The 57,671-nt window shown below is 44.9% G+C and carries 47 protein-coding genes (2 of these 47 running past the window's edge); 38 read left to right on the top strand and 9 right to left on the bottom strand.

The features are described 5' to 3' along the window. Positions 1–1,579, bottom strand: partial view of a 1,3-beta-galactosyl-N-acetylhexosamine phosphorylase gene (gnpA, locus tag G589_RS0106860; protein ID WP_196811856.1) — the 5' portion only. It extends 590 nt beyond the left edge of the window; the window shows 1,579 of its 2,169 coding nt (coding positions 1–1,579); the start codon lies at positions 1,577–1,579; the stop codon falls past the left edge of the window. 18 nt (positions 1,580–1,597) lie between these two features. Beyond that, positions 1,598–2,647, bottom strand: a complete 1,050-nt coding sequence (locus G589_RS0106855) for a glycoside hydrolase family 88/105 protein (RefSeq protein WP_026521572.1) — start codon at positions 2,645–2,647, stop codon at positions 1,598–1,600. Between the two features lie 170 nt (positions 2,648–2,817). Here G589_RS0106855 and G589_RS0106850 point away from each other — a divergent pair, with 170 nt between their 5' ends. From G589_RS0106850 to G589_RS0106805, 10 genes are all read left to right on the top strand, one after another. Then, a complete protein-coding gene (locus G589_RS0106850) occupies positions 2,818–3,777 on the top strand; it encodes an AraC family transcriptional regulator (RefSeq protein WP_026520581.1) in 960 nt (319 codons plus the stop codon). A 244-nt stretch (positions 3,778–4,021) separates the two neighbouring features. Continuing rightward, positions 4,022–4,972 carry an ABC transporter permease gene (locus tag G589_RS0106845; protein WP_026520580.1) on the top strand — a complete coding sequence of 317 codons (951 nt, stop codon included), beginning with the start codon at positions 4,022–4,024 and terminating at the stop codon, positions 4,970–4,972. Positions 4,973–4,985: 13 nt separating this feature from the next. After that, a complete protein-coding gene (locus G589_RS0106840) occupies positions 4,986–5,918 on the top strand; it encodes a carbohydrate ABC transporter permease (RefSeq protein ID WP_081668963.1) in 933 nt (310 codons plus the stop codon). Positions 5,919–5,964: 46 nt separating this feature from the next. After that, positions 5,965–7,692, top strand: coding sequence for an extracellular solute-binding protein (locus G589_RS0106835; RefSeq protein WP_051192227.1), 1,728 nt, complete (start codon positions 5,965–5,967; stop codon positions 7,690–7,692). A gap of 866 nt (positions 7,693–8,558) precedes the next feature. Next, positions 8,559–9,131, top strand: a complete 573-nt coding sequence (locus tag G589_RS0106830) for a GNAT family N-acetyltransferase (RefSeq protein ID WP_196811855.1) — start codon at positions 8,559–8,561, stop codon at positions 9,129–9,131. A 132-nt stretch (positions 9,132–9,263) separates the two neighbouring features. After that, a complete protein-coding gene (locus G589_RS0106825) occupies positions 9,264–10,544 on the top strand; it encodes an MFS transporter (protein ID WP_026521568.1) in 1,281 nt (426 codons plus the stop codon). A 110-nt stretch (positions 10,545–10,654) separates the two neighbouring features. Beyond that, on the top strand, positions 10,655–11,872 hold the full coding sequence (locus G589_RS0106820) for an iron-containing alcohol dehydrogenase (protein WP_026520576.1): 1,218 nt from the start codon (positions 10,655–10,657) through the stop codon (positions 11,870–11,872). A 182-nt stretch (positions 11,873–12,054) separates the two neighbouring features. Then, positions 12,055–14,463, top strand: coding sequence for a glycoside hydrolase family 2 protein (locus G589_RS0106815; RefSeq protein WP_026521567.1), 2,409 nt, complete (start codon positions 12,055–12,057; stop codon positions 14,461–14,463). Between the two features lie 12 nt (positions 14,464–14,475). Then, on the top strand, positions 14,476–17,088 hold the full coding sequence (locus G589_RS19160; protein WP_051192226.1) for an alpha-L-rhamnosidase: 2,613 nt from the start codon (positions 14,476–14,478) through the stop codon (positions 17,086–17,088). After that, positions 17,075–18,169 carry an alpha/beta hydrolase gene (locus G589_RS0106805; RefSeq protein ID WP_026521566.1) on the top strand — a complete coding sequence of 365 codons (1,095 nt, stop codon included), beginning with the start codon at positions 17,075–17,077 and terminating at the stop codon, positions 18,167–18,169. The genes G589_RS19160 and G589_RS0106805 overlap by 14 nt, the downstream gene beginning before the upstream one ends. 115 nt (positions 18,170–18,284) lie before the next feature. Here G589_RS0106805 and G589_RS0106800 read toward each other — a convergent pair whose 3' ends face one another. Continuing rightward, positions 18,285–19,613 carry a GHKL domain-containing protein gene (locus tag G589_RS0106800; RefSeq protein ID WP_026521565.1) on the bottom strand — a complete coding sequence of 443 codons (1,329 nt, stop codon included), beginning with the start codon at positions 19,611–19,613 and terminating at the stop codon, positions 18,285–18,287. A 1-nt stretch (position 19,614) separates the two neighbouring features. Beyond that, positions 19,615–20,325, bottom strand: a complete 711-nt coding sequence (locus G589_RS0106795) for a LytR/AlgR family response regulator transcription factor (protein ID WP_026521564.1) — start codon at positions 20,323–20,325, stop codon at positions 19,615–19,617. Between the two features lie 130 nt (positions 20,326–20,455). Between G589_RS0106795 and G589_RS0106790 the strand changes: the two genes are divergently transcribed. From G589_RS0106790 to G589_RS0106770, 5 genes are all read left to right on the top strand, one after another. Further along, a complete protein-coding gene (locus tag G589_RS0106790; protein WP_026521563.1) occupies positions 20,456–21,907 on the top strand; it encodes an MFS transporter in 1,452 nt (483 codons plus the stop codon). A gap of 128 nt (positions 21,908–22,035) precedes the next feature. Further along, a complete protein-coding gene (locus G589_RS0106785) occupies positions 22,036–25,107 on the top strand; it encodes a glycoside hydrolase family 3 C-terminal domain-containing protein (RefSeq protein WP_051192225.1) in 3,072 nt (1,023 codons plus the stop codon). Then, positions 25,107–25,493 (top strand): hypothetical protein, encoded by a 387-nt coding sequence (locus G589_RS0106780; protein WP_026521561.1) that lies wholly within the window; start codon positions 25,107–25,109, stop codon positions 25,491–25,493. The genes G589_RS0106785 and G589_RS0106780 overlap by 1 nt, the downstream gene beginning before the upstream one ends. 48 nt (positions 25,494–25,541) lie before the next feature. Then, positions 25,542–25,952, top strand: coding sequence for a hypothetical protein (locus tag G589_RS0106775; protein WP_026521560.1), 411 nt, complete (start codon positions 25,542–25,544; stop codon positions 25,950–25,952). 2 nt (positions 25,953–25,954) lie between these two features. Further along, on the top strand, positions 25,955–27,400 hold the full coding sequence (locus G589_RS0106770) for a family 43 glycosylhydrolase (protein ID WP_155832508.1): 1,446 nt from the start codon (positions 25,955–25,957) through the stop codon (positions 27,398–27,400). A 138-nt stretch (positions 27,401–27,538) separates the two neighbouring features. On the opposite strand, the gene G589_RS21015 is transcribed toward G589_RS0106770, so the two are convergent. Continuing rightward, positions 27,539–28,762, bottom strand: a complete 1,224-nt coding sequence (locus G589_RS21015) for a helix-turn-helix domain-containing protein (RefSeq protein ID WP_026521558.1) — start codon at positions 28,760–28,762, stop codon at positions 27,539–27,541. A gap of 198 nt (positions 28,763–28,960) precedes the next feature. Between G589_RS21015 and G589_RS0106760 the strand changes: the two genes are divergently transcribed. The 5 genes from G589_RS0106760 to G589_RS0106740 all read left to right on the top strand — a co-directional run bounded on the left by G589_RS0106760 (position 28,961) and on the right by G589_RS0106740 (position 35,240). Beyond that, a complete protein-coding gene (locus G589_RS0106760; protein WP_026521557.1) occupies positions 28,961–30,439 on the top strand; it encodes an MFS transporter in 1,479 nt (492 codons plus the stop codon). 15 nt (positions 30,440–30,454) lie between these two features. Next, entirely contained in the window at positions 30,455–30,745 is a 291-nt protein-coding gene (locus G589_RS19150) for an NINE protein (protein WP_022768640.1), read from the top strand. A 93-nt stretch (positions 30,746–30,838) separates the two neighbouring features. After that, positions 30,839–32,653 (top strand): beta-glucuronidase, encoded by a 1,815-nt coding sequence (uidA, locus tag G589_RS0106750; protein WP_026521556.1) that lies wholly within the window; start codon positions 30,839–30,841, stop codon positions 32,651–32,653. A 17-nt stretch (positions 32,654–32,670) separates the two neighbouring features. Continuing rightward, entirely contained in the window at positions 32,671–34,395 is a 1,725-nt protein-coding gene (locus G589_RS0106745; protein WP_026521555.1) for a glycoside hydrolase family 3 protein, read from the top strand. Positions 34,396–34,412: 17 nt separating this feature from the next. Continuing rightward, positions 34,413–35,240, top strand: coding sequence for an HAD family hydrolase (locus tag G589_RS0106740; protein WP_026521554.1), 828 nt, complete (start codon positions 34,413–34,415; stop codon positions 35,238–35,240). A gap of 34 nt (positions 35,241–35,274) precedes the next feature. On the opposite strand, the gene G589_RS19145 is transcribed toward G589_RS0106740, so the two are convergent. After that, entirely contained in the window at positions 35,275–36,612 is a 1,338-nt protein-coding gene (locus G589_RS19145) for an MATE family efflux transporter (protein ID WP_051192224.1), read from the bottom strand. Between the two features lie 886 nt (positions 36,613–37,498). Here G589_RS19145 and G589_RS0106730 point away from each other — a divergent pair. After that, positions 37,499–39,391 (top strand): glycosyl hydrolase 115 family protein, encoded by a 1,893-nt coding sequence (locus G589_RS0106730; protein ID WP_196811854.1) that lies wholly within the window; start codon positions 37,499–37,501, stop codon positions 39,389–39,391. A gap of 6 nt (positions 39,392–39,397) precedes the next feature. Here G589_RS0106730 and G589_RS0106725 read toward each other — a convergent pair whose 3' ends face one another. Then, positions 39,398–40,309, bottom strand: a complete 912-nt coding sequence (locus tag G589_RS0106725; protein WP_242826428.1) for an alpha/beta hydrolase — start codon at positions 40,307–40,309, stop codon at positions 39,398–39,400. Positions 40,310–40,418: 109 nt separating this feature from the next. Here G589_RS0106725 and G589_RS0106720 point away from each other — a divergent pair, with 109 nt between their 5' ends. Further along, the gene (locus tag G589_RS0106720; RefSeq protein WP_026521551.1) at positions 40,419–41,786 is read left to right on the top strand and encodes a hypothetical protein; all 1,368 of its coding nucleotides are present in this window, start codon (positions 40,419–40,421) and stop codon (positions 41,784–41,786) included. 147 nt (positions 41,787–41,933) lie between these two features. Beyond that, positions 41,934–42,551, top strand: coding sequence for an L-2-amino-thiazoline-4-carboxylic acid hydrolase (locus G589_RS0106715; RefSeq protein ID WP_026521550.1), 618 nt, complete (start codon positions 41,934–41,936; stop codon positions 42,549–42,551). 259 nt (positions 42,552–42,810) lie between these two features. Here the strand turns inward: G589_RS0106715 and G589_RS0106710 are convergent, their stop codons facing one another. Beyond that, positions 42,811–43,317, bottom strand: coding sequence for a hypothetical protein (locus G589_RS0106710; RefSeq protein ID WP_026521549.1), 507 nt, complete (start codon positions 43,315–43,317; stop codon positions 42,811–42,813). A gap of 427 nt (positions 43,318–43,744) precedes the next feature. Between G589_RS0106710 and G589_RS0106705 the strand changes: the two genes are divergently transcribed. The 13 genes from G589_RS0106705 (at position 43,745) to G589_RS0106640 (ending at position 54,482) form a co-directional block, all read left to right on the top strand. Continuing rightward, complete coding sequence (locus G589_RS0106705) at positions 43,745–44,350, top strand: L-2-amino-thiazoline-4-carboxylic acid hydrolase (protein ID WP_026521548.1); 606 nt, start codon at positions 43,745–43,747, stop codon at positions 44,348–44,350. Continuing rightward, a complete protein-coding gene (locus tag G589_RS21600) occupies positions 44,344–45,243 on the top strand; it encodes a methyltransferase family protein (RefSeq protein WP_081647900.1) in 900 nt (299 codons plus the stop codon). The genes G589_RS0106705 and G589_RS21600 overlap by 7 nt, the downstream gene beginning before the upstream one ends. A gap of 1 nt (position 45,244) precedes the next feature. Next, positions 45,245–46,198 carry a ketopantoate reductase family protein gene (locus G589_RS19135; RefSeq protein ID WP_081668961.1) on the top strand — a complete coding sequence of 318 codons (954 nt, stop codon included), beginning with the start codon at positions 45,245–45,247 and terminating at the stop codon, positions 46,196–46,198. Further along, positions 46,173–46,955 (top strand): alpha/beta hydrolase, encoded by a 783-nt coding sequence (locus G589_RS0106690; RefSeq protein WP_330366661.1) that lies wholly within the window; start codon positions 46,173–46,175, stop codon positions 46,953–46,955. Before G589_RS19135 ends, G589_RS0106690 begins: the two co-directional genes overlap by 26 nt. Beyond that, on the top strand, positions 46,952–47,449 hold the full coding sequence (locus G589_RS0106685; protein WP_026497936.1) for a hypothetical protein: 498 nt from the start codon (positions 46,952–46,954) through the stop codon (positions 47,447–47,449). The genes G589_RS0106690 and G589_RS0106685 overlap by 4 nt, the downstream gene beginning before the upstream one ends. A 56-nt stretch (positions 47,450–47,505) precedes the next feature. Further along, positions 47,506–47,988: a hypothetical protein gene (locus tag G589_RS0106680; RefSeq protein ID WP_242826427.1), complete on the top strand. Its 483-nt coding sequence runs from the start codon at positions 47,506–47,508 to the stop codon at positions 47,986–47,988. An 18-nt stretch (positions 47,989–48,006) separates the two neighbouring features. Then, the gene (locus G589_RS0106675; protein WP_026521545.1) at positions 48,007–48,513 is read left to right on the top strand and encodes a hypothetical protein; all 507 of its coding nucleotides are present in this window, start codon (positions 48,007–48,009) and stop codon (positions 48,511–48,513) included. 148 nt (positions 48,514–48,661) lie between these two features. Next, the gene (locus tag G589_RS0106670; RefSeq protein WP_026521544.1) at positions 48,662–49,249 is read left to right on the top strand and encodes an L-2-amino-thiazoline-4-carboxylic acid hydrolase; all 588 of its coding nucleotides are present in this window, start codon (positions 48,662–48,664) and stop codon (positions 49,247–49,249) included. Between the two features lie 79 nt (positions 49,250–49,328). Next, positions 49,329–50,108, top strand: coding sequence for a class I SAM-dependent methyltransferase (locus tag G589_RS0106665; protein ID WP_022779103.1), 780 nt, complete (start codon positions 49,329–49,331; stop codon positions 50,106–50,108). A gap of 19 nt (positions 50,109–50,127) precedes the next feature. Then, positions 50,128–50,847 (top strand): DUF6796 family protein, encoded by a 720-nt coding sequence (locus G589_RS0106660; RefSeq protein ID WP_026521543.1) that lies wholly within the window; start codon positions 50,128–50,130, stop codon positions 50,845–50,847. Beyond that, entirely contained in the window at positions 50,837–51,715 is an 879-nt protein-coding gene (locus G589_RS22085) for an alpha/beta fold hydrolase (protein WP_196811853.1), read from the top strand. Before G589_RS0106660 ends, G589_RS22085 begins: the two co-directional genes overlap by 11 nt. 232 nt (positions 51,716–51,947) lie before the next feature. Continuing rightward, positions 51,948–53,660 carry a S41 family peptidase gene (locus tag G589_RS0106645; RefSeq protein ID WP_026521540.1) on the top strand — a complete coding sequence of 571 codons (1,713 nt, stop codon included), beginning with the start codon at positions 51,948–51,950 and terminating at the stop codon, positions 53,658–53,660. Between the two features lie 48 nt (positions 53,661–53,708). Then, positions 53,709–54,482, top strand: a complete 774-nt coding sequence (locus G589_RS0106640) for a PrsW family glutamic-type intramembrane protease (protein WP_026521539.1) — start codon at positions 53,709–53,711, stop codon at positions 54,480–54,482. A gap of 23 nt (positions 54,483–54,505) precedes the next feature. On the opposite strand, the gene G589_RS0106635 is transcribed toward G589_RS0106640, so the two are convergent. Continuing rightward, positions 54,506–55,477, bottom strand: coding sequence for an AraC family transcriptional regulator (locus G589_RS0106635; protein WP_026521538.1), 972 nt, complete (start codon positions 55,475–55,477; stop codon positions 54,506–54,508). Between the two features lie 121 nt (positions 55,478–55,598). Between G589_RS0106635 and rhaB the strand changes: the two genes are divergently transcribed. After that, positions 55,599–57,047: a rhamnulokinase gene (rhaB, locus tag G589_RS0106630; protein ID WP_026521537.1), complete on the top strand. Its 1,449-nt coding sequence runs from the start codon at positions 55,599–55,601 to the stop codon at positions 57,045–57,047. 26 nt (positions 57,048–57,073) lie between these two features. Continuing rightward, positions 57,074–57,671: the start of an L-rhamnose isomerase gene (locus tag G589_RS0106625; RefSeq protein WP_026521536.1), read on the top strand. Its footprint extends 665 nt past the window's final position; the window shows 598 of its 1,263 coding nt (coding positions 1–598); it begins with the start codon at positions 57,074–57,076; its stop codon lies beyond the right edge, outside the window.

The following is a 57,671-nucleotide window of genomic DNA, read 5'->3' as shown; positions in this document are numbered from 1 at the left end:
TCTCTGCGCCGCACCATGCTGTTCCTGCAGAACCTGCGTTGATGATGACGTTGATATCTGTAAGATCCATGCTCTTTAGGTCGTCGAAATCGATGTATGTAACAACAACGGGAAGACCGGAGAGGGTCTCGTTTATGTGGATCAGGTCATGCATGTAGGTTTCGTGGAAATGGCCTGATAAAGTCCAGCTACGAAGTTTTCCCCAGGAGTGAAGTACTGCGACCTTGATCGGGAGGACGTAAGGTGCGCCTTCTTCATGAAGCGCTTTTATCTGTCTGAACTCATCTGAGATTGTTGCGATATATTCTACAAAGTCCGGGAAATCCTGCACCAGGTGAAGGTATCCGCCAAGACCTATTCTGTCTATTTTGGCACGAAGAAGAGCACGACGGGCGCTTCTCCAGTAAAGAGCTGCATCCCTGGCCGGATCGCCGCCCTTTGAGAATGTCGGAAGTCCGCCAAGTCCCACAGGGAACAGGTAAGGGTGAAGCCTTATCTCGTGAACCGGCACATCAACTCCTGCGCAGAGTCTTACCTCATAGCCGGAGAAGATGCACTTGATGAGTCCGTCAAAGCCAAACTCCTTAAAGCGCTTACCGTATGGCTCAATTCCAACCCAGCTGTCATCGTAAAAGACATATGCCTTTTTGCCAAAGCTGTGAACGATGTCCACAAGCTCTTTTCCGAAAGAGACAACAAACTGATTTACAAAGTTCATGTAGTCTCTCTGTGTCTTGACAGGCGGAAGGTGCGTTGGGTGAAGGAGTCCGGTGTTTATGAAATCCTCGGCTGTGAGCTTATATCCGTAGCTCTCCGCAAAGTCATCCAGCATCTTGGGACTTACGGTGAAGTCGTAGGAACCCCAGTCAGTGAAAAGATTGCGGTTTCTTGGGCTGCTTCCCCACATCCATACGAAGTTGTAGAACATGGATGTAAAACGTACAACTGTTGTGGCCGGATGCTCCTTGCACCAGTTTGTAAGCCAGTCCTTCAGGTACTCTCTGGTCTGGGGATATACAGGATCGATCTGCATCAGATGCTCCTTGTCCCAGTTGTTGGTCACATGGTTGTACATGGAAATCTCTTCCCAGATCCTGTAAGCTAAAAAGCTCACGGTATATTTGTGCCAGGGAATGATGTTGTTGACTATGACATTCTGAGCCTCTTTCTCATAGGTCCAGAAATTTCTGTTGACTTCCCTTCCTGTGGTGCGGTCGTAGACCTGCCAATATTTCATTGAGTCAGCGCTGTCATTGATCTTAAACTGCTGATCAAAGAAATCGTCCATCAGGTGAAAGGTTAAAATGGAATCCTCCGCAACCTTGGGAGCTGTTGTGAGGAAGGTCTGCTGGAGCTTGTCCGGGTTCTTCCTCGCCCATTCATTGTGATCCCTGATTATGCAGATAGTGGAGTAGATCCCGTATCCTGAATTTGTAATCTCATCTGAAAGAACAGTGCCATCACTGTCCCTGATAACATCTGCGCCCCATTTTTTAGCCAAATCAAGGGTAAGCTCTTCATAACCCGCTTCCCCGGGCAGAGTGAAGCCCCCTTGTGTGTGCTTTACGATGTTGTCCATTTTGTTCCCCCTAGATAATTAAAGTGCTCCGTCGCTTCTGATCTTGTCGTAGTTTAAGATGCCTGCGAAATATGCAAGAGCCAGACCCTGTCCCCAACCCTGGATCCAGTCTCTGGAAATACCACGGTATCCGTCTCTGTCCTTCATGACAGCTGTGCCACCGGAGACGTTTAAAACTCTTCCGTCAGGTGATACGTTCTTAAGGATGCCCTTGGTTGATTTGTTGATGTATTTGATGTGAAGAGGATTGCCCTTGTTTATCATGGCAGCAGCAATTCCGCAGCTGGCTGATATCTCTTCATAGGACTCCTCATCGTCAAGGATGGTTCTGTAAAGACCGTCCTCAGTCTGCAGCAGCTTGATGCTTGCAAGCTGTTCGTTAAGTGAGCCTACAATATCAAGGAACTTAGGGTATAAGTAGCACTCCGGAAGAATGCGACCAACCTCAGACATTGTGTAGGCTGCCCAGGCATTGGCTCTTCCCCAGAAGAACCCTGACATGTGGTCTTTGGTGATGTTGTTGTAACCGTGGTAGAAAAGACCTGTCGCCGGATCCTGAAGATATTTGATGTGCCAGTAGTACTGGTTTAGAGCATCGTCAATTAGTTTTTCATCTTTTAAAAGGACTCCTGCTCTAAGCAGGAAAAACGCTGCCATAAAAAGCGTGTCAGCCCAGCACTGCTCCGGGAAATCGTTGTTTACCGAGACTGTGTGCTGAAGGACATTGTCGCCAAATCTAAGGGCGTCATTCTCGAGATAGTCGATCTTGCTCTTTGCGATATCCAGGTATTTCTCATCGCCCGAGTACTCATAAAGTGACAAAAGAGCATGTCCCATGGCGCAGGTATTTACTGTAAAAGATGGAACGCCGAGCTCAATATACTCATCGATCCTGTCCTTTAGAGCAAGGATGTATTCCTCTTTTCCTGTGGCCTTAAAAGCCTCGCAAACGCCGTAATAAGCCACTCCTCCGGGCCAGTCCCAGGTGAGATCCATTCTCATGGTGCGCTTTACAATAGCGTCGATCGTGCTTTCTATTTCTTTTTTGTCATATATAAGATTGCCCATAATTTCGCCCCTTTATGGTTATTTTACAAAAAGTATATTTTCATATGGTCGAAAAATCTCTCCATATACTAACAAAAACTTTGCAATTTCAACTATTTGAGGTTAGAATTTCTATTAGGCGTGTTTTTTGCCAAATGGAACTGTATATTTATTAAATTAAGGAAAAGATTATGTCAAAGCCCAAGAAAACAGTAATTGAATACAGAAATTACGAACTTCCCATCAACTTTCCCGTACTGGTGCTGACAGGAGACAGATGGTATATATCCGACGTCAAGTCCGGCAAGCTCCATTTTCACAACTGTCTGGAGATAGGTATATGCCACCAGGACAGCGGATTTATTGAGTTTGCGGATGAGCCTGTGCCCTTTAAGGCAGGGGATGTTACCTTTATATCAAGGAACGTTGCTCATACATCCTACAGTACCAAGGGTGAATCGAGCTTGTGGTCATATATTTTCCTGAACCCGGATGATCTCTTTAAAGGGATATTTGGCGCATCTTCGCCATATGGGGAGATATATTATGATATGACTCAGAATCTTCAGATGATACTTCACGGATCGGAGCACAAGGAGATCTATAGCCTTGTAACCCAGATACTGTCGGAGCTTGTGAATAAAGAGATGAATTATCAGATAGCAGTTAAGGGGCTTATGTTATCTCTTTTTATGAAACTGATGAGAGTCTATGCGGGGCAAAAGAAGCAGAGTATTGCCCAGAGAGCTGCGCATGACAACGATATCGCCATCATGCCGGCACTTGAATATATAAGGGAAAACTACATGTTAAACTTCCCTATAGAAGATCTGGCGAATATGTGCCACTTAAGCCAGACCCACTTCAGAAGGGTGTTCCACGAGATCATGCAGACAAGTCCTTTGGACTACCTCAACACCACGAGGATCCTTCAGTCCTGCATCCTTCTTAGGACTACAGAGGAGTCGATCCTTTCCATATCGGAGCAAGTGGGATTTCGGTCGGTATCCAGCTTTAACAGGCATTTCTCTGAGAAGATGGGCGCTCAGCCCGGAGAGTGGAGGCGCAAGATGGTCAAGATCGACAATGCCTCAATAATGAAGTATACAGGCTGGACACAGGCTGAGAAGCTTACGGAATCAAGAAAGTGAATATACATATATAGTGAATAATGGATGAATAAAAAGAGTCCCTGAGGCTCTTTTTATTTTGTGTCCTGAGGGAAATCGGCTTTGTGCAAAATGCATAAAATCGAAAACGATTAAGTGTAAATAGTAAACATATCAACAATAAACTCGAAAAATAAATGGGTGAAAATGCATAGCTTTTTTGACTAAGTGATTAGATGGGAGAGATAAATTACTTTAGTATTGTCCATAGAAAGGGGAGAGAGATATGGGAGCAAAAAATAAAAGTAGGGGAGCAGTCGCTACCAGTTCAAGCTGGAAGCATTCTCTAAAACGAGACTGGCAGTTATATCTTCTTCTGCTCATTCCACTTATTTTGGTTGTAGTATTTAGCTTTGGCGCATATCCGGGTCTGAGAATGGCCTTCATGGATTACAAACCTGCCAAAGGCTATGCGGGTTCTAAATGGGTCGGCTTTGATACCTTCAGAAAAGTATTCAGAGATGCGGACTTCTCAAGAGCCCTTAGAAATTCAATAGTATTTAACTTGCTTGATCTTTTCGTTGGATTCCCGATGCCGATCATCCTGGCACTGATCCTCAACGAACTCAGGTATAAGAGATTCAAGAAGGTTTCACAGACAATTCTTTACCTTCCTCACTTCTTATCCTGGGCCATCATCGGAAGTGTGGCACTTACAATGTTCAAGCCAACAAGCGGTCTTGTAAACATCGCCATGATGAAGATGGGAATGATCACCCAGGGAATTCCGTTCCTCAATGAGAAATGGCACTGGGCAATAACTTACCTGCTCATCGGAGTGTGGCAGTCCATGGGATGGGGCACGATCCTCTACCTGGCAGCTATTACCGGTATCAGCGGAGAACAGTATGAGGCGGCCATGATCGACGGTGCAAACCGCTGGCAGAGAATGCTTCATATAACACTTCCGGGAATCAGGAGCACAATCGTAACACTGCTCATCATGAACCTTGGACGTGTAATGGGAAGTAACCTTGAGAGACTTACATCCCTTGGAAATACACAGGTAAAAGAGTTCCAGTATCAGCTGGCTGTGTACATCTTTAATAAAGGTATTGGAAATAACAAGTTCAGTATGGCTACTGCCGTCGGCCTTTTCCAATCAGTTATCGGTGTTGCACTGGTTCTTTTATCAGACAGAATAGCCAAGAAGCTTGGCGAAGACGGACTACTATAGGAGGAACTTAATCGTGGCTAAGAAAAAAGAAATAAATGCGGCAGAAGAGAGTTTCTCCGCCGGCGGAGCGCATGCTGTCAATAAATTCAGAATAAGCGACGCCATCATGATGCTTGTCATCATCCTGCTCTGTGCAACCTGCGTGCTTCCGTTCTTACACGTAGCAGCTAAATCAATTTCAGGTAACACGGCAGTAATGAGTCAGTCGGTTTACTTCCTGCCAAAGGACATCACCTTCGATGCATTCAAGCAGGTATTTGCAGACAGCTCAATGACTTACTCAATGGTATTTTCAGTGATCATTACACTTGTATTTACTCTTCTTGGAATGATCGTCTGCACCTGTGCAGCGTATCCGCTTTCAAAAAAGAGACTTAAAGGAAGAGGAGTTCTGGCATTCATCCTTATGGTGCCTATGTACTTCTCAGCAGGTATCATCCCTCAGTACATCCTTTATTACCAGCTTGGAATTCTGGATACAGCCTGGGTACTGATACTGCCACTTATCTATTCACCATACAACATGCTGATCATGAAGAACTTCTTCCAGAGTACAATTCCTGACAGCTTGGAGGAATCAGCATTTTTGGATGGCGCAACAAACTTCCAGATCCTTTGGAAGATCGTGCTTCCTCTTTCAAAGCCAATCCTGGCTACACTGTCACTCTTCTATGCAGTAGGAAGATGGAATGCATACGCAGACAACATGTACTACACAAGATCTTCAGAGCTCAAGATGATCCAGTACAAACTCTATCAGCTTGTTGCATCTGCCACAGAGGCTCAGAACGCATCACTGGCAGATACCGGCGGAATCTCACAGGCAACACCTGAAGTTCTGCAGGCAGCATGCATCATGTTCGTAACTGTACCGATCATCATAATATATCCGTTCCTTCAGAAATACTTCGTACAAGGTACTATGATAGGGGCTGTGAAGGGCTAATACACTATGGGAAAACAATTTTGTTTAAAATAAAAGGAGGATTACTATGAAGAAGAAAGTATTATCAGCCATACTTGCAGCTAGTATGGTAATGGGGCTTGCAGCTTGTGGCAACAACGGACCTGTTCCTACAGCGTCAGAAGACACACAGACTGCAACAGAAGCACCTGCAGCTGAGGCACCTGCAGCAGAGACTACAGAGGCAGCAGCAGACGTGGTTCCCGGAGTTGACGGATTTGAGCCATTTGCAGATCAGGTTACTCTTAGAGTAGCTGTTTACGACAGAGGAGATAACGGAAACGGATGCTCAGACGTTGAGAACAACTACTGGACAAACTGGGTTCAGGAGAACTTCGGTGACAAGTACAACATCAAGGTTGAATATGTAGGCATCACACGTTCAGACGTTATGACTGACTACGCTATGCTTGCTTCAACAAACACACTTCCTACTCTTTGCATGGAGTACGACTATGACAAGCTTGCTACATGGGCATCAGACGGATACCTTCAGCCCATCGATCTCGAGCAGTTCAAGACAGTTGCTCCTACATACTGGGCAAACATGGAAGAGAACGGCCTTACAGGCTACACACAGTTTGACGGTGAGGACTACATCGTTCTTGGTAAGAGACCTTACGGTAACACAAACTACACATTCGTAACATGGTATCGTAAAGACTGGCTCAAGGAAGCCGGCTACGACGGATCATATCCTGCAACAAACACAGAGCTCCTTGAGGCTCTTGGCAAGATGGTTGAGAACGGACATCAGTATCCTATGAGCGGATCAAAGGTAGCAGGTGCCGGCGCTGACCAGAACTACTCATTCAGAGATTATCCTCAGGATGAGCTCACATGGGCAACAACAGGTGACTACCAGGTTCCTGCTCTTTCAACAGAAGCTCAGAAGAGACTTCTTAAGTGGAACAACGAGCTCTACAACGATGGTTACCTCAACCCTGAGTACTACCTCAGAAGCACAGATGATGTAAACGCTGACTTCATCAACGGTAAGGCATTCCAGTGGTCAGGTTACGTTTCATCAACAATGGATGTTCTTAATTCTTTCTATGAGAACAATCCTGATGCAGAGCTTGGCGTAATGGTTTGCGACAGCAAGCTTGTAAAGGATGAGACATGGGGATCAAGCAACGCATTCAGACCTAACAACATCTTCGGCGCAATGGTTGGTTTTGCTAACAACGCAACACCTGACGAGGTTAAGGCCGGTGAGATGTACCTTGAGTGGATGGCTCAGGACGAGAACCTCTTCACAATGACATGGGGTATCGAAGGTGTTAACTTCAACTATGACGAGAACGGAAATCCTGTAGCAGTTGGTGATCAGTCAGGTCTTCCTGAGCAGCAGGGTCACAACAACAACGTTGACTACTGGATGGTTGTTACAGCTTCCAAGTCATTCGGTGACATCGAGTCTGATATCAAGGCTATCAATCCTCAGGGACTTCCTCAGGACTTCTACGAGGACATCCTTGCTAACTACAAGGGACAGCTTGCACTCTATGAGGCTGGCAGCGTAAACGTAGATTGCCTCTTCGGTGGCGCTCTAGAGTCAGTAACAGAGTACGGCACATCACTCAAGGAAGAGATCTATCCTGAGTACCGTGATCAGCTTGTAATGTGCAAGCCTGATGAGTTCGATGCTCTTTACGATGAGCTTTCACAGAAGTACCTCGACGCAGGTTACCAGGAGATCATCGACGAGAGACAGGAAATGTTCGAAGCAGGCGAGACAACCAAGCTTCAGTAATACAGATATTGCATAACTCCTAATTATATATAGAGCCCTCGGGGACGCCTTGTCCCCGGGGGCTTATTTTTTGAGTCACCGGGGACGTTTCAGATTGACTCATTTTGAGTCACCGGGGACGTTTCAGATTGACTCATTTTTGGAGTCAATGGGGACGGTTCTCTTTGACTCCTTGCTGTCTTGTTGCTGCGTCTGCTTTGGGTGAAATCTGTGGTAGAAGGGTAGGTTATCGCCTCCGGGACATGAGAAAATCAAGCAAAAGACTCTTTTCCTAGCTAGAATCTGTGGCAGAACGGTAGGTTCACGCCTCCGGGACATGAGAAAATCAAGCAAAAGAGTCTTTTCCCAGCTGAAATCTGTGGCAGAACGGTGGGTTCTTGTCTCCGGGACATGAGAAAAACAAGCAGAAGGGTCTTTTTCCCAGCTGAAATCTGTGGCAGAACGGTAGGTTATCGTCTCCGGGACATGAGAAAATCAAGCAAAAGAGTCTTTTCCTAGCTGAAATCTGTGGCAGAACGGTAGGTTCTCGCCTCCGGGACATGAGAAAATCAAGCAAAAGGGTCTGTTCCCAGCAGAGATTTGTGGCAGATTGGCACGTTTTCCCCTCTTTGACATGTAAAAGGATTTTACATAATCTGAATTTTGGCCAGAATTTATGGCAGGAAGAGGTTTGCTAGCTCAATTGACAGGTAAAAGTGTTTTGCACAATCCAAATTCTGAACAGATTTTATGGCTGAGAGGCAGCTTTTTTCCGACTGACAGGTAAAATACCGGAACAACCTCTTTTACAACAATCATCCACTAGTCATCCATAACTTGTGACGCAAGAACAGATTTCTGCTACCATAGATAAAAGAGATTTGATCGTGTATGAACATAGCAAGACAAACAAAGCAAGACAAATAAAGCAAGACGAAGAAAGGCATAACCCCATGAAACTACGCGCATACGAGAAAAGTGATTCCCCAATAATAGCAACCTGGTTGCGCACGGAGGAAGAGCTGTACAGATGGTCAGCGGACAGGTACGGATTCTTTCCGCTAAAACCTGACAGTGTAGATGAAAACTACGCTCCGGCGATAGGGACCGGAAGATTCTTTCCGCTGACGGCAATAGATGATTATAATAATGTCATAGGACACCTGATCATAAGGTATCCCAACGAAAACGATGATTCTTCAGTCAGGTTCGGCTTCGTAATCGTGGACCCAGAGCTTCGCGGAAAGGGTTACGGGCAGGAGATGCTGAAGCTTGCAATAGAATATGTTAAAGAGAATTTGACCGTCACCAGGATCGACCTGGGCGTTTTCGTCAATAACCCAAAAGCCAGGAAATGCTATGAAGCAGTAGGGTTTACCGAGTATGGTGCGCACGTCATAAACACGCCCTTCGGACCATGGGACTGTGTCGACATGGAGTTATTCCCGACAAGATGCTAAGCATCACAGTAAAGCGAAATTGCTAAATAACAGAAGAGTAATAAAACCGGAACAGGAGGCATAAAGATGGTCATTTGCAGTGCAGATGCTCCTTTTTCAACAAGATAATTCAGGAAAAAGGAGCGAATTAAAATGAAAAACAGAATAAAGAACTTAAAAGACTTCTACATACTTTGGAGTACCCAGAGCCTGTCACAGCTTGGAAGTGCCATAACGCAGTTTGCGCTTACGCTCTGGATTTATGAAAAGACAGGATCGGCGCTGAGCACGGCGACGCTGACAATCTGCACTTATGCGCCTTACGTTATCATGAGCATTTTTGCAGGTGCACTTTCAGATAAGTTTGATAAAAAGAAAACCATGCTTATCTGCGACCTGTTTGCGGCGCTTACAACGGTGGTTGTATTTGTGCTTTATAAGACGGACCTATTGTCCATGTGGCATTTGTATGCCATCAACATGGTGTCGGGACTTATGAATACCGTTCAGCAGCCGGCTTCCGAGGTAGCATACACGCTTATTGTGCCCAAAGACGATTATCAAAAGACAAGCGGGCTTCAGCAACTGAGCAGATCACTTGTATCAATCGGAAACCCGATCATTTCAGCATCTCTTTATGCGCTGGCGGGGCTTGATGTTGTTATCGCTGTTGACCTTTTGACCTTTGCCGTTGCCTTCTTTTCACTGCTGCTTTTCGTGAGAATTCCCGAAATCAGCAGCAAGGCAAACTCAGAAGGAAATGTTCTGACACTTGCAAAAGAGGGACTTGTCTTTTTGAAAAAGACACCGATGATACTCCATGTGATATTGTTCATGTCGGGAGTTAACCTGATTGCATCTGCGTTTGATGCAGTGCTTCCGGCACTTGTAATTCCAAAAGCAGGAAACAGTGTCTTTGGAATAGTTACTGCATGTTCCGGAATAGCCATGGTTGTTGGCAGTTTTTTGCCGACAGTGCTGCCAAAGCCCAAGGACAGGGTAAGAGTGATATTCCTCACAATGCTCTTTTCCCTGGGGACGGAAAACTTCGTTCTGGCGTTTTCAGAAAACCCGGTGATATGGTGCATCGGACAGTTTGTGGGATGGTTTTTTGTTCCGCTCATGGCGGCCAATCAGAACGTCATCATGCGAAACACCATACCTGTTGAACTTCAGGGAAGGGTATATGCGTGCAGAAATACACTGCAGTTCTTCACGATTCCGATAGGTCTTTTCCTGGGAGGGCTCTTTGTTGACAAGGTCTGCGAACCGTTCATGGCTATCAGAGCCGGCAGCGCTTTCTGGACTGCGTTGTTTGGCACGGGTAAAGGCTCGGGAGCTGCTCTTATGATGCTCATACTGGGCATAGCCGGTGTGGTAATGTGTCTGGTTTCCAGAGGGTTTATCAGGAAGTACTCCTACATTGAAGATTGAAATTGACTGACATTTTGAACAAACCCCTGAAATATTTCTGAAAAAATGATATAATAAGAGAAGGGTTACGTTATTTATTTAACAATATTTTTCAAAGGAGGTTTTTTCTTATGTCACGTTTTACACTACCGAGGGATGTCTACCACGGAAAGGGCGCACTTGAGGCGCTTAAATCACTTGAGGGTAAAAGAGCTATCGTCTGCGTTGGTGGAAGCTCAATGAAGAAAGGTGGATTCCTTCAGAAGGTAGAGGATTACCTTAAGGAAGCAGGTATGGAGGTTGAACTGTTTGAGGGTATCGAGCCCGATCCTTCAGTTGAGACCGTTATGAAGGGTGCTGAGGCTATGCAGAAGTTCCAGCCTGACTGGATCGTAGCAATCGGTGGCGGATCACCTATCGATGCTGCCAAGGCTATGTGGATCAAGTACGAGTATCCGGAGACAACATTCGAGGATATGTGCAAGGTATTCGGACTTCCCAAGCTCCGCACAAAGGCTCATTTCTGTGCTATTCCTTCAACTTCGGGAACAGCTACAGAGGTTACAGCTTTCTCAATCATCACTGATTATGATAAGGGTATCAAGTACCCTATAGCTGACTTCGAGATCACACCTGATGTTGCTATCGTTGATCCCGAGCTCACACATACAATGCCTATCAAGCTCGTTGCTCACACAGGTATGGATGCTATCACACACGCAATCGAGGCTTATGTTTCAACAGCTAACTGCGACTACACAGACGCACTTGCTATCCATGCAATCGAGATGATCCAGGCTAACCTTGTTAAGTCATACAACGGCGATATGGATTCAAGAGATGCAATGCACAACGCACAGTGTCTTGCAGGAATGGCATTCTCAAATGCTCTTCTCGGAATCGTTCACTCAATGGCACACAAGACCGGTGCTGTATTTGCCGACAAGGGTGCACACATCATCCACGGTGCAGCGAACGCTATGTACCTTCCTAAGGTTATCGCATTCAATGCCAAGGACGAGACAGCCAAGAAGCGCTACGGCGTTATCGCTGATTACATGAACCTCGGCGGATCAAACGACGACGAGAAGGTTAAGCTTCTGATCGAGTATCTGCGCAAGATGAACGACGACCTCAACATTCCTCACTGCATCAAGAACTACGGTGCAGACGGACTTCCTGCAGAGCAGGGCTTTGTTGCTGAGGACGTATTCCTTGACAGACTCCACGACATCGCAGCAAACGCTATTCTTGACGCCTGCACAGGATCCAATCCTCGTCAGCCAAGTCAGGAAGAGATGGAGAAACTCCTTAAGTGCTGCTACTACGACACAGAAGTTGATTTCTGATATTCTTAAGTTAATTACGGATTGTGCTATAAAAATGACAGTTGGCGCTCTGCATGTGCAGGGCGCCATTTTTTGCATTAGAATTATATCATCAAGAAAAATGAGCCCTTGACTCCGTCCCTAGGGGTCATTAATGAGCCACTGACTCCGTCCCTAGGGCTCATTTCAGAAAGGATATGAAGATGCAGAAGATTGATTTTGGAAAGAACTGGACATATAAAAGAGCTGATGTGGAAGATACTTACAAGGAAATAACGCTTCCGCATGATGCAATGCTGTGCGAGAAGAGGAGCATAGATAACCCGGGAATACACAATCTTGGCTACTTTGAGGGCCATGATTATGAGTATAAAAAGACCTTTAACCTTCCCGAAGAGTATGCTGACAAGGATATAATCTTTGAGTTTGAGGGAGCTTATCACTCACCTGAAATCTACATAAACGGGAAGCTTTCGGCAAGATGGGACTACGGCTACACCGAGAGGTCTTTTGCACCGGATAATCTTAAGTTTGGTGAGGGAAAAGAGAATGCTAACGAGATAAAAGTTATCGTCTGCAATGCAGATCAGCCCAACAGCAGATGGTACTCTGGATCCGGAATCTACAGACCTGTATGGATGTACGTTGGAGACAAGGATCACATAAAGCTAAACGGCATAAAGGTAAGGACCATTGGCACGAAGGCTCTTGATAAGACCTATACCCGTGGAAATGCAGTTATTGGGATAAGTGTAGAGACCACAACTCCCGGCGCTGTAGAGTTTGCAATCCTTTCAAAGGACGGCGATGTGATCACCAGCGGAGCAGCAAAGACATGTGAAGAAGTAAATGTAGGACTTGAAGATGTCCTTTTATGGAGCGCCAAGAATCCTGCGCTCTACACCCTCAAAGTAAAATATAAAGAAGACATCGAAGAAGTGACCTTCGGTATCAGAAGCCTTACCTGGGACAGAGAGCACGGAATGCGGGTAAACGGAAAGCGCATCCTTTTAAGAGGTGCATGCATTCATTCGGACAACCAGCTCCTTGGTGCAGTGACGGATCCTGACGCAGAGGAGAGAAGAGTAAGACTTCTTAAGAAGTGGGGCTACAATGCGATCAGAAGCGCTCACAATCCCTGCTCCAAGTATCTGCTCGATGCCTGCGACAAGTACGGGATGTACATGATGGACGAGTACGTTGATATGTGGTACATCCACAAGAACAAGTACGACTACGCAACTCTTATGGAGAAGAACTACAGAGAAGACCTTAAGTCCATGGTTGATAAGGACTACAACCATCCGAGCGTTATCATGTACTCAACAGGAAACGAAGTTGCTGAGACCGGCCAGGAGAGAGGCATCAAGCTGACAAAAGACATGACGGACCTCCTCCACAATCTCGATGATTCCAGAGCTGTCAGCTGCGGCGTAAATATCTTTTTCAACTTCCTCTTCTCCATGGGAATGGGAATCTATAGCGATGAGAAGGCGGAAAAAGACGCAAAGAACGGCGCAAAGAAAAAGAAGGCCGTGGGCAGTGAATTCTACAATCAGATGGCGGGACTCTTGGGCGATACCTTCATGAAGATGGGCGCGACCATCTATCCATGCGACGTAAAGACCAGAGATGCCTACGCCAATATGGACATTGCAGGCTATAACTACGGAATTCTCAGATACAGAAAAGACCTTAAGAAATACCCCGAAAGACTGATCCTTGGAAGCGAGACCTTCTGCAAGGACGCCTACAAGTTCTATGAATTTGCAAAAAGACATCCCGGCGTAATCGGAGACTTTGTCTGGGCAGGACAGGATTACATCGGAGAAGCAGGAATCGGTTCCTGGGAGTATGAGGATTACGCGCCTGCAGATTGCGACCAGGCAGGCTGGCTCACCGCCGGTTCAGGAAGACTTGATATCACGGGAAAAGAGATTGGTGAAGCATATTATACAAGGGTAGCCTTTGACAGAGAGAAAGGCCCTATCATCGCAGCTAAGCCTGTATATCAGAAAGGTAAGCATTCACCTTCCGCATGGAAACTCTCAGATGCCATCAGAAGCTGGTCCTACAGAGGCTGCGAAGGATATGAAGCAAGTGTCGAAGTTTATGCAAGAGCCGAGGATGTTGAGCTCTTTGTAAACGGAGTTTCAGTCGGAAGAAAGAAAGGAAAAGACTGCATCTTCCGCTTTAAGACTCCTTACAAAAATGGTCAGATTGTGGCAATCTCCTATGATAAGAACGGCCACGAGATTGGAAGAGATGAGCTTACAACTGCAAAGGATGACAGGCAGCTTACCATAAAGCCTGAAAAAGACAGCGTTCAAAAAGGCCACCTTTCCTATGTAAGACTCACATATACTGATTCCAATGGCATCTGGAAACCCATGGAAAAAGACAGGATCAAGGTGAGCGTATCAGGAGGAGAGCTGGTGGCTCTCGGAAACGGATGCCCCTACAATCCTGATGGATACTTAAAAGATGAGACCTTTACCTACTACGGAGAAATGCTCGCGATAGTAAGAGCGGGTGATACCGACAAGGTAACCATTACAGCTACAGGGTCAGACGGCAAAGAATATACCTGCGAGATACCTGTTACAGCATAAGGAAAAACAAAGATGTTACAGATAAAAAAGTTTACAGTTGAAGAACTTGATAGAGGCTGTGTTACAGACAATGAAAATCCTGTCTTTGCCTGGAACTATGATAGTGACAGAAATGGAACGACTATCGTATCCCAGAAGCTCGTGATCGGAGATTATGAAAAAGAGATCTTATCCGGCAATAGCTATACCTACGATGGACCCGGGCTTAGCGCAATGCGTGAGCACACTGCAAAGCTCATAGCCGAGGCAGATAACGGAGACATAGCAGAAAAGAGCATATCTTTTGCAACAGGCAAGATGCATGATCCGTGGAGCGGACAGTTTATTACTGACGGAGATTATGTCTTTACGGAGAAAAAGATATCTCCCAAAGTCATGGTCTTTAGAAAGAAGTTTGAGACTGATAAAAAAGTAAGCAAAGCTGTGATCTATTCCACAGCCATTGGAATGTACAGGCTCGACCTCAATGGAAGTAAAGTTGGAGAAGATTTCCTGACTCCCGGATTTACCTCCTACAAGACCAATCTTCAGTATCAGACCTACGATGTCACAGACATGTTAAAAGAGACTAACACTCTTTTGGCTACTTTATCCGGAGGCTGGGCTGTTGGCTCGTTTGTCTTTTCAAGAGTGAACAGGGTGACAGCGGATAAGCAGAGTTTTCTGTGCGAACTTCACATCCTTTTTGAGGATGGAACAAAAGAAGTGATCGCGACAGATTCTTCCTGGGAGGTTGCACTGGGCGGTCCTGTCCTGTCTGCGGACATCTATGACGGTGAAGAATATGACGCAAGGATAGGCGAAGGAGAAATGTCTTTTAAAAAGGCATCAGTTTATAACCTGCGTTTTACTCCGAACATTAAGGCTCAGTATGGACTTCCTGTAAGAGAGCATGAAACCTTTGAAGCAGTGAGCATAAGAACTGCCGGGGACGAGATCATCTACGACTTTGGGCAGAACTTTGCAGGTCTTGTACATCTTGAAATTGACGGCAGAAAGGGAGAGGAGATAGAGGTAAAACATGCCGAGGTTCTCCATCCCGATGGAAAGCTTAATACGGACTTTCTGCGCTCAGCCAAGGCAAGGATCAGATATATATGCAAAGATGGTCACCAGGAATACTGCCCATCTTTTACTTACATGGGATTTCGTTATGTCAGCGTTAAAGGGATCAGTGCTGACAAGATCAAGGTAACTGCAAGGGCGCTGTATTCTGATGTAAAAGACAATGGCTCTTTTACCTGCTCTAACGAAATGATAAACCGTCTCCAGGAAAATATCAGATGGGGAGCAAAATCCAACTTTGTCGACATCCCCACGGACTGCCCACAGAGAGATGAAAGGATGGGCTGGACGGGAGATATAGCTCTTTTTGCAAATACTGCTGTTTACAATTATGACTGCGGAAGATTTCTTAAAAAGTGGCTTAAAGACATGCGCGCAGAGCAAAGAGCCACCGGCGGAATTCCCAATACCATACCATCTCAGGGCTACGGTTTCCCTGTGACAATGCCTGTTATTGCTGTGGATTTCTGGGGAGATGCTTCAGTCCTTGTTCCCTATGCCCAGTACATGGCGGATGGGGATGAAAAGATACTTTCAGATAACTATGAGATGATGAAAAAATATGTGAATGCCTGCAGGTTCTGGGCTGGATTTCTTAGCTTCGGAAAGAGAAGGCATCTCTGGAATACCATGTCTGTCCTTCACTTCGGAGACTGGGTTGCGCCGGATGTTCCTAAGATGAGTCAGTGGCAGAAGAGATCGAAGTGGACGGCGACTGCAAGTCTTTCGAACACTTCCCGCCTTCTGTCTGAAATTGCAGGGATCCTTGGAAAGAGCGAGGATGAAGCTCTTTATAAGAAGGTTTCGGAAAATGCGGCGGATGCCTACAGGAAATATCTTACCGATGGAAATGGAAAGCTTAAGGAAGAGTTCCAAACGGCTTATGTTCTTCCTATTTACTTTGGTATGTTTAAGGGAAAAGAGAAATCAAATGCCGCAGACAATCTGGCAGAGCTTGTAAGAAAGAATGACTACAAGATCGGCACAGGTTTTCCCGGAACGCCATACATTCTTTTTGCGCTTGCTGATAACGGCCATGAGGATGAAGCCTTTAAGATGCTGACAAATACTCAGTGCCCTTCCTGGCTCTACGAGGTAAAGATGGGCGCCACCACCATCTGGGAGAGATGGGATGGCCTTGATGAGAGCGGAAACTGCCCCATCGGAGATGACGGGACAGAGACCATGATATCTTACAACCACTATGCCTCCGGCGCAGTGGGAGATTTCCTCTACAGGAGAGTTGCAGGTATAGAGGCTGTGACTGCCGGGTATAAAAGCTTTAGGATAAAACCCGTTATCGGCGGCGGAATCACCTCTGCTTCCGGAAAGGTAAGTACGCCATACGGAGAGATCGATAGCACCTGGAAGATAAGCGGAGATGTCTTTTCCATAGAAGTTCACGTCCCGGTCGGCAGCACCTGCCAGCTTATCCTTCCTGACGGAAGCATCCACCCCCTGGAAAACGGCCACCACACCTTCACCTGCAAAATGAGCTCCAGGGACGGAGTCAGTGGCTCACTTTTGAGCCCTAGGGACGGAGTCAATGGCTCATTTTGAGGGAGAGATGATGAGAAAGAATAAGAATTCACGGATTTTGATAATTACGGCAGTACTTCTTTTGTCTATTGCGTCAGTTCTTTTTGCATACAGAAGTGCTGCGCACATGGTGATAAAAAACATGACGGCCATGCATATCGATATGGATGAGAGCACGGAATGGAGCGGTGGAAAGAGCTATATAAAGGTCCCATACGCCCTGGATTCACAATCTCAGTACCTGGATCTATACGTGCCGAACACTGCCATAAACGAAGAAGCACCACATCTGTTTGTGCTGGTTCACGGCGGCGGTTTTATTTTCAACGATTCCCAGTCAAGGCAGGCGCAGCTCATGTACAGGTACTTCAGGGACAACGGATATGCCTGCGCGACCATCAACTACAGACTGGCTCAGGAGGAGCCTTTCCCGGGCGCTCTATGCGATGTCAAGGCAGCAGTCAGGTTCCTTAAGGCTCATGCCGATGAGTATGGGTATGATGCAGAGCACATTGCAATATGGGGAGAGTCGGCAGGAGGCTATCTTGCAGTGGCTGCATCGGTTACAAATGACAATGAGTTCATGGATGTTGAATACATCGGGCAGAAAGAGTACGAGGAGAGGACCGGCGAGAAGTTATCGGCGAAGGTTGATATCTGCGTTGATTACTACGGAGCGGTTGAACTTACCGACAAGAGTGATGACTGGAAGACGCTGGGTGTTCCGAAGTTCGTTGTGAATATAGCCAACTCATGGCTTCATACAGATGTTATGGAAGGGTATTCGGATGTGGAATCTTTCTGGCAGAGAAAAGAAACGTCTCAAATGAGCGAGGAAGAGAAAGCCTATAGTGACATCTACACTTATGTGGCAGAAAATATCTCTAAAGACTTTGGCGTGAAGTTCTGGATCGCCCATGGAGACTGCGATATCACGGTTCCGATTCTTCAGTCCGAGAGATTTTATGATACTGTAAAAGAGCTTGTGGGAGAGGGAAATGTCTTTTACAGAGTCGTAGAAGGCTCCGGCCATGCAGGAGATATCATGTACTCCGATGAAGAGCTTTCCGGGCTTAAGATATTCCTTGACGAAAATTTGTAAAAATGAGCCATTGACTCCGTCCCCAGGGCTCAAAAAAATGAGCCCTTGACTCCGTCCCTAGGGCTCAAAAAAATGAGCCACTGACTCCGTCCCCGGGGCTCATTCCCGGGGCTCATTAATTTTGGGAGGGGATGAGGATGGAGAGCTTGAACCAGCCGTCCTCTGCGACGGCTACGATTGAGCCTCCGTATTTCTCTGCGATGCTCTTCATGCTCTTTATTCCAAAGCCGTGGAAGTTGGTGTCGGCTTTGCTGGTAAGAGGCAGATTGTGTCTGAATCTGATCTTGCCGATATATCTGTTTTCTACAAAGATCCTCACGAAGCTCTTTTGCTTATCGACAGTTAAGTGAATCAGTCTCTCGTTCTTGTCGGGGATCTTCTCTGCGCCTTCGATGGCGTTATCTAAAGCGTTTCCAAAAAGTGAACTGACATCCATGGGATTCATAAATGAAAGTATGGAACCGTCGGCAACGCAGGTGAGTTCAATTCCTCTTGCCTGACACTTCATGGCCTCTGACGTAAGGATGGTATCAAGGACTTTGTTGCCGGTCTGATAGCTGGTTTCATAGTGTCTTATCTCATCGAGCATCTGGTCGAGGTACTCCTGATTTTCCTCGGAGGAGCCGGCTTTCAGAGCCAGGATCTGATGCTTTAAGTCGTGGTATTTCTGATTTACTAAAGCCATGTTCTCTTCCTGGATCTGGTACTGACTGTACTGCATCTCATACATGCTCTTTAGGGTCTCGGCTTCGATCCTCTCAACAGTCTGAAGCATAAGCTCGTGATAAAGATACAAAAGAGATACTGCCATGAAGTCGATGACTGTTCTTATCATGAAAAGTTCAAGTGTGTTCTGGGTGGTAAATGGCGTGCCAACGACAACATAAGAGAGATTACTTATGCTGTAGAGAATGAGCATGACGATGACAACCATAAGGAGTTCACGTTTCCCAATAATGAGTTCCCTGTTGCGAGTGGCATTTCTATTTTCCAAAAGAATACCAATACCGAAAATTATGACATAGACCGTGATCATTGAAATGCACATGTGCAGCAGATCATACTTAACACCTCTGTTTTTAACACCGAAGTAGTATATTTGCCAGCCGAGGGATGCCATGAATTCTCCCAGCATAAAAGACCTTACGGAGTAATAAGCTTTTTTGCAAAAATCACCCTCAAGGCAGTGGTGGAAGATCATAAAGATGGTTAGCCCCACAATGGTCATGACAAAGACAAAGTATAGTCCATAGCACCCGGTTGTAAGGTGCATGAAAGCCAAAAGAAATATTCCCAGTGCAATGAGCACAGGCCATTTGCGAAGTCCCTTTTTTGTATTGTGATTAAAGTGAAGAAAAAAGAGAGCCGAGAAAAAATAGCCCACAGCATACCATGCTCCGGGGGTGTTTCCAAGCTCTGAAATCAGACGGAATTTTATATCCATTTCAGTGTCCCATCTTTCTCATATATTCGTTGAGGGCGTCAATAAGAGGCTTCTTCTTGGCCCTTGAAACCTGCAACAGGTCATCGCCTACTTTTACATCATTTCCGGTAATGGCATCCACAAATTCAAGATTTACAAGATATCCCTTGTTGCACTGGAAAAAGTTAAGCCCCTCCAGTTCCTTCATGGTCTCTTTCATGGTGCCTTTTGCATTTATGTTCCCGTGTTTTGTATGGAAGATAAGGTCGTGATTTATGACCTCGACATAAAGAATCTCGGAGGCATCTATCTTTTGCTTAATGCCACGCTCACCGGCTACAATGTATTTCTTTTCGCTGGTCTTTCTGCGGCCGATAGCTCTTTTCATGGTCTGCGAAAAAGCATAGTAGCTAAGCGGCTTTAGAATGTAGTCAAGAGCGCCCACCTGATAGCCGCTGATGGCATACTGAGGCATGTTGGTGATAAAGATGATAAGCACATCCTGATCAACTTCTCTTATCTTTGTGGCTGCCGTCATACCATCAACAAATTCCATCTCGATATCCAAGAGGATAATATCAAGCTCGGGCTTGTAACCCTCCAAAAGTTCATCGCCATCTGAATATTCAGAGATCTGAAACTGCTCTGCGTATTCGTCTTCATATTGTTTAAGAAGCGCTCTTATCTCTTTTCTGTATCCTGCGTCGTCATCAACTATCGCCAGTCGTAACATGTCTTTTCCTCCATAAACTAATTATAATCGAAAATTGCAGTTCACGACAAAAATCTACCGTTTCCGCAGACAAGAGTTTTTCCAATATATTTTTTGCTAGGATATAAACATGGAAAAGGAGTAACGCGAAATGAACAAAAACATTTGGTCAAATCCGCTTTTAAAAAGCGCCATAAAGTCAGATGACGTAAGGATGCCCGAGATGCTCCTGGGATATCTTATAGGCCCCTTTGGCGCACTTTTGTCATCCGGGATTTTTACCAGCATGCTTCAGAAATATCTTAACGAAGTGCTGGGAATGTCGAACAAGTTCCTGACGGTGCTTCCACTGGTTTCAACCATATTTATCATAATTGCAAACCTGGTGGTGGGACAGCTCATTGAAAAGACAAGAGTCCTGGCCGGAAAGGCAAGACCCTGGATACTTCTCTCGGCAGCCACGCTCTCAATCGCATCGATACTCATGTTTATCGTACCGGCGCATGGGACGCTCAAACTGATCTGGATAGCGGTGGCTTACAATCTCTACTACTCAGTGGCATATCCGATCTACAACACAGCCAACGCAACAATGGTTCCTGTATCAACAAGAAACGGGCAGCAGCGAAGCGCCTTAGCTTCCCTTAGTAACATCGCAGGCCTCGGAGTTATGGGAACAGGATCCATGGTATTCCCGATCCTGGCATCCAACATTCTAAAGAATGACCAGAGCAGATGGCTGATGATAATGATCTTTGTCGCCATCATTACCGCACTGACGATCATCCTTCAGTACAAGTTCACAAGAGAGAGAGTCACTGAAGAGGATCTTCATGCAGCAGATAAGGGAAAAGAGCTTTCGGCAAAAACCGTGTCTATGGCTGAGCAGCTAAAAGCAGTGACAAGCGAAAAATGGTGGTGGATCATCATAATTTTCTACATGCTCTTCCAGTGGTCAGGCGCCATCAAAAACGGAGCAATGACCCAGTTCTGTGAGTGGGTCGTAAGCCTTGACCTTGTGGGAGGTGACTGGGGAATCGCCCAGACAATCCTTTCCATCGCAGGAGCAGTTCCTATGGCAGTGGCGGTGGTTGTGGTAATGCCCCTGGCTTCTAAGATCGGAAAAGCAAAGACCACATTTATCTTCCTGGTTATCGGTTTTCTGGGAGGAGTTCTGGCAGGTCTTTTCCCTGAAAACCTCGTAATGGTAGGCATTGGTGTAGGACTTAAGTGCTTCGGGTCATCCCCGGCCTGCTATCTGATCCTTGCGATGCTGGCTGATGTCATCGACCACATCGAGTACAAGACAGGCTTCAGGACGGATGGTCTTACGATGTCAATCTATTCATCGCTTATGGTTGCAGCAACTCCCATCGGATCAGCGATACTTAACGCACTGCTTTCAGCCTTCGGCTTTGACCAGATGCTGGTTTTCGGAGAGGGAGTTCAAAGTCAGTCCGCCAGGATGGCACTATCTGTTTCCTACATTTGGATCGAGACAATCTGCTACGGTATCTGCGCACTTCTGATTCTTGCATTTACCGTGGAAAAGAACCTTAAGAAGGAGCAGGAAGAGATCAAAAAGAGGAAGGGACTTTCATAAGAATTTGCACAAAGGTTTCCGTTCATGCTCAAAAATGTGCAGATGACGCAGATGATGATCACGATCGGTTTTTATAGAGTAACATGACAATCGAGAAAAGAATTTCTTTCAAAATAAAGGAGGGACGTATGAAAGGGAAACATTCATACAGAAAATGGAGAGGTTTTAGTGCAATAACAGCATCACTTATGACCATCGCTATCGGCGGTGTAGCTATAGTTAATGCCAATGCAGCATTCATTAACTCTCGTCTTGGAACAACAAACATAAAGCTGGTTGAGACCGGTGACGGAACTCAGGATACTGATTATTTCAAGTCATCCTACTCTACACTTGCAGAGGTTGTAGAGGCAAAAGAGGCACTGGCTCAGCAGATCGGAGCTGAGGGAACAGTTCTTTTAAAGAACACAGACAGTGCGCTTCCCATTAAGACCACAGACAAGGTTACAGTTTGGGGAATGAACAGCGTAAATCCGGTTCTTGGCGGAATGATCGGATCATCTGTTACGGTTAATGCCGATGCAGGACAGAAGTCCTACGGAATCCTCGAAGCACTTGAGGAAAAAGGAATCTCTGTCAACACCGAGATGACAGATCTCTACAATTCAGAGTCTGCACAGGCAAGTGGTAAGAGAGTCATCCAGCCCAGCTTTGGACCTATTTACGAGAGTCCTTCGGTATATGGAATTGGAGAGATGGATCCTTCATATTACACATCTTCAGTTCTTTCATCAGCAGATAACACAGTTGCCATCTGCTTCATCTCCAGAGGAAGTTCAGAGGCAGCAGATTATTCAACTACAATGAAATCTCCCGATGGCGACGGAGATACCTATGATGTGCCACTGGCTCTTTCAACCTATGAGAAGGCTATGATTGAAAATGCCAAGGCTCACAGCACCAAGGTTATTGTGATGCTCAACACATCCAATCCTATCGAGATTGAAGATCTGAAAAATGACAGCGATATCGACGCTATTGTGTGGACAGGAGATCCCGGAGCATACGGTTTCCTTGGAGTGGTGGATGTACTTACCGGCGTCGAGAATCCTTCAGGACACCTTGTTGATACCTACGCTGTAGATTCAACATCTTCACCTGCCATGGTCAACTTTGGTGTTTACAATTACACAAATGCATCAACTTCAAAGGAATCAGGTGCCATGGATTCAAACAACAAGTCAGATTGGTTTGTTGTTGAGGGCGAGGGCATTTACAACGGATACAAATACTACGAGACAAGATATGAGGATGAGATCCTTGGTCAGGGCAATGCCACTGCAAAAGAGGGATCATCAAACGGAAGGGCCTGGAACTACGAAAACGAAGTCAGCTACTCTTTTGGCTACGGCCTTTCATACACAACCTTTGAGCAGAAACTTGAGAGTGTAAACGTCGAGATCGGCGGAGAAAGCACTGCAAAAGTAACTGTAAAGAATACCGGATCAGTAGCCGGAAAATCTGCAGTTCAGCTCTATGTTCAGGCTCCTTATACAGAGGGCGGCCTTGAGAAGTCAGCTATCCAGCTGATCGGAATCGGCAAGACAGAGAAGCTTAATCCCGGAGAGAGCGAGACTGTAGAAATCTCTTTTGACGCATCATACCTTGCAAGCTATGACGAGACAAGTGCAAATTCTCTCGGAACAGAGGGAGCATGGGTGCTTGAAGCAGGCGATTATTACTTCGCAATCGGAAACGGCGCACATGAGGCAATCAACAATGTGCTTGCCAAGAAAACAGGAAGCGCAGACGGACTTGTAAGCATTGATGAGGATGAAGTTATTTCAGCAGACAATGCCATCAAGTGGAACCTCGGTGCTACAGATACAACAACCTATTCAGCAAATGTTGAGAACCAGCTCCAGGATATGGATATCAACAATCTCATTCCCGGAACTGTAGAGTACACTACAAGAGCTGACTGGACAAAGGGCTGGACAACAGTAGATTCCATCACTCCTGTAGAGGCAATGATGACAGGCCTTAATAACTCCAACTACGAACTTACAGCTAACGGCGACGGCGTAGTATGGGGAGCAGATAACGGACTTACAATCCTCGACATGATCAACCTTGATGAGAGCGGCAATTATGCAGGGGTAAAAGACCTTGATGACCCGGCCTGGGATCAGCTCATTGATCAGATCACTTTGGATGAAGCAATTCAGTTCATAGAAAAAGGCGGAGACGATGTAGAAAATGTCGATTCAATCCTCCTTAGCAGAACTTATGCAAATGACGGCCCTATAGGTTATACAGGCGATCAGGTTGCTGATTATACCTACAGATGGTCAACCTCCAATTCAGGAGAGGCTACTTATACAACAACAAAGGATGACAAGGCAACCTACACAATGGCTACAATGCCTACAGATCCTGTCGTTGCAGCAACATTTAACACAGAACTTGCTTATCAGGAAGGACTTCTTTTCGGAGAAGATGCACTTTGGTCAAATGAGAGTTCACTCTTTGCCCCCGGCATGAATCTTCACAGAACACCTTACTGTGCAAGAAACCACGAGTACTACTCAGAAGATCCAATGCTCACATCACTTATCGGTACTTCAGTATGCGTTGGTGGTGAGGAGAAGGGAAACCAGATGGAGCCCAAGCACTTTGCTTTCAACCATCAGGAGTCCAACAGATCCGGCGTATCAACCTTCATGACAGAGCAGGCTGCAAGAGAGAATGAGCTTAGATGCTTCCAGCTGGTAATGTCTTCAAACAGCTGCCAGGGAATAATGACAGCCTTCAACCGTGCAGGAACAGTTTATGTTGGTGCCTTTAAGAACCTTCTTGTCAATATCGCAAGAAATGAATGGGGATATACAGGTTGGTACAACACCGACATGATCAACGGAACAGAGTACATGAACTGGAGAGACATCACTGCAGCAGGCGGTGGAAACTGTCTTACAACTTCTGCTTATGACAGCTCAGTTATCGGAACCATGGCAGCTTCAAAAAGTAAGATCGCCAAGGATACACAGTTCCAGCAGATGATGAAGTACAGCCTTAAGTACTGGATGTACAACCTGGCAAGCTCCAATGCCATGAACGGAATCAGCAAGACAACCAAGATTCAGCACGTACTCACCTGGTATCAGATGCTGCTTGGAGGAGTGGCTATCGTAACAGGAATTCTTACAGCACTGTTTGCTTTCCTTGGAGTAAGAGAAGGAAGAAAGGAGAATGAGTGATGAAGCAGGGTAAAAAGAGAGGTGCGTTCTTTACAATAATTGCAGGAATACTGGCGCTGGCTGCCTGCGTTGTCTATATAGGTGTTATGTACAAGCTTCCTATAGTGTTTGTTCTCTTATTGGCAGCAGCTGCAGTTTCCGCAGCAGCATATGTGGGTAAGGTCGGAGTGGTTACAACTCTTGCTCCCGCGGTTATAGCTTTTTTGTCAGCAACAGCAGTTATCTGGGCGGTAAACCCAATGGTAAACCAGCTTGGATACGTGGTTTCAGGACTTGATGATATCAGTACGGTAATTGCACTTATTATATCAGGCGCTCTTATGGCGGCATCTATGGTGGTGGCTATTGTTGCTTCCTTCATGCCCCAGAACGAGGCAGAGGCATAATCTTTGCAGTTAACTATAAAAAACAAAAATTAAGGAGAGGTATTAAAAATGAAAAAGAAAATCTTATCAGTAGTTATGGCAGCAACACTTGCAGTAGCAGCTCTTACAGCTTGCGGATCAGGCTCATCAGCAGGAGTATCAGCAGAGGCTAAGGCCGAGGCACAGGCAGCTCTTGACGGACTTGGACTTACAGCAGAGTATGATCCTAACTCAGAGTACCAGGATTACACACTTGTTGACTATGAGATCACAGATATCGGAGCACAGTTCGTTGCAACAGTTTCAAGATCATCAGACGGCAAGAAGTACGAAGTACACTGCAACTTCTATGGCGACGAGCAGGTTGCTGTTCTTGATAACGGCAAGGTTACAGAGGACAAGACAGGATTCATGGAAGGCGATACACCTAAGATCGTTGAGAAGGCTGAAGCACAGGGAATCTGGGTTCCTATCAAATAATTATGAGCAATCCATATCTTCCAAGTTGGGAATATGTTCCGGATGCAGAACCACATATTGTCGGTGACAGAGTGTATATTTACGGGTCGCATGATCTTTTTAACGGAATCTCTTTTTGTCTGGGAGATTATGTCTGCTGGTCAGCACCCGTAGATGATCTGTCGGATTGGCGATATGAGGGAGTTATATACAAAAGGCAGCAGGATCCAAGCGCCAGGCCACCTAAGGTGTTATTTGGACTGGCAGCGCCGGATATGGTTCAGGGGCCGGACGGCAGATTCTACCTCTACTATTTCATGGGCGGAACAAAAAAGATTTCGGTGGCAGTCTGCGATACTCCTGCCGGAAAGTATGAGTATTACGGCGATGTGAAATATGCGGATGATGTGCCGGTGGGCTTTAAGGGCGAACCCTTTATGTTTGATCCGGGAGTTATTCTTGATGATGACGGAAAACTCTATATGTACGTCGGTTTTGCACAGAATGATAATCCCCTGCTGCTTATGGGAAATAAGCCGACAGATAAAGGACCTATGTGTTTCGAGATTGATACCTCGGATATGCTGACTGTAAAGTCAGGACCTGTCTATATAGGAGTCGGCGCCAGAGAAGACGGCGACAAAAAAGGATATGAGGGGCATCTTTTTCTGGAAGCAAGTTCCATGAGGAAGTTTGACGGAAAGTATTATTTTATCTACAGTTCTTTAAACAGTCATGAGCTGTGCTATGCTGTTTCAGACTCTCCGACAGGAGGATTTTCTTTTGGAGGAGTTCTGGTTTCCAACGGCGATATCGGACTGTCGGGAATTTCTGATGTAAAGAGCGCAAGGAACAATACGGGAAATACCCATGGGAGTCTGATAAAGATCGGTGAAAGGTACTTTGTCTTTTACCATAGACAGACGAACAGAAAGCAGTCATCGAGACAGGCCTGCGCTGAAGAGATCAGGTTTGAGAATGGAAAGTTTTATCAGGCGGAGATGACCAGCATGGGCTTTAAGCATGGGGCGCTTGCGGGCGTAGGGATTTATCCTTCCCACATTGTATGTAATCTCTACGGCAAGGACGGCACCAGATTTTTGTCCATGATAAAGCACAGAAAGGGTAACACTCCCTATCTGACACAGGACGGCGGCGACAGAGAAGGCGGAGATGATCAGTACATCGCCAACTTCTGCGATGGTGCCACCGCCGGGTTTAAATACTTTGATCTTTCGAAAACAAGGGAAATTGCGGTTAAGATGGCCGGAAAAGGAAAGGGATATATCACGGTGCGAACTTCGGAAAACGGAGATGCACTCCTGAAAATCCCGGTATTCTCCGGCGCAAGAAACTCTGTATGCGACTACAGAGGCCAGCTCCCGCCGGGGCTCTCCGGCAAGGAAGCGATATACCTTGGGTATGAAGGGTGCGGAAGGTTTAAACTGATTTCCTTTGAACTAAATTGATATGAGGAGTCAGTGGGGACGGTTCTCTTTGACTCCCTTTTTCAATAATCAAGAGGTATAAAAACCTAAATAAAAGGGAGTCAAAGAGAACCGTCCCCACTGACTCCCCCAGAGAACCGTCCCCACTGACTCCTCATATCATTTAGGGTGGATCATGTTGCGATACTGGGTGGGTGTCATGCCCTTCTCTTTTTTAAAGAGCCTGGTGAAGTAAGTCATGTCGGTGATGCCACAGACTGATGCAATGGTGTGGACGGGATAATCTGTGGTATTGAGCATGAAGATTGCATGATCTATACGTTTTTTATTAACATAGTTTGTAAAGGTGCTGCCTGTCTCCTTCTTAAAGAGGGATGACAGGTAGCTTTTATTTATGCCAAGTTCAAGAGCCGTGCTCTGAAGTGTAAGATCAGGCTCTGACAGGTACTGCGATATGTGGTTCAAGACCTTTTGCATAACGGGAGAGAAGCCGGAAGTTGAATGCTGCTGAACCATCAGGCAGTATTTCCTGAGTATCTCGCGGTGAACTTCCTTATCTTCGCCGGGAGCTGTCATGTTCTCGATACGGATTGCCATTCGGCGGGACATCTCATCAAGATATACAGGGTGAACATTGCCCCTCTGGGCAGCCTTTCTGCAGAGCGTGTTAAAGACAAACAGGAAGTTTTTCCTGCTTCTGAGTGTGCTGGATGCCCTGTTATCAAGTCCGCTGAAGGACTTGTCGGTGCTGTAATGCATGGCTTTATCATAATCACCTTTTGCGATTGCATCCATCATCTTTTCTTCCAGCACGTATCTGTGCTCCAATTGCTGGACTGTGCTCTCGTTGGATGTACTCTCTGCGCTTGATAAGTACTCGGTATTTTCTACCGCGTCTTGCTTTAAGTATTCGATGCTGTAGTTGCCGGCGCCATATATCTTTTCCGCGACAGTCTCAATGAAATACTCCAAAGACGAGGTGTTATCCAGATATGTGGTTGAAGAGTAGTACTGATTGATAAACGAGATAAGTCCCTGAGGAATGCCGTGCCTTTTGCATATCTCCTGAGTCCTCTGGATGCTGGGCGTTTCCGTGAGATAGGGCCCGAGGATCATGGCAACAGGAAGCTCCTGCTCAGGAACAGGAATAAAGATATAATGGCAGGTGTAAATGTCTTCGGCGAAATAGATGCTGTTGTTTTGGGCAAAAGACTCTGCGATGTCTTTTAACGATACTGCCTCATTATCTCTTTTACTCACAATGGTCTTTCTAAGGCCCATATCAATTTCATCTGAAAGAGGGTCATTTAGGTTGGCGATATGAGTGGGAATCCCCATCTTGTCGAAAAAACTCTGAGTAAACTCCAAAAATGCGTTCTGCATATTTTCTCCAATCAAACAATATTTATAAAATATAGTACAATATTAACTTTATTTAAATAACTATAAATATAATACTACAATAAACAAATATTGTCATTGTTATGGTCCTTGCACGTATGTATTATGAGAATACAAAAAAGTGCTCTGAACTGCAGCAGAGCACAAAAAACGGTTATAGACAAACGCGGAGGAAAAACAATGGGAAACAATAAATATGATGTTGGAAACGGAATCCACAGAGTCCCAACATGGCGAATTGCAGGATATGCGCTTAACAACACAGCAACAAATCTTTATTTATTCCTGATGAACTTTATTGCCTACTACATCACCGGATGGGTTGGCCTGGGAGTTGTCCTGGCAGGAAGCTTTTCAATGATCATGAGAGTATGGGACGGAGTAACAGATCCCTTCATCGGTTATATCGTAGATAAGACAGACGGCAAGTTCGGTAAGAACCGTCCCTTTATGATAATCGGAAATATCATACTTGCTCTTGCAAGTTTTCTGATGTTCTTTGTAACACCATCACTGCCTGAAGGTGCACCAAGGATATTCTTCTTCATCCTTATCAACGCCATCTACTACATCGGATACACTTTCCAGTGTGTAGTTACAAAGTCAGCTCAGACCTGTGTTACAAACGATCCCAAGCAGAGACCTTTGTTCACAGTATTTGATGCGATCTACAACATGATCCTCTTCACAGGCGGACAGGTTTTCGTTTCATCATACCTTGCACCTAAGTACCACGGCCTTGGAAAAGACATTGCGATGTTCCATGAGTTCTGGGCAATCGTTGCACTTGTTTCAGCACTGTTCACAGCAATCGCTGTTATCTCAATCTGGCCTAAGGACAGAAGAGAATACTTCGGAACAGGTAAGGCACAGAAGATCACCTTCAAGGATTACTTCGAGGTTATCAAGAACAACAAGGCTATCCAGATGCTGGTTGTTTCCGCATCAACAGATAAGCTCGGATCAGCAGCAAGAACCTCTACAGTTACACTTATCATGTACGCTATCGTAGCAGGTAACTATGCTCTTTCAGGTGGCTTCCAGATCTACACAACCATCGGTAATGTCCTCTTCATCATCCTTGGCGTCGGCGTGATCGCAACCAAGTTCGGACAGAGAAAAGCAATGGTACTCAGCAGCTGGATCGCTCTTATCGGAAACGTACTTATGATGCTTCTTTGGGGCTTCGGCGATCCTACAACACTTAACCTTCCCGGTTATGAGGGCTTCACAGGATTCAGCTTCTTTACAGTAGCTCTTTTCATCCTGACAGTTGTAGCAGGCGGCTTCCAGCAGGTAAGCTCAAACATCGTAATCCCTATGACAGCTGACTGTGCAGATTATGAGACATACAGATCAGGCCGTTATGTTCCGGGACTTATGGGAACACTCTTTAGCTTCATCGACAAGCTTGTTTCATCACTGGCTCCATTCGTAGCAAGCATCTGCCTTGCAGCAATTGGATTCAAGACAGTAATGCCTGACGTTGATACACCTTATACACCTCAGCTCAAGGTAGTTGGAATCTTCCTTATGTACGGACTTGTTTCATTAGGTCTTTTGGCAAATGTTATTGCCATGAAGTACTATCCACTTACAGCTGAGAAGATGGAAGAAGTAAGAGAAAAGATTTCTGAGATCAAGAATCAGAACGCATAAAGAAAGGGACGACAAATGAGAGCAATGAGCACAGAAAAAGACAATAGACTCTGGGTACGACTCGGAGAAAAATACTTTGAGTTAAAAGAAAAACTTGATACTCCTAAGACTGTAAACAGAAAGAAATATCTCTGGCTCTGCGCTCTTTCAATTGTCGGCGCAAACCAGTTTTACGCAGGGCACTACGCTAAGGGCGTTTTCTATCTGATCCTTTCATGGACCGGAATCTCCGTTGCCATGGGACTTTTGGACTGGATGGCAGCAGTGCCCAAAGCAGCTGATGAACACGGAAACATAGAGATCTGAGGTAGTGTAAAGCAAGTTATGAAAACAGTAGACCGTCCTAAGGAATCCACCGCAAGCGGTACCCCCTTAGGACCAATTTCAGGAGGAATAAAAATGTTATATCCGATAATTACAGGTTCACGAATGGTAATGGACCTTTCAGGAATATGGGATTTTGCACTGGATAACGGCAGAGGTTTTGATGAGAAGTGGTATGAAAGACCACTGGAGAATCCGATAACCATGCCTGTTCCCGCTTCTTATAACGATTTGAAGGAAGGCGCAAGCTTCAGAGATCACTACGGCTTCGTGTTCTATCAGAAGAAAATCACCATGCCCAAGGCAGTGCGCAGCGGTCAGAGAGTTGTCCTTCGGTGCGACGCTGTAACTCACCATGCAATTGTATATTTGAATGGAAAAGAGCTGGCGCGTCATGAAGGCGGATTTCTCCCCTTTGAAGTTGAGATCGGTGGTGAGCTTACAGATGGTGAAAACCTTCTTACGATAGCAGTCTCTAACATCATCGATTACACAACTCTTCCAGTGGGCGGAGATGCCCCAATGATCGGAGGAGCAATGGCTTCATTCGCAGACGGTGAAAGAAAGAAGATCAATAATCCAAACTTTGATTTCTTCAACTACTGCGGAATCACAAGACCTGTGCGCATTTACACCACTCCGATAAGCTACATTAAAGACATATCTCTTTTGCCAAAGATAGAGGGCGAAAACGCAGAGCTCTCCTACGAGGTGGAGACAGAGGGAGATGCAGAAAAATGCCTTGTTGAGATCTATGATGAGGCAGGAGCAAAGGTCGGCGAGTGCGACGGCGCAAAGGGAAAGATCGATATTAAAAACGTACACCTCTGGCAGCCTCTTAATGCATATCTCTACAACATAAAGGTTACTTACGGAGAGGACGTTTACGTGCTTCCTTACGGCTTCAGGACCGTTGAGGTAAAGGGTAAACAGTTCCTGATCAACGGAAAACCCTTCTATTTCAAGGGCTACGGCAAGCATGAGGATACCTTCCCGAACGGCCGTGGAATCAACATTCCAATGTACATCAAGGATGTCTCCCTAATGAAGTGGCAAGGGGCAAACAGCTTCAGATGCAGCCATTATCCTTACAGTGAAGAGATGATGCGCATCGCAGACAGAGAAGGTTTTGTAGTTATAGATGAGACCACTGCCGTTGGCATCAATTTCGACTTCGGGGGCGGCGCTAACTTCGGCGGACAGAAGGTCGGAACCTATGACAAGGAACATGGTGTAAAGACCTTTGAGCATCACAAGGATGTTATCCGCGACCTGATAAGCAGAGATAAGAACTACGCATGTGTAGTCATGTGGAATATAGCAAACGAGCCGGATTCCTATTCCGAGGGTGCTTACGAGTATTTCGAGCCTCTCTATAAGCTGGCAAAAGAGCTTGATCCGGAGAAAAGACCTTGTACCCTCACCAGCGTGCAGATGGCAGGCGGACCTGACAGAGACATTTCAGCAAAGCTTTCCGATGTTATCTGTCTCAACAGATACTATGGCTGGTACTATGCAGGACCTGACCTTGAGGCTTCTGAGAGGGCTCTTAGAAAAGAGCTTGAGCAGTGGAAAGAGCTTGGCAAACCACTTATGTTTACCGAGTACGGAGCTGATACGGTAATGGGGCTTCACGATACAACACCGGTCATGTTTACCGAGGAGTATCAGGTTGACTACTATAAGATGAACAATGCAGTCTTTGATGAGAATGATTTTGTTGTGGGCGAGCATGTCTGGAACTTTGCGGACTTTGCAACAAGCCAGAGCATCGTGAGAGTTCAGGGCAATAAGAAAGGTCTTTTCACCCGAGACCGTAAGCCTAAGCTGGCTGCACATTACTTCAAACACAGATGGACAAATATTCCGGATTTCGGATACAAAAACTAAGAAAGAACGGTGAAATAATGGTAGATCTTAAGGCAAAGCCTTTTAATCTTGATGATAAGAAAATTAAGTGGGTCGAGGATACGATCAGGGACATGACCATGGATGAGAAGATCGGTCAGCTCTTTATTAACCTCACACTCAGACGAGATGAGAAGACCCTTGATGAGCTTGTGAACAAGTATCATATCGGCGGAGTTCGCTGGCAGGGAGGAACACTGGAGGAGGTCTATGAGCAGAACAGATTCTTCCAGGAAAAGAGCAAGATTCCTGTGCTGATCGCAGCTAACTGCGAGGCAGGCGGAAACGGCGCTGTGGGCGAGGGAACATTTGTTGCTACAGGTGCTGCCTGCGGAGCGAGCAAAACCCTTGATACTGTAAGAGATATGGCAAAGGTCGGCGCAGCAGAGGCCAAGGCTGTCGGTTGCAACTGGAGCTTCGCGCCGGTGTGTGATGTGGTATCTAACTGGAGAAATACCATTGTTAATACCAGAGGCTTTGGCAATGATCCTGAGGCTGTGGCAGAGAGGTCACTGGCCTACATGGATGAGATGACAAAGGCAGGAATTGCCTGCGCTGCCAAGCACTTCCCGGGAGATGGAAGCGAAGAGAGAGACCAGCACCTTGTGATGGGATGCAACGACCTGTCTGTTGAAGAGTGGGATGCGTCCTTTGGAATGGTTTACAAAAAGCTCATAGATGTAGGCCTTCCCAGCATCATGGTCGGCCACATCGCCCAGAGAGCGTATACAAAGAAGTTTAATCCTGATATCAAGGATGAAGATATCATGCCTGCTACAATGTCACCTGAACTGCTTCAGGGACTGCTCAGGGGGCAGCTTGGATTTAACGGTCTTATCGTTACCGATGCAACACATATGGCGGGACTGACAGCAGCTGCTGACAGAAAGAATGCTATGCAGAAGGTTGTGGCAGCAGGCTGTGACATGATCCTGTTCTTTAATGATCCTGCAGAGGATATAGGGTATGTGAGAGCGGGAATCGAGGATGGCACCATCAGCGCAGAGAGGCTTGATGACGCCCTTCACAGAATCCTGGGACTCAAGGCTCACCTTGGGCTTGACGAGATGTCTTTTCCTAATAAAGACATGCTTGCGGTTGTCGGCTGTGATGAGCATCATGCTCTTGCGAGAAAGGCTGCGGATGAGAGCATCACGCTGGTAAAAGACACTCAGCATATCCTGCCGGTTACTCCTGCAGATAAAAAGAAGGTAGTGCTGTACTTTGTAGAGAGCGCTCCTGTATCGTTGGCCGATGGCCCTGACCCTGCAAAGGCTCTTTTGGTAAAAGAGCTTGAGAAGGCCGGATTTGAAGTTAGGGCGCCTAAGGATTACTACGAATACGAGATGGAAGGCCCGTCGAAGTTCAACAGATTCAAGATGATGGAGCACGAGAACAGGGAAGAGTTCAAGAAAAACACTGACCTGGTGCTGTTTGTCATCAGCATGAAGGGCTATGCCAAGGAGAACAACACAAGGCTTACCTATTCCGTTTCACACTCCTGTGAGATCCCGTGGTTTGTACATGAAGTGCCGACGGTTGCCGTATCGCTGAATTACACCAACCATCTCTTTGATGTACCAATGATGAAGACTTTCATAAATGCCTATAGCGGAAGCGCTGAGTACATCGAGGCGCTGGTGGAGAAGCTCACCGGAAAGTCTGAGTTTAAGGGTGAGGCAAACGATCTTGTCTGGTGCGACAGATGGGATACAAGGCTTTGATTAAGGAAGGATATGTTATGTCCGATTTGGATTTTAAGAAGAAACATGAGCATATAGTCTGCATCGATTCAGACGGATGTGCCATGGACACCATGAATATCAAGCACTTCAGGTGCTTTGGTCCCTGCATGATAAAGGAGTGGGGACTTGAGAAATGGGAAAAAGAGATTCTGGAGAAGTGGAATGAGATCAATCTCTTTTCCATGACAAGAGGGATCAACAGGTTTAAGGGACTGGCGCTTTGTCTTTTGTATGTTGATGAGAATTACACGGGAATCGAGGGAGTCAAGGCGCTCAAGACCTGGAGCGATGATGCACCGGAGCTCAGTAATAATGCGGTTTCCAAGATGACGGAGGTTTCTCCGGTATTTGAGAAGGCACTTAACTGGAGTAAGAGTGTTAATGCGTCGATTGAGGAGCTTCCCGAGGAAGAGATAAAACCTTTTGAGGGAGTGAAAGAGGCATTTGAGGAGGTCTATGGCAAGTGCGACATCGCCGTGGTTTCCAGCGCAAACCCTGAGGCTGTCAGAGCTGAATGGGGGAGGTTCGGACTTCTTGATATGGTTGATATCGTCTGCACCCAGGAGATGGGTTCAAAGAGTGCATGCCTTGGAATGATCAGAGACAAAGGTTACGATGTCGGTCATATCCTGATGGTCGGAGATGCCCCCGGAGATCTTCAGGCTGCGTTGGAGAACGGAGTGTATTTTTACCCGATTCTTGTAAGGCACGAAGCTGAGAGCTGGAGCGAGTTTAAAGATAAGGCTCTGGAGAAATTCGTGGCGGATGAGTATGAAGGATACGGAAGCCTGAAGGCTGAGGAATTTAAGAAAAATCTGGCATGAGTCAATGGGGACGGTTCTCTTTGACTCCCCAAGCTCATGTCAGGGTCTTGAATTTCCACTTCCCAGAGTAGTACCTGACAACAGGAATCACACATCCGCAAGCCCATGAAAATGGCGTGGAGATCCAGATTCCAAGAGGCCCAAGGAAAGGCGATGCAGCGTAGGCAAATATAATTTTGCCCGCAAGCTCTGTGAGCCCCGCAACCATGCAGGTGTTGACGTCGCCGGCACCTTTTATGACATTCTGGTAGCTCTGCATGATGGCGCAGATAAGGTATGCGACACCTACAATTGACAGGTACTGCGCACCTGTGTTAAGAGCAAGCGGATTAGCATCTGCATCCAGGAATATGCCTACGATGCAGAACCTGAAGGTATATGCACAAATAGCAATGACAACAGCACTGAAGAACATGATGATTCGTGACTTCTTCAGTGCTTTTTCTATTCTCTCAAGATTGCCGATTCCAATGTTCTGCCCGGTGAAAACACACAGCGCATTGCCAACGGAGAGGATGACCTGAATGGCAAGTGAATCCACCTTGCTGGCTGCAACATAGCCCGCCATGACATCGCTGCCAAAGGAGTTGATGAGCCTCTGGACAGAGATTCCGCCAAGTGTGATAAGGGACGATTGAAAGGTAGAAGGCAGGGATGTTCTGATTATAAGAAGCAGAGTATGTGCATCCGGCAGCAGGCTTCCGACGCCATTAAAGCCGAGGTCAGCTCTTTTCCTGATTATGATCACAAGGCAGATAAGTCCGGAAATGAACTGGGAAATGACTGTTGCGTAAGCTGCTCCGGCCACGCCCATATTCAGTTTCAGGATAAAGAAAAGGTCCAGGCCGATGTTGATAAAGGAGGCGGCGATGAGCGCATAGAGCGGAGTCTTGGAATCGCCTACGCTCCTGAGTATTGATGATGTCAGGTTGTAGAGAACCGTGCCGATGGAGAAAACAAAGATGATCCTGATGTAGGTGACGGAATAGTCAATGACGTTATCCGGGACCTTCAGGAATACAAGGAATTTCCTTGAATATATGAATCCAAGAAATGACATAACTGCTGCCAGTAGCAGCATGATATAGCTCATGGAAATGATGGTGCTGCGCAGCTTCTCATAGTTCTTGCTGCCATAACACTGCGCGATGATAAGACCTCCGCCGGCGCCCATTCCAAGCGCTATGCAGAGCATCAGAAATGTCAAAAGACCTGTCGCCCCAACTCCTGCCAGTGCATCCGGTCCAAGGTATCTCGACACAATATAAGTATCCACCAGAGAATACAGCTGCTGGAAGATGCTTGAAATCAGCATTGGAATTGAAAAAGAAATGATGGCGCCTAGAATACTGCCCTTTGTCATGTCTTTCATGGTGATTCCTCTTTCATGGGTTGGATCTTCGCGTGAGTCATTGGGGACGTTTCAGATTGACTCATTGTGTGCAATGAGTCAATCTGAAACGTCCCCGGTGACTCAATTTGTATGCCAAATTTGGCGTAGGCTACTGTCCTGCAACAAATTTGTTCTGGGGACAGTAGTGAATTACACATTATCATGTGCAGGGCTACTGTCTCATGACAGAATTGTTATAGAGACAGTAGAAAATTCACAGTTTTTGCAGTGTTTAGATGTGCAAGGAGCTAATTTAAAGCAAATATCTACTGTCTCATGGGGATTTTGATTCGCAGACAGTAGTGTTGGCTCAAACATAACGATCATGGCTACTGTCCTTGAACAAATTTCAGTGCCAGACAGTAGTATCCGACGAAAAAGCAGGAGTCAGGAGTGGAGTCAGGGGGACGGTTCTCTTGACTCCTGAAAATGAGCCATTGACTCCGTCCCCGGGGCTCATCCAAGTTGATATTTGCAATTAGTCTTTTTTCTTTCATATTAGTCTAAATCATTAATAGGCACATTTTAAGTTCATTCATAGTTGAAATCTTATAAAAAACGACCAAGTTAACTGTAGACAATTATATTAATCGAAAGCTTTTGCTATCCTAAATATATCGAGAATTCATCGAAGTACTTGGAACAAGTATAAACGCCGGCAGGAGGCAAAAGAGCTATGATCATCAACACAAACTTAACCATAATAACAGGCGAAGCAAGCGAGCCTGTTTTACATGCATTAGGTCATTTGAAGAGAGACTTAAGTGAGTCAATGGGGACGGTTCTCTTTGACTCATTGCGCACAATGAGTCAATCTGAAACGTCCCAGGTGACTCAAAAAGGGAGTCAAAGAGAACCGTCCCCATTGACTCCATTGACTCCCAAGCTTGTCTTTGAGGAAGACAATTCCCTTGAAGCAGAAACCTACATACTCTCATGCAAGGACAATACCCTGACCATACAAGCCTCCGACGACCTTGGCTTTATCTACGGTATCTATGAGATAAGCAGGCGCTTTCTCGGTATACAGCCGCTGTGGTTCTGGAACGACCAGAAGATAGAGCGCCGCGAGAGCATAGAGATTCCCGAAGGCTTCACCTATAAATCAGATAAACCAAGAGTCCGCTACCGTGGCTGGTTTATCAATGACGAAGTCCTTTTGGCAACCTGGAAGGTTGACGGAAGTTCAGAACTGCCCTGGGAGATGGCCTTTGAGGCACTGCTGCGCTTTGGCGGGAATATGACCATTCCGGGAACTGATAAGAATTCAAGAAAATACCGCGCACTAGCGTCCAGGATGGGGCTATACATAACCCATCACCACGCAGAGCCCTTGGGTGCTGAGATGTTCATAAGAGCCTATCCAGACCTGGAGCCCTCATTTGCAAAGCACGAAGACCTCTTCACTAGCCTCTGGAAGGACGCAATCAAGGAGCAGTCAGACAGCAAAGTAATCTGGAACATTGGATTTAGAGGACAGGGTGATAAACCCTTCTGGGCAGATGACCCGAGGTATGACACGCCCAAAGCCCGCGGCGAGCTCATTAGCAAGATCATTCGCATGCAGTACGACCTGGTCAAAGAGCATAACAAAGACGCAGTCTGCTGCACCAATCTCTACGGCGAGATTATGGCACTTTATCGTGACGGCCACCTTGATATCCCCGAGGATGTCATCAGAGTCTGGGCCGACAACGGCTATGGCAAGATGGTTTCCCGCAGGCAGAACGATGATGACCCCAGAGTTTATGCGCTTCCCACAGAAAGCGACCACGGAAGGCATGGCATCTACTACCACGTATCCTTCTATGATCTTCAGGCTGCAAATCACATGACCATGATGCCGAACTCACCTGCGTTTATAGGAAAAGAGCTTTCAGACTGCCTCTCACACGGCGCAGAAGATTTCTGGATCATCAACTGCTCAAACATCAAGCCACACCTGTACTACCTTGACCTTGTTGCAAGGCTCTGGCAAACCGGCAACGCAGACACGGCGCAGTACACTCAGGATTACGCGAGGACCTACTACGGCTCCGATAATGCAGAGGCTGTTTCAAGGCTCTTTTCCCAGTGGCCTGAGTATTCACTGAAATTCGGCCCTCACGAGGACAACAGGGCGGGAGAGCAGTTCGCAAACCACATCACAAGGATGCTTGTTACGAACTTTGTTGTGGACAGGAATAGTCCCGCGCCACACCTTAAATGGGCCACAAGCGCCACCACCTTCCGCGACCAGATCATCTGGTATAAAGAGCTTGTGGAAGCGGCAGCTAACAACTATGAACAATATTTAAATCAATGTGAGACTACAACAAAAGCTCTCTCCGATCCCGGAAAAGAGCTTTTCAAAGATTCTCTGCTGATGCAGGTAAAATATCTGTACTATGGCTACCTCGGAGCAAGCCAAGCCTGTGAAAGCATGCTCCTTGGACTTTCCGGCGAATACAAAAAAGCCTTCTACCAAGCCGGCCTCGCCCGCGAAGCTTTCCTTGCAGGAGATAAAGCTCAGCGGGAAAGAGAGCACGACAAGTGGCAGGGCTTTTATGAGAATGACTGCGAAGCCGATATCAAGCAATCTGCCTATGTGATGGAATACCTCATGTCCACCTTAAGAGCAATCGGCGACGGCCCTCATTACTGGGCTTGGCAGCGCGATGTGACAGACTCAGAAGAAGACAGGAAAGTAACACTCCTTCTTAGCACCACCAATCATTTGAAGGACTTGGAACTGTTTGAGCTCATGAAGCAAAAATGATAATGCTTAAGCCATAAGCTCCATAAAATTGACTCTGAACAAAAACTTTCTGATGATATCCTCATAACGGTCTGCGTCAGCAAGGATGTTACGGGTATGATCAGCGCCTTTAAATATGTGGGTCTCAGTATAGCCATTAGTTGCGTTTTCAAGCTCCATAGTATCGGATACAGGTACAACGCAGTCGCTGTCGCCTTGAATGAAGCAGATCGGAACTGTGTTTTCGCCAAGGCTGTCTCTTGTAAAGATCTTTTTATAAGAGTATCCAAACATAAGCCTGAAGAAGACTACAGCCGGATCAAAGAGCACCGGTGATACATGTGCCATCTGCTGAGCTAGCTTGCAAAGAAGTGAATAAAGAGAATTGTAGCAGCTGTCAGCGATAACAAAAGAGATATTGGGATGATACTTAAGAGCGGTAAGAGCAGTTACACCGCCGAGGCACTCGCCATGAACGCCGATCTTGATATCATCTCCGAAACGGTCAACGGTATCATTTATTACACTGAGAAGGTCCTTGCTTTCCTTGATGCCCCAGGTTGACGGAGACTTTTTGTTGTCGCCATGACCACGAAGATCAAAGAGAATACCGTTGTATCCCATTTTCCTGAATATGTTAAAGTATTTGATTCCACCGATTCTGCAGTAAGTTGATGAATGAACCAGTATGACAAATCTTTTGGTAGGAATGGCTGAAGGGATATAGGTCGTATGAAGTTCATAACCGTCAAAAGATTTTATTATGTATTCTTCACTTTTCCAGTTCTTGTACCCATCGAGAAAATGTCTTTTGTTTTCTTTCTGATATGCCTTGTTTGGATCGATGCACTTAACGATTCCCATTGATCTTGCAAATATTGCACAGAGTGTAAGATATAAAACTGCCAAAACTACTATGTTTGCTATTACGATTATCATATAACGCTACTTTCTATAAAAAAAATATAAACTGTTCTTTGCCCGAAGAAGTATAATAACATGAAAAAGAAAAAATGCAAGTCCCAAAATTGAAATTGGAGAATATAAATTGATAGATCTTTTTACACGTTTTAATAAATCAAAACTTAACATAGAGACGTTATCAGTGTTTGGCAGATCTGAGAAATTCCATTCGCCCGGAGCACTTTTGTATGTCGAAAACGGGAAAGGGCTTATTTATACAATTCAGTCCTACTCCAAGGAGGAAAAGAAAAGTCTGATGACCCTCATGTTCGGTGACAAGCCTCTTTTTCAGCTTCAGGACGAAGAATATTTTTGTCCGACCTGCGAAAAGATAGTTAAGACCGGATACAACCTTGAGCAGAGCAAAGAGTTTTCTTTTGATGCCATCAATTCTGATACAGCCTCTTTTAAAGAGGTGCTGGAGCAGATAAAGCCTTTGGTGGGGCTTCTTATGGATGGATATTACTGCATCTGGGATACTGAGCTGTACCCAACAGATGGAGGCGGCAACCTTTTCTGGGATTATCCGAACGATGATACTGTGAAACCGGGTTCGTGCCTGGTTTATCTAAAAGATGGCGAGTGGGGAAGCCTTAAGCCTCATTTTACGATAGCTACAGAGCCCTTCGAGAAATGTAACAAGGAGAGAGTTGAATATTACAGGCAGCATCCCGGCGCCAGAGCAATTGCCTATTTCATGGACGGGAATCTGACAGCTCTTTTAGATGGGCATCACAAGGCAATGGCAGCTGCGTTAGATCACAGGTCCTTTAACGCAGTTGTGATCACCAGGTGCTTTGCCAATGATTTTACGGAAAAAAGCGGGAAACAAAACAGGTTCATAATGGCAGATGATGTCAGGATAGATGCGCCTAAAAAGTGGGTTAACAAAGAAAGGCTTCAGAAGGTTAAAGATAAGATCCAAGCTAAGAGTAAAGGCCCAGCCATTGTAGAACCGCTCAAGACTCCTTCCTACAGGTCTGTGGAGGATACTTATCCGGCAAAAGAGCTTGTCAAATATTATCCGACTGCTGAGCAGCAGGCATGTATCGATACCTTTGACGTGATTAATGATGAGCTGATAGATGAATATATGAATAAGGCCCAGATGAGTGATGCTGCCAGATTCGGAGATACACTTAAAGCCAGGCTGATCCATGATTCCAGGAGTACCGGTAATTTGGTGACAGCCCTTGGAATAATGCGCTCCGAGAGATTTCTGGAATTTGCAGATTATATACTAAAGTTCCACTATGACAGTGATCTGCTTATAGATACGATCGACGCCCTGGTGGATTGGAACGAAAGAGGCAAGCAGCTTGGATATAATACGGAAAAAGAGATTTTCGAAAAGCTGGGGAAAGAGAGTCTACAGGATTATCTTATCTCCTACATGACAGAAATAGAGGGTGAGAAGCCTGTTGTCGGCAAGCATATATTTGAGGTGCTCTGAGGGTATATAAGGCCGGTTAAGTGGGTGCTCACAAAAAGAGCACCCACATTTTTTGTGATGAGTTAGCATAAACTAACGATAAGTGATATCATGAAATATAGCGATTTAAAAATCAGAGATAAATTTCAGTGGGAAAGGAAATCAAAAATGCAAAGTAAGGCAGAACAGATAATGTCCAAGAAAGGCTTCATAAAGGCTGAAATGGATAAGGCTTTTCCTAAGGAGCAAAGTGATAGGCTCTGGAATGATGCCACAGTTAAGCTTTCAGAGTATCTGCGTAAGTACGAGTCATTGCCTAAGGGAGTACATACCCATACTGATAGCAGGATTTTCCCTTCCTCAGCAATATATCTGACAATAAAGCCTATACTGGGCGAGGATGCAGCATATAAGGTTATTGAAGATGCTGCGATTGCAGGGTGCGTAGGTATACAGGCTAAGCTGGCCGGACTGATGAGAGTCCCCGGAATGAAAAGCTTATTTGTTAAAATGTGGGATCCAATGACCAAAAAGATATTTGGATCTACTTGCGGATTTCAAAATGTCTTTTACCCAAATAAAAAGGGCGAATACAGGATGGATGTAACAGAATGTCCTTATAGAAGATATTTTACGGAACTGGGGTGTCCTGAAATCACGAAGGTCTTCTGCGGAAATGATGACAGGATATATGGCAATCTTCCGGGACTTGAGTTCATCAGGACGGGGACATTGGGAAGAGGCGCAGACAGGTGCGATTTTTGCCTGCGAATTAGAAACAATTAAAAAGAACTAATACCAGCAAGCTGAGGTGATCGAAAGATGAAATATAATGGAATGCCTGCAGGAATATGGATTTTTTGACCGGTTCCTGCGATGTGCCATTTGGACTATACAATGAGTGAACTGGGCGGTGCTTCAGATTTTGTCAGGGAATATACACTGGCTTCAGGCGGTCCGTATTGTGACTGCGGATATAAGAAGAAAGCGTAGCATCGTCATACAAAAACAGGCCGGAGGAAATTGATTCCTCCGGCCTTTGTTATTATCCGCGAATACCTAAAAACAATGAGGCGATGACCAGTGAAAGGATCACAACACCTACAAATAGGAGAACATTAAGAAGTATCTTAACTCCGGTAGATTTTTTGCTTCTGGTTGCGATTTGAACAGTAAAGATAATTGCAAAAAGATTGACTACACCGCCAAGTGCTCCACCGAGAAATACGAAAAAGTTGATAGCATAAAGTACAACAAATACCCATGTCCATGCTGGGATAGGAGCTACTGTGTACTCTTCTCCGGTAACAACGTCCCTGCCGTTGTATACAAGGTGTTTCTGAGTGGTAGAAGAGAACATCTTTGCAATCTCACCGTTAGGGAGTGCAATATCAAATACTGCTTCGAAGATATTGCTGTCAGCACTGTTTTTGATGGTCTTGGCGTTCACTTCCTCACCGCCGTTGACAGATATCCAGGTATTCTTACGCAGACTGATCTCTATAGGTGTTCCGTCTGTGGTTGAAAAGTTCCAGGTTTTTGTTTTAGCCATTGAAAAATCCTCCATTTTTAAAATATGCCTTGGCCATATTACTACTTTTCCAATCATATTTCCACAAGAAAATGAACTACCCTCACCGACTCTGCGTCGGAAAGGGTAGTTCATCAATATCGAGTTGAATGGCGTATATATGATAAAGCAAGCCATGCACTTACTGACGGGCTTGATGAATGGGGCAATAGATCCTGCTGAATAAGAATAGGAGATGAGACAGAAAAATACTGCAGTACTATTGAAAAAGGAGTTAGCGTATGCTAACATTTGAGATAACTGATAATGATTTTCATGTTATTAAATATCTATTAAAAACACCCGGTGTCCTTTAGAGAAATTTGCCAGGGAAAATGGATATCTGGAAGTACTGCCAGTGTGCTGTCTGATAAGATAGCGAATCCTTAGTAAAGTTGGAGAATAAGGGATGGACAGAAAGATAAAAGCCTATAAAAAGATATATCGAAAGGCCATTGAAAAAACTGGACTTAATAATGTCGATGACAGAGTTGAAGCATACGCTGTCCGACTTTCTAAGATGTATGCCTCTGATGATTTCAGGAAACACAATGTTTATCCATCAACAAATACGCTTCATGTATATGCGGTAATTGCAATGTGTCTGGAACTAAAGCAATTTGGCTTTTCTGACACAGATATCATGGATTATATAAACGCTGGTTTTGAAGCAAGAAGGACATTTTTCAATGTGATAATTGCAATAATCAACGCACTTCCGAACAGTTTTGATATTGCAAGAAAGTGGAATATCGGCGACCATGAAAAACGAATGACTGATGGCAGCATAACCTATGATTATTTCAATGTCACCAGAGACAAGGTAGAATATAGAATTTCAAAGTGTATGTATGTCGAAATGTTTGAAACCTATGGGATAAGACCGCTTTGTAAAATATTCTGCAATACAGATACAAGAGCCTATTCGGGACTTACACGGCATGTAGAGTTTATCAGACATTCGGATTTATCAGATGGGCCTGCATGTCATGATGAGGTGATCAGAAAATGTTAAAGAACTACATGAAGGAAGGGCAGAAACTCCCTCTCTTTGGAGTCGGGCCATATATTGTTTATGGAATTGCTATGGTCAATGTAATAGGAATTATCTTGTTTGGCTATGTGCTTAAGATAGGAATTCTGTATGATTCATGGATACTTATTTTCCGAGTGGTTGGTACATTACTCATAATAATGGGAATCGGTGTATGGTATATAGGAGCTGTCCGGTCAGATATGGATGATTCTATAACAGAGAACAGGCTTCAGACCAATGGCATTTATTCATGGGTACGGAACCCGATGTACAGCGGCTGGTGGTTTGCGCTATCTGGGATTACCCTTATGTGGCATAATGCATGGCTGCTACTTTTTCCGATTGTTGACTGGATTATTATGACAGTTGCACTTATAAAAACGGAAGAGAAGTGGCTTTTGGATTTATATGGTGAGGAGTACGCTGAGTATAAGAAAAACGTAAACAGATGCATCCCGTGGAAACCTGGCATTGGGATATATAGAACGGAGATATCCACAGCTAAGTGGATGATATATGATTTGCCGGGGAATGCAGGCTGGATAATATGGATTGTTTGTACAGTGAAATGTTTGAGGCAAGAGGCGAATATGTATGCCGTACTTTCTGTCATAGTAGCAATTTTCATGATGATCGGCGTGTTGGAACTAATTAGTGAGAGGGCGGCAGGGCTTAACCGCATCCTTACAGCGACAAGGCTGCACAGGGGCTTTGGAGCATTGTCGCTGGGCGGACTAGTTGGAATCCCTATTTCAATATATGGAATCCTTTCAAATACTGATTATGGATTATCCCTATGGATGCTGACAGGAGCAGTATTATGTGCTCTGTTTGCAGGGCTCATCTTTGTGACCTTTAAAAGAGAGGAATGACATGAGAATACTTGTTTATGGAGCAGGAGTGTTGGGTGGAAATCTTGCAAGCAACTTGTACAGGCAGGGAAAAGATGTCACACTTCTTGCACGTGGAAAATGGTATGAAGAGATAAAAAGAAATGGGCTTAGTATTCATCATTATTTCGGCAGAAAGACCAATGTGAAGATACCTGTGATTAATGGGTTGAGATCGGATGATAGATACGACGTTATATTCGTGGTGGTCAGATATACCCAGATAGATAGTGTTGTTCAACCTCTTAAAGATAATGCTTCCAGGAACATTGTATTTGTTGGCAACAATCTTAAGACAGATGAGCTTACAAAAGAACTATCGGAGAAGTCAGTTCTTTTTGCATTTGCGATGTCTGCTGGTCATAGGGAAAAAGAATATATCAAATCGGTGTCGCTGAATAAGATAACAATTGGGAATACTAAGGGAACTCCATCGCAGGAGTTTTTTATAAAAAATGTATTCTCCGGAACAAACTTCAAAGTAGTCTATGAATCAAATATGACAGACTGGCTCATATGCCATGCAGCATCAGTAATACCAATAGCTTTTGCCTGTTATTATACAAATGGTGATATAAAAAAGCTTAGGCGCGACAAAGTTTATGTCAACAGGATCATGGACGCAACTATTGCGGCTTATACAGTACTGGAAGACAATGGGCATGAAATTATGCCTGATTCCGACAAAGACTTTAGGAATCCAAAGTTCAAAAAGAAATACCTTCCGTTCTATCAATTCATTTTCGCAACGAAGCTTGGAAAACTCTGCACTTCAGACCATGCGATGAATGCAGTCGATGAGATGAGTGCGCTCAACAGGGATTTCAAGGCATACATCGGGCAATACGGCGATATTCCAAAGCAGTGGACAGACCTTGAGAGGGATACTAACGGATATCTGATATGTAGGAATGATAGGAAAAATGACGATACATGAATTTGGAAAAGATAATGATAAGGTCATAGTGTTGCTACATCCGTCCGTGGTTATGTGGGATTACTTCGAGTATGTGATTCCGCTTTTGGAAAAGAAATACCATCTGATAATTCCTGCACTTCCGGGGTATGACCCTGACAACAAGAGCGATTTCACAAGTGTTGAAGAAATCTCAGCAGAACTGGAAGAATGGCTGAACCTGAACGGACTGAGCAATGTGACGTGTCTTTACGGCTGCTCCATGGGTGGAAGCATTGTAGTCAGGATGCTTGCAGGCAACAAAGTGACAATACAGAGTGCAGTAATCGATGGTGGTATTACTCCATATCAGCTTCCTTGGATCGTTACAAGATTGATAGCAATAAAGGATTTTTTGTTGATATACACAGGAAAAATTGGTGGAACAAAGCTGTTGGAAAAAGCTTTTTCTACTGATGAACTGTCAGAGGAAGATGTGCAGTACGCAGCAAAGGTCCTTAAGATGATTAGCGCTAAAACAATCTGGAGGACATTTGAATCCTGCAACAATTATTCCATGCCGAAGTATATCCATACTGACTGTAAATACATAGAATATTGGGTTGCAGAAAAAGAGGTAAAAGATAGAAAGTGGGATGTGGAATATATAAAAAAGATCTTTCCACATACAGTATTTAGAAAGATCAAGGACACAGGCCACGGAGGGCTGGCTCCATTTAAGCCGGAAAAGTTTGTGAGGGGGATTGAGAAGGTCATAAGGCAGGGGAATAAGAGATGATTCTAACTATATTTCTGACAATAATATTTTGCGTGGCGATAACACTGATGATGTTTTCTGCCGTAGCATTTATTCAGGATAAGAAGTTCTTTTCTTCAGCACCGAAAGAAGCGCAGGAGGCTATTTTGCCAAGGGAAAAAGAATTGTTCTACGGCGCCAGGACAATCGGATGGACTTTAATGATATTTAGTTTTCTGATGATACTGGGGGTAGGCTTTATCTCAATCTGGGACGGTTTCAGGAGTGGTTACACGTTTGGACAGTTCTTTTTCAGATTTGTCTTTATATTCACTGTTTACAAGCTTTATGACATGATCTGCTTTGACTACTTCCTGCTCATGAAATTCCAGTTTTTTCAGTTCTATTTTCCGGAAGTTGAAAGCGTTTATAAGAACAGAAAGTATGGATATAACATCAAGAGCCAGCTGCTGAAGCTTCTTGTGATATTCCCGGCTGCATCAGCGCTTGCAGCCTGGATATGTACATTGTTTTAAGGGAAACAATATTTTGAATGGGGAAATGGCAGTTTGAGGGTAATATGGGGGTGACTATGGTTCTAATATTAGAGTGCATTGTGGTTTGCTTTATACTATTTCTTCCCTGCGTTGTTGTTATAGCAAATGGAACAGAACAGGGAGCCTTTTTGTATGAAAAAGATGTGCAGGATCGCGTTGTAGAGATGGGACTTATCTCAAAGGCACAGATTGAAAAGAACGGTAAGTTATTCAAGTTATGCACGCTTCCAGTAATGATTGCTTTTGTGCTCTGGTCAGTTTATGGCATCAATGGAGCCAGAGGTTTTATAGTGCCATTTCTTCAAATATATGCTATGACAATGGCAGAAGGACTATTCGACAGATTCTTCATTGATTGGTATTGGGTAGAGCATACAAAAGCCTGGGCTATTCCGGGAACAGAAGATCTAAGGCCTTACATCCCCAGAAAGACAAAGACTGTGAAATGGCTGATTACGATTGTAGGCAATCCTATTATTGCAGCTGTACTGGCAGGGATTATGATGGTCATATTATGAGGGAGGGAAGCAGGTAACATGGTTTGGTATGTATTGGTAATTGAAGCGATAGTATTTGCAGTATTATTTACAACAATTCTTTTTGTGTCTTTTCATGGGGAAAAAATGTACAGTCCGGCATGTATCCATAATTACCCGCCTGATATTCAAGAAGAATACTTCAAAACACATGAAAGAGTGGATGTTTCATATAAATCAAAAAAGGTAGTACTGGCGAAGTCCTGTGGAATAATCATGTTTACAGTTATTCTTACCATATGCGCGAAGCTTGCCGGGGCAGTTACATTTTGGCAGGGATTCGCGATCGCTTTTGGACTCATGGTATGGATTGGAGCCTATGACACACTCTTTCTGGACTGGGTGCTATTTGCGAATATGAAAATGTTCAGGCTGGAAGGAACAGAGCACATGGACAAGGCTTACCATCAGAAGTGGTTTCATTTAAAAGGGGCTATATTCCCGGGACTGATGTTTGCACTGATTCCTGCAGCTCTTGTAGGACTGTTCATAAGTTTGATGAGGTGAGTATGAAAAGAGCTTTATGTATGATCTTGTAAGAGAAAAATGAAATGATAAATTTTTGAGAAAAGTTAGCAACAACTAACAATAAGTAGTATCATGAAGTATAGTAAGTAACAGATTGGGGATGAAGAAGCAACGGAGAGCAGTCTGTATGAGCAATACTCTTAAAAAATCTTCTATATTTAAGCGTTTTTATTCGGAATTGTCTGAGAAATACGGAAAAGCTAAGGCAAAAGATATATGGGATTATGCTGAAGAGGAGTTTTCCAGATTAAAGAATGCTGAACCATCCGCAGATAAGGCGAGTGTGTCATATGTCTTTCCGGCAGTAGCACTGTATCGTTCAGTTGAGCATTTCTATCCCGGAGAAGCTTTGGCTGTTACAAGAGGCTTTGGAACAAAGATGGGACGCAGACTACAAGGTATCTTTAGCAAGATTACTGCTTTTCCGGGCATTCCTTCACTCATGTGGAAGAGGATGGATAGAATTGCTGCAAAACTGAGCGATGGATATGAAATAAAGAACCTTAAAGTTACCAAAGAACAGTGCTTCATGGATGTGGTAAGCTGTCCTCTTTATGATAAGGCACGGGAACTTGGGACTCCGGAAGCTGTTCAGATGATCTGCTGCATGGATAAAGAATACATGAACGGCTTCAGGGGAGTTGATTATAAACGGACTAAATCAGTGGCTGAAGGTGATGACTGTTGTGACTACAGGCTCACAAAGTCGTTGTAAAGGCTATAGACATGAGAAATAGAGAATGCTATGATTTTGAGTTAGCATTAGCTAACGCTTTTAAAAGGAGGAGTGGACAATGGAACTTACTTTTGGTGATGTACAGGAAACAGCTCTTATTCCACTTGCGATAAAGGCAAGTGAGACAGCAAGATCTAATGCCAGGATAATTGATCTTAAGGCTAAAGAGATCATTGATGCGCTTGGAGTTGACGTTAGTAAATACGATCCCTTTTTATCACATGAGGGTGTAGTGGCTAGAACAATACTATACAGAAATGAGTTGAAGCGGCTTATAAGTAAATATCCGGATGCACTCTGCATAAATCTTGGATGTGGTTTTGATGATAAGTTCTTGCAGGTAGACAATGGCAAGATCACGTGGTTTGATGTGGATCTTCCGGATCAGATAGAGAAGAGACGTAAAGTGTACTCTGACAGGGACAGGTGCACAATGCTCGATGGGAGTGCGCTTGACGGAGAATGGACAAGGAAACTTCCTAAGCGAGACATGACCATCGTGGTTATGGAAGGAGTCCTTGAATACTTTTCCAAAGACCAGGTAAAGACATGCATCAACATGCTTTGTGACAGCTTCGAACATGGATATCTTCTTGCGGAGCTTCATTCTCCGTTCCTTGAAAAGAATGGTAGCCATCACGATGCTGTGAAACATACTAATGCTTCTTTCGGCTGGGGAACAAAGTCAGGCCGTGAATATCTGGATCTTGAACCAAGGATGAGCCTTGTGTCTGAGACGAATTATAACGAAGAAATGAAGAAATACTCAATACGCGGAAAACTTTTTGCTATCGTTGGAAAGAACATCAACAACAGACTGGCAGTATTTAAATGGTAAAGCATTAAGGGCGGAATGTATGGATAAGTTTAATGACATCGGAATTGATGACAAGTTAGACTGGAACAGGATAGAGAAGCTTATGCGGATAGGCATATTTGCCGCATGCATGGTGCTTGTGGGAGATGTGCTTATAGGTTATGGGATGCATGATTCCTCTAAAACAGGTATGGAATGGTTTTTGTCAGCATATTTGCAATTATCGGATACCAGAATGTTCTGGTCAGCATTTCTGGGATTCATAGGTATTCCGCTTGAGGCACTTTGCTATTTTGGAGTGTACAGGCTGATTGTTCCTAAATCACAGAAATATGCTCATCTTTATAGAACAGGAATACTTGGGGTATTGGCTTTCGCGGGATGTGGAGTGCATGTCCCGTGTTTGTCCACATGCTTCTTTTACAAGTATATGAACGATGTTGCCCCGGAGATTGCAGTAGATGCAGCAGTGAAATTTGGTAAATACTTTCTTTTGCCGGGGATGATAGTGTTCTTTCTATTCTGGATCATCCAACATGTGGCACATATTGCAGCATTCACAAAAGGGCTGACTCCATATCCTAAATGGTGCTGGATATTCTGTCCTGCGGTAGGAATGGCCGCAGTCATGCTGTTTAAGTTCCTTCCTGAATCAGAAGTTCGCAATGCTATTACTGCTGCTTGGATCAGTATAGGGAATTTGTGGATGTTCGTTGGACTTTTGGTTATGGCGAAGAAAGTTAAGGTTGGTGACAGATGATTATTCTGATACAGATGGTTTTATTCTGCCTGCTTTTTACTGCGATGGTCATGTACGCGGTAAGAGGGGGCGCTATTTATGGATTGTATTTCTATCCGAAAGCAGTACAGGAAAGGGAAATGAGATGTATATCAACGAGTATGGAAATCCGAATAATCCAAAGCTCATATTGCTGGCGCCAATGATGATATCCGGTGCAAATCTGTATGATCTGATGAGTCCGTATCTTAAGGGAGATTACTTTATCATCGCTCCCGATCAGGGAGGCCATGGTAAAGCCGGGGCATATATCAGCGCTGATGATGAGTACAGACAGCTTAAATCGTATCTGACTGATAAAGACTATAAGGATATCAAGCTTGTATACGGAGCTTCACTTGGCGTAGCAGTTGCATGGCGGCTATTCTGGGATTCCGATTTTAATTTAGAACGTGCCTGGTTTGACGGTGTTGCACTCAATAAGAGTTCTAAGATGGCAGAAGTGCTTGTGTGTAATCTGTTCAGAAAGAGAAAGAAACAGCTGGATAAGACTCATGTGGAAGCATCAAAATCCCTAGTGGATTGGTATGGCTATGACTTCGCAAAGATGATGACTAAGAACTTTGAAAGAATCACGCTGAGTGATATCGATGCAATATGCCATGCATGCTGTACCTACGATATGAAGCCATTGTCAAAAGAGCATCAGGCTAAACTGCACCTGGAGTATGGCGAGAAGGACTTTGACCTGAAGCTTTCTAGAAAATCTTTTGCCAAGTATATGCCGGATGTGAAGGTGGTTATTAGAAAAGGATATCCGCATTGTGGATACATGGCTGCGCATACCAGAGAGTATGTTGAAGAAATAGAGAAATTTGTAAATGTTTAAAAAGACAAAGAATATAAGGGGGCTTATTGGAAGCTTCTCATGGATTATCAAAAAATGGAAAGGACAGAATCAGTGCGATATCTGTCCATTTCTTTGCTTTAAACGCAATACAAAACATATTTTATCAATTTTTTATTGGAGTTCAAATCTGAATTGGCTCATAATTTATATGTGAGAGGTTGTTCCTTGCAATAAAAGGAAAAGTATTATGCGCCTGATCAGGAGGAGCTTCATGAAAAAGCAATCATACAATCAGATCTGGAGAGTTTTTGCATTGACCATCTTGGGAAGTGCTCTTTTGACTTCCTGCGGAACATCATCCGGAAGCACCCTTACTGAAATGGAGATTCATTTATATTTTCACTCTGCCAATAATGAGGAAAGTATCAAGCTCTTTTTCGCTGATGAAAGCAAAGACATTCCCTATCTTGACATTGATACTGCCGTCTCCCTGATGGAAAGAGTCAATCACGAGATTATTGAAGATAAAAATTATGCACTGACCGCTTCGGCCCAAGGCGCAGTGGTAACAATTACCCGTGAAAACCAGTATCCTATGCAGATAGATTGTGATAAGGACACAATAAGCTTTTATGATTTCGATGCCTTTTTTGTCCCGTCCTGGACGAGCACGGTTATAGATGTACTACAGCCGGATACAGTCTTTGAAGGCCTGATACTCTCAGAAGAAAACTCATACAGCCGCTTTGGTTCGGAGGTGGTTTTTGATCTGAAAAAATATGGGATAGACCTGATCGAAGAGAATGGTAAATACTATATTCCCATGCAGACCTTAAGCGATATTATGTTGTCTCTTCCGAGTTATGTATGTCTTTTGTATAACAACGAAGGAGTATTTGTGTATGAGTATGGATCGGAACCCGGAAGGGAACTTTTGAGAAAGTATTATGAAGCACAGCCGAAGGAGAGCAAAAGCGAGGCTCTCGCGGAGTTTACCTATAATGAACTGTGTATGGTAATGGACTATTATTATGGCCTGAAAGAAAGCCATGGGATCGAGAATTTTGACGACTTTTTTGCTGAGACAGCTCTTAGTGACGCGCTAAGGAGTACTGATCCTGAGATGTCTGCAAAGGCGATGAAAGTTTTGATGGAACTTTACATTGATGACATACACAGCGGGTATATGCTTAATTCGTGGCGAATGGGCCTGGATACTAACATTGAGGGGAAGAGTGGCAAGTCAATTCAGGATATGAACAGCTCGGCTATGAAGTATTACACTGCCAGAGAAAAGTTTTACCCTGATGGAGTCCCGGGCTATGAAGAAGTCGGAAACACAGCATATATCACTTTTGACAGTTTCATGACAAAAGATCAGGATGCTGATTATTATGAAAATGCACCTACTGCCGATACTCAGGATACAGTTGGTCTTCTTCTGTATTCATATTCTCAGATTACGAGAAGGGGAAGCCCTATAAAGAATGTAGTTATGGATCTTAGTATGAATTCAGGTGGCGATACCGTTACTGCAAGCTTTGTGATCAGCCTGTTTTTGGGAGAGGGTTCAGTATGTATCCAGGATACACTGACAGGCGCTTATTCCAACGAATGTTTTCGTGCAGATGCCAATCTTGATGGCAAATACGATGAAAAGGATTCGCTCCTTGATTACAATCTCTATTGTCTGACTTCGCCTATCAGTTTTTCCTGCGGAAATCTGGTTCCGAGCGTATTAAAATCATCGGGACAGGTCACAATATTAGGGCAGCAAAGCGGAGGCGGCGCATGCACCGTAATGCCATTTGTTACTGCAGATGGGACTATACTTCAAATGTCAAGCAATCATCGCCTGAGCTACATGAAAAACGGGTCGGTGTATGACATCGATCAGGGCGTTGAACCGGATTATGTGATCCGGCAGCCGGAGCACTTCTATGACAGGCAGGCACTGACTGAGTATATAAATGATCTGTACTAAGCTATAGGGTAACTGTTTATAACAACTTTTTGAGAAAGGGAAATTATCATGGACGTAAAAACAACTATTATTTCGATCATTGCTTCATTGTTTGCCTTAGTTATCTGTGGAATTATTTACCTCCGAATGATCAAAAGGGAAGTCCCTGAGCCTATAGGGAAACTTCAGGCAATCCTGCCGATAGTTTTGGGCGGCATTTGCGTACCGATTTCCGGTCCTACCGGTCTTGGTTTAGCATATGCATTTAAAAGTATTGGGGTATCGGGTGAAGCAATGGCAAATTTCCCGGCAGCTTTTTATACAGCCTTCTGCGTAGCGGGAGGAACGGAGGAACTGTTTAAGTTTCTTGCGATCATCATCACAATCGTCATCTTAAAAAATAAGATAAATAACGTTTATGAGTATATCCTCATTGGTGCTGCTGTGGGCTTTGGCTTCACGGTTGTGGAAGACTTTACTTTTGGGTCGTCGATTATTGTATTATTGATCAGAACTCCTTTAATGTTCACTCATATGACGCTTAACATGATCATGGGAGAGTTTATTGGCAGGGCAAAGTATAACAAACAAAAAGGCGAAGGACCTACTGCATTATACTGGGCTCTGGCACTCATCGTCCCAATGGCTTTACATACTCTGTATGATGCGGGAACAGTCTTTAATTATCCTGCTATAAGGGGCGGCGATTTTATTGTAGGCGGCATACTTGGCGGCATAGCAGTTTTGACAAATGTTGTTGTTTTGATCAATGTGCTGGTAAGAGCCAAGAAGAATGCAGAAAAGTTCTCTGCTCTGACAATCTTACCCAAAGACGCGCAGTAAAAGAGGTAGCTGCGTAAATCTACTTACCCCAGCACACTGACCTTCTTCCTGTAATCCCTTGGGGAGCACCCATACTTCTCCGAAAACTTCCTATAGAAGTATGCACTGTTCTCGTACCCGATCTTCTCAATGATCTTCTCGGTGGTAAGTGTCGTGTTCTCCAGATAATACGCAGCCTGCTGGAGCTTTCTGGTCTGAAGGAGCTGCTTGAAATTGCTCCCGGTGTGACTCTTTAACAGACGACTTAAATAAGCCGTCGAATAGCCGGTTACAGACGCAAGTTCATCAAGAGTACCACTCTTATAGTTATGATCGATGTACTCAAGCGCATTGATGGTTGTTTGCTGGCCCTTTGAGCCCATGTCCTTAAGGGTATCGGAAGAGAGCGCAGCAAGATTCATCAGTAAAAGATCCATCGTAGTATTTACAATCTGGTTCATGCCCTTGTGGCCTGAGGTGAGCGTCCAGATAAGATTCTCAACAAGATTATCCACAGCGATCATATCTTTTGTGTGATACAGAAGATAGTCGCTGTGATTTTTTTTCTCCGACAGTGAAGTGATGATGAAGTCGCGCAGCACGTTCTCTCGGTCATAGGATACATCACTCCGGGAAAAGAACTCCGGGAGGATTATAATGTTTACCGCTATATCTTCGCTGCTGCATGGCATGATCTCGTGTTTGGTGTGACGGTTCATCAGAAGGATATCTCCCTCGGATAAAAAGAGAGTATCGCCGTCAACGATCTTGGTAGTCAGATTTCCCTTTATCATCACCAGCATTTCTATATAGTTGTGCCTGTGCACCGGGAAGTACGCAAACCTGGTGTGGGGGCGGATAGCAATGAGCTTACCCTTTTCAAGGAGCTTGGCAGCATCGATGACAAACTCATTCTCGGAGGTGTAAAGCTCTTTTGAAATAGCGCCGTTTTCCCTGATAATGCGCTCTTCTTCCTCGGTCATTTTACTTAAGGTTTCAACAAGTTCTTTTCTCATAAATCACCCATAAAAATACATGTCAAATAAGGTTCCATTTTGTGAGAGATATGGTCCTAGAATGTTCCTCACATATCCCATATTATAGCATTGTTGACACTAAATGTATTGGAGTTTCGATATGAATAAAAATTTTCTTGCAATTGACATAGGTGCTTCCAGCGGACGCCACATAATCGGATGGCTGGAAAACGGGCAGATGTTTCTTAAGGAAATGCACAGATTTGAGAACAGGCAGCTCCAGAGAAACGGCCACCTTGTGTGGGATACGGACAATCTCTGGAACGGGATCATAGATGGACTCAAGGCCTGCAAGGCAGAGGGCATGATTCCTGAATCCATCGGCATCGACACCTGGGGCGTTGACTACGTGCTCCTTGATGAAGCAGGAGAGATGCTGGATGATGCTGTTGCTTACAGGGATCTTCGAACAGAGGGCATTGAGGAAGAGGTCTTTTCCCTCATTAGTGAAAAAGAGCTTTATGAGAGATGCGGAATTCAGAAGCAGCCCTTCAACACGATATATCAGCTGATGGCACTTAAGAAGGAAAGCCCGGAACTTTTGGAGAAGGCACAAGCTCTTTTAATGATGCCTGACTATCTGGGCTACAAGCTGACAGGCGTAAGGAAGCAGGAATACACCAACGCCACCACATCGAACCTGGTAAATGCAGCCGGTAAGACCTGGGACATGGAAGTGATCAGAAGGCTTGGACTTCCTGAGAGGCTCTTTGGAGAGCTGTCGATGCCCGGCACAACAGTCGGTAATCTTGCAAAAGACATACAGGAAGAAGTAGGGTTTGACGCAACGGTAATCCTTCCTGCAACCCATGACACAGGCTCAGCTTTCCTGGCAGTTCCTGCAAGAGATGACTCATCGGTGTTCCTGTCAAGCGGAACCTGGAGCCTTCTTGGACTTGAGAACAAAGAGCCTATAACAAGCGAAAACGCAAGGCAGCAGAACCTCACCAACGAGGGCGGCGCCTGGTACAGATACAGATTCCTTAAGAACATCATGGGACTGTGGATCATCCAGTCCATAAGGCGAGAGCTTAACGGCACGGAATATGTCGAAGGAAGAAAGAGTAAGTACGCAGACGGCAAGAATTACAGCTTCCCAGACCTCATTGCAGCAGCAAGGGAATGTGCGGATTTCGGGGCAGAGATAAATGTCAATGATGATGCATTTCTTTCACCCGAGAGCATGATCGACGCCATCAAGGACCACTGCAGAGAGCATGGTCAGCCGGTTCCCGAGAAAGTGGGAGAAATCATGCAATGTGTTTACCGTGGACTTGCAAAATGCTACGCGGACACAATAAAAGAGATTTCCGCAATCACAGGAAAAACCATCACATCCGTCAACATCATCGGCGGCGGATGCCAGGATGCCTACCTCAATGAGATGACAGCACAGGCAACGGGCCTTACTGTCTACGCAGGACCAATCGAAGGAACAGCGATCGGAAATCTTGCCATTTTGATGATCGCATCAGGAGAGCTTTCTGACCTTCAGGCAGCAAGAGATGTTATCTATAACAGTTTTGAGATAAAAGAGTTCAGAGCATAAAACTATATAAACGGAGGAATTTAGAAATGAGTTACGAACAGGCAAAAGAGAGATACGCTGCAATCGGCGTTGACACAGAAAAAGCAATCGAGAAGCTTAAAGAGGCTGAAATCGCGCTTCACTGCTGGCAGGGAGACGATGTAAGAGGTTTTGATACAGATCCAAGCAAGCCCCTTACAGGCGGAATCCAGACAACAGGAAATTATCCCGGAAGAGCAAGAACTCCCGAGGAGCTCATGGCCGATATCGACGAGGTTTTAAAGCTGATTCCCGGACGTGCCAAGATGAATCTTCACGCAAGCTATGCGATCTTTGATGATGAGAATGGCGGATGGGTAGACAGAGATAAGCTTGAGCCCAAGCACTTCAAGAAGTGGGTAGATTTCTGCAAAGAGAGAAAACTTGGCTGTGATTTCAATCCTACATTCTTCTCACACCCTAAATGCGATCCGCTCACTCTTTCTTCTCCCGATGAAGAGACAAGAAAGTTCTGGATCGAGCATGGTAAGGCATGCATCAGAATTTCCAATTACCTCGCTGAGGAGCTTGGCGAAACCTGTGTAATGAACATCTGGACAGGCGACGGTTTCAAGGATATTCCTGCAGACCGTAAGGGACCGAGAG

Origin of the sequence: Butyrivibrio sp. VCB2001 (assembly GCF_000423965.1) — a bacterium.
Lineage (GTDB): Bacteria > Bacillota > Clostridia > Lachnospirales > Lachnospiraceae > Butyrivibrio.
The sequence above is the reverse complement of the archived record's forward strand: the minus strand, read 5'-3'. Positions and strand labels throughout refer to the sequence as shown.

Excerpts from the sequence above, each read along its gene's own strand:
- G589_RS0106845 (WP_026520580.1), top strand. The coding sequence starts at position 4,022 with ATGGGAGCAAAAAATAAAAGTAGGGGAGCAGTCGCTACCAGTTCAAGC.
- G589_RS0106670 (WP_026521544.1), top strand. The coding sequence starts at position 48,662 with ATGAGCAATACTCTTAAAAAATCTTCTATATTTAAGCGTTTTTATTCG.
- G589_RS0106850 (WP_026520581.1), top strand. The coding sequence starts at position 2,818 with ATGTCAAAGCCCAAGAAAACAGTAATTGAATACAGAAATTACGAACTT.
- G589_RS0106770 (WP_155832508.1), top strand. The coding sequence starts at position 25,955 with ATGAGCAATCCATATCTTCCAAGTTGGGAATATGTTCCGGATGCAGAA.
- G589_RS0106800 (WP_026521565.1), bottom strand. The coding sequence starts at position 19,613 with ATGGATATAAAATTCCGTCTGATTTCAGAGCTTGGAAACACCCCCGGA.
- G589_RS0106740 (WP_026521554.1), top strand. The coding sequence starts at position 34,413 with ATGTCCGATTTGGATTTTAAGAAGAAACATGAGCATATAGTCTGCATC.
- G589_RS0106785 (WP_051192225.1), top strand. The coding sequence starts at position 22,036 with ATGAAAGGGAAACATTCATACAGAAAATGGAGAGGTTTTAGTGCAATA.
- G589_RS19145 (WP_051192224.1), bottom strand. The coding sequence starts at position 36,612 with ATGAAAGACATGACAAAGGGCAGTATTCTAGGCGCCATCATTTCTTTT.
- G589_RS19150 (WP_022768640.1), top strand. The coding sequence starts at position 30,455 with ATGAGAGCAATGAGCACAGAAAAAGACAATAGACTCTGGGTACGACTC.
- G589_RS0106815 (WP_026521567.1), top strand. The coding sequence starts at position 12,055 with ATGCAGAAGATTGATTTTGGAAAGAACTGGACATATAAAAGAGCTGAT.
- G589_RS0106855 (WP_026521572.1), bottom strand. The coding sequence starts at position 2,647 with ATGGGCAATCTTATATATGACAAAAAAGAAATAGAAAGCACGATCGAC.
- G589_RS0106790 (WP_026521563.1), top strand. The coding sequence starts at position 20,456 with ATGAACAAAAACATTTGGTCAAATCCGCTTTTAAAAAGCGCCATAAAG.
- uidA (WP_026521556.1), top strand. The coding sequence starts at position 30,839 with ATGTTATATCCGATAATTACAGGTTCACGAATGGTAATGGACCTTTCA.
- G589_RS0106775 (WP_026521560.1), top strand. The coding sequence starts at position 25,542 with ATGAAAAAGAAAATCTTATCAGTAGTTATGGCAGCAACACTTGCAGTA.
- G589_RS0106745 (WP_026521555.1), top strand. The coding sequence starts at position 32,671 with ATGGTAGATCTTAAGGCAAAGCCTTTTAATCTTGATGATAAGAAAATT.
- G589_RS0106705 (WP_026521548.1), top strand. The coding sequence starts at position 43,745 with ATGGACAGAAAGATAAAAGCCTATAAAAAGATATATCGAAAGGCCATT.
- G589_RS0106680 (WP_242826427.1), top strand. The coding sequence starts at position 47,506 with ATGGTTCTAATATTAGAGTGCATTGTGGTTTGCTTTATACTATTTCTT.
- G589_RS0106690 (WP_330366661.1), top strand. The coding sequence starts at position 46,173 with ATGATAGGAAAAATGACGATACATGAATTTGGAAAAGATAATGATAAG.
- G589_RS0106665 (WP_022779103.1), top strand. The coding sequence starts at position 49,329 with ATGGAACTTACTTTTGGTGATGTACAGGAAACAGCTCTTATTCCACTT.
- G589_RS0106635 (WP_026521538.1), bottom strand. The coding sequence starts at position 55,477 with ATGAGAAAAGAACTTGTTGAAACCTTAAGTAAAATGACCGAGGAAGAA.
- rhaB (WP_026521537.1), top strand. The coding sequence starts at position 55,599 with ATGAATAAAAATTTTCTTGCAATTGACATAGGTGCTTCCAGCGGACGC.
- G589_RS0106795 (WP_026521564.1), bottom strand. The coding sequence starts at position 20,325 with ATGTTACGACTGGCGATAGTTGATGACGACGCAGGATACAGAAAAGAG.
- G589_RS0106685 (WP_026497936.1), top strand. The coding sequence starts at position 46,952 with ATGATTCTAACTATATTTCTGACAATAATATTTTGCGTGGCGATAACA.
- G589_RS0106820 (WP_026520576.1), top strand. The coding sequence starts at position 10,655 with ATGTCACGTTTTACACTACCGAGGGATGTCTACCACGGAAAGGGCGCA.
- G589_RS0106825 (WP_026521568.1), top strand. The coding sequence starts at position 9,264 with ATGAAAAACAGAATAAAGAACTTAAAAGACTTCTACATACTTTGGAGT.
- G589_RS19135 (WP_081668961.1), top strand. The coding sequence starts at position 45,245 with ATGAGAATACTTGTTTATGGAGCAGGAGTGTTGGGTGGAAATCTTGCA.
- G589_RS0106660 (WP_026521543.1), top strand. The coding sequence starts at position 50,128 with ATGGATAAGTTTAATGACATCGGAATTGATGACAAGTTAGACTGGAAC.
- G589_RS0106725 (WP_242826428.1), bottom strand. The coding sequence starts at position 40,309 with ATGATAATCGTAATAGCAAACATAGTAGTTTTGGCAGTTTTATATCTT.
- G589_RS0106780 (WP_026521561.1), top strand. The coding sequence starts at position 25,107 with ATGAAGCAGGGTAAAAAGAGAGGTGCGTTCTTTACAATAATTGCAGGA.
- G589_RS21015 (WP_026521558.1), bottom strand. The coding sequence starts at position 28,762 with ATGCAGAACGCATTTTTGGAGTTTACTCAGAGTTTTTTCGACAAGATG.
- G589_RS0106640 (WP_026521539.1), top strand. The coding sequence starts at position 53,709 with ATGGACGTAAAAACAACTATTATTTCGATCATTGCTTCATTGTTTGCC.
- G589_RS0106675 (WP_026521545.1), top strand. The coding sequence starts at position 48,007 with ATGGTTTGGTATGTATTGGTAATTGAAGCGATAGTATTTGCAGTATTA.
- G589_RS0106715 (WP_026521550.1), top strand. The coding sequence starts at position 41,934 with ATGCAAAGTAAGGCAGAACAGATAATGTCCAAGAAAGGCTTCATAAAG.
- G589_RS19160 (WP_051192226.1), top strand. The coding sequence starts at position 14,476 with ATGTTACAGATAAAAAAGTTTACAGTTGAAGAACTTGATAGAGGCTGT.
- G589_RS0106835 (WP_051192227.1), top strand. The coding sequence starts at position 5,965 with ATGAAGAAGAAAGTATTATCAGCCATACTTGCAGCTAGTATGGTAATG.
- G589_RS0106645 (WP_026521540.1), top strand. The coding sequence starts at position 51,948 with ATGAAAAAGCAATCATACAATCAGATCTGGAGAGTTTTTGCATTGACC.
- G589_RS21600 (WP_081647900.1), top strand. The coding sequence starts at position 44,344 with ATGTTAAAGAACTACATGAAGGAAGGGCAGAAACTCCCTCTCTTTGGA.
- G589_RS0106710 (WP_026521549.1), bottom strand. The coding sequence starts at position 43,317 with ATGGCTAAAACAAAAACCTGGAACTTTTCAACCACAGACGGAACACCT.
- G589_RS0106805 (WP_026521566.1), top strand. The coding sequence starts at position 17,075 with ATGGCTCATTTTGAGGGAGAGATGATGAGAAAGAATAAGAATTCACGG.
- G589_RS0106760 (WP_026521557.1), top strand. The coding sequence starts at position 28,961 with ATGGGAAACAATAAATATGATGTTGGAAACGGAATCCACAGAGTCCCA.